The organism is Sphingobium aromaticiconvertens (assembly GCF_037154075.1).
GTDB lineage: Bacteria > Pseudomonadota > Alphaproteobacteria > Sphingomonadales > Sphingomonadaceae > Sphingobium > Sphingobium aromaticiconvertens.
On record NZ_JBANRJ010000001.1, the window covers coordinates 3,528,957 to 3,584,162 of the forward strand.

The 55,206-nt window shown below is 62.0% G+C and carries 61 protein-coding genes, 2 tRNA genes, 1 other RNA gene and 1 pseudogene (2 of these 65 running past the window's edge); 27 read left to right on the forward strand and 38 right to left on the reverse strand.

What is annotated here, in order from left to right:
- The 10 genes from WFR25_RS16780 to WFR25_RS16825 all read right to left on the reverse strand — a co-directional run.
- Window positions 1-408: the 5' portion of a complex I 24 kDa subunit family protein gene (locus WFR25_RS16780; protein WP_336972440.1), read on the reverse strand. It extends 273 nt beyond the left edge of the window; the window shows 408 of its 681 coding nt (coding positions 1-408); the start codon lies at window positions 406-408; its stop codon lies off the left edge, out of view.
- Window positions 408-1,643 (reverse strand): NADH-quinone oxidoreductase subunit D, encoded by a 1,236-nt coding sequence (locus WFR25_RS16785; protein ID WP_336972442.1) that lies wholly within the window; start codon window positions 1,641-1,643, stop codon window positions 408-410. Before WFR25_RS16785 ends, WFR25_RS16780 begins: the two co-directional genes overlap by 1 nt.
- Window positions 1,643-2,521: an NADH-quinone oxidoreductase subunit C gene (locus WFR25_RS16790; protein ID WP_336972445.1), complete on the reverse strand. Its 879-nt coding sequence runs from the start codon at window positions 2,519-2,521 to the stop codon at window positions 1,643-1,645. The genes WFR25_RS16785 and WFR25_RS16790 overlap by 1 nt, the downstream gene beginning before the upstream one ends.
- 1 nt (window position 2,522) lies before the next feature.
- Window positions 2,523-3,077, reverse strand: coding sequence for a NuoB/complex I 20 kDa subunit family protein (locus WFR25_RS16795; protein ID WP_336972448.1), 555 nt, complete (start codon window positions 3,075-3,077; stop codon window positions 2,523-2,525).
- Complete coding sequence (locus tag WFR25_RS16800; protein WP_336972449.1) at window positions 3,068-3,442, reverse strand: NADH-quinone oxidoreductase subunit A; 375 nt, start codon at window positions 3,440-3,442, stop codon at window positions 3,068-3,070. The genes WFR25_RS16795 and WFR25_RS16800 overlap by 10 nt, the downstream gene beginning before the upstream one ends.
- Before the next feature lie 154 nt (window positions 3,443-3,596).
- Window positions 3,597-4,763 carry a GGDEF domain-containing protein gene (locus tag WFR25_RS16805; protein WP_336972451.1) on the reverse strand — a complete coding sequence of 389 codons (1,167 nt, stop codon included), beginning with the start codon at window positions 4,761-4,763 and terminating at the stop codon, window positions 3,597-3,599.
- A 72-nt stretch (window positions 4,764-4,835) separates the two neighbouring features.
- Window positions 4,836-5,648: an inositol monophosphatase family protein gene (locus WFR25_RS16810; protein WP_336972452.1), complete on the reverse strand. Its 813-nt coding sequence runs from the start codon at window positions 5,646-5,648 to the stop codon at window positions 4,836-4,838.
- 151 nt (window positions 5,649-5,799) lie between these two features.
- Window positions 5,800-6,363, reverse strand: coding sequence for an elongation factor P (gene efp, locus WFR25_RS16815; RefSeq protein WP_336972454.1), 564 nt, complete (start codon window positions 6,361-6,363; stop codon window positions 5,800-5,802).
- Window positions 6,364-6,447: 84 nt separating this feature from the next.
- Entirely contained in the window at window positions 6,448-7,023 is a 576-nt protein-coding gene (locus WFR25_RS16820) for a M23 family metallopeptidase (protein ID WP_419723162.1), read from the reverse strand.
- A 21-nt stretch (window positions 7,024-7,044) separates the two neighbouring features.
- A complete protein-coding gene (locus WFR25_RS16825) occupies window positions 7,045-8,151 on the reverse strand; it encodes a L,D-transpeptidase family protein (protein WP_336972457.1) in 1,107 nt (368 codons plus the stop codon).
- 116 nt (window positions 8,152-8,267) lie between these two features.
- Between WFR25_RS16825 and WFR25_RS16830 the strand changes: the two genes are divergently transcribed.
- Window positions 8,268-8,492: a ParD-like family protein gene (locus WFR25_RS16830; RefSeq protein ID WP_336974924.1), complete on the forward strand. Its 225-nt coding sequence runs from the start codon at window positions 8,268-8,270 to the stop codon at window positions 8,490-8,492.
- Window positions 8,476-9,264 carry a type I methionyl aminopeptidase gene (gene map / locus WFR25_RS16835; RefSeq protein ID WP_336972458.1) on the forward strand — a complete coding sequence of 263 codons (789 nt, stop codon included), beginning with the start codon at window positions 8,476-8,478 and terminating at the stop codon, window positions 9,262-9,264. The genes WFR25_RS16830 and map overlap by 17 nt, the downstream gene beginning before the upstream one ends.
- Window positions 9,265-9,312: 48 nt before the next feature.
- On the opposite strand, the gene thiE is transcribed toward map, so the two are convergent.
- From thiE to tkt, 6 genes are all read right to left on the reverse strand, one after another.
- Entirely contained in the window at window positions 9,313-10,002 is a 690-nt protein-coding gene (gene thiE / locus WFR25_RS16840) for a thiamine phosphate synthase (RefSeq protein ID WP_336972460.1), read from the reverse strand.
- 9 nt (window positions 10,003-10,011) lie between these two features.
- Window positions 10,012-10,356: a DUF2834 domain-containing protein gene (locus WFR25_RS16845; protein ID WP_336972462.1), complete on the reverse strand. Its 345-nt coding sequence runs from the start codon at window positions 10,354-10,356 to the stop codon at window positions 10,012-10,014.
- Window positions 10,357-10,365: 9 nt separating this feature from the next.
- The gene (locus WFR25_RS16850; protein WP_336974925.1) at window positions 10,366-11,259 is read right to left on the reverse strand and encodes a fructose bisphosphate aldolase; all 894 of its coding nucleotides are present in this window, start codon (window positions 11,257-11,259) and stop codon (window positions 10,366-10,368) included.
- 97 nt (window positions 11,260-11,356) lie between these two features.
- Window positions 11,357-12,529, reverse strand: coding sequence for a phosphoglycerate kinase (locus WFR25_RS16855; RefSeq protein ID WP_336974926.1), 1,173 nt, complete (start codon window positions 12,527-12,529; stop codon window positions 11,357-11,359).
- Between the two features lie 151 nt (window positions 12,530-12,680).
- Entirely contained in the window at window positions 12,681-13,691 is a 1,011-nt protein-coding gene (gap, locus tag WFR25_RS16860; RefSeq protein WP_336972464.1) for a type I glyceraldehyde-3-phosphate dehydrogenase, read from the reverse strand.
- A 28-nt stretch (window positions 13,692-13,719) separates the two neighbouring features.
- Entirely contained in the window at window positions 13,720-15,687 is a 1,968-nt protein-coding gene (gene tkt / locus WFR25_RS16865) for a transketolase (protein WP_336972465.1), read from the reverse strand.
- A gap of 250 nt (window positions 15,688-15,937) precedes the next feature.
- On the opposite strand from tkt, the gene WFR25_RS16870 reads away from it, so the two are divergent.
- The 6 genes from WFR25_RS16870 (at window position 15,938) to aqpZ (ending at window position 18,540) form a co-directional block, all read left to right on the forward strand.
- Window positions 15,938-16,141, forward strand: coding sequence for a hypothetical protein (locus WFR25_RS16870; protein ID WP_336972466.1), 204 nt, complete (start codon window positions 15,938-15,940; stop codon window positions 16,139-16,141).
- Window positions 16,134-16,469, forward strand: coding sequence for a cell division protein ZapA (locus WFR25_RS16875; protein ID WP_336972467.1), 336 nt, complete (start codon window positions 16,134-16,136; stop codon window positions 16,467-16,469). The genes WFR25_RS16870 and WFR25_RS16875 overlap by 8 nt, the downstream gene beginning before the upstream one ends.
- 11 nt (window positions 16,470-16,480) lie before the next feature.
- Window positions 16,481-16,637: non-coding RNA, 6S RNA (gene ssrS / locus WFR25_RS26685), on the forward strand.
- Between the two features lie 68 nt (window positions 16,638-16,705).
- Complete coding sequence (locus tag WFR25_RS16880; protein WP_336972469.1) at window positions 16,706-17,317, forward strand: 5-formyltetrahydrofolate cyclo-ligase; 612 nt, start codon at window positions 16,706-16,708, stop codon at window positions 17,315-17,317.
- Complete coding sequence (locus WFR25_RS16885; RefSeq protein ID WP_336972471.1) at window positions 17,314-17,553, forward strand: DUF2842 domain-containing protein; 240 nt, start codon at window positions 17,314-17,316, stop codon at window positions 17,551-17,553. The genes WFR25_RS16880 and WFR25_RS16885 overlap by 4 nt, the downstream gene beginning before the upstream one ends.
- A 255-nt stretch (window positions 17,554-17,808) precedes the next feature.
- A complete protein-coding gene (aqpZ, locus tag WFR25_RS16890; RefSeq protein WP_336972472.1) occupies window positions 17,809-18,540 on the forward strand; it encodes an aquaporin Z in 732 nt (243 codons plus the stop codon).
- A gap of 43 nt (window positions 18,541-18,583) precedes the next feature.
- Here aqpZ and WFR25_RS16895 read toward each other — a convergent pair whose 3' ends face one another.
- The 3 genes from WFR25_RS16895 to WFR25_RS16905 form a co-directional block, all read right to left on the reverse strand.
- The gene (locus tag WFR25_RS16895) at window positions 18,584-19,621 is read right to left on the reverse strand and encodes a rod shape-determining protein (protein ID WP_336972473.1); all 1,038 of its coding nucleotides are present in this window, start codon (window positions 19,619-19,621) and stop codon (window positions 18,584-18,586) included.
- Window positions 19,622-19,949: 328 nt separating this feature from the next.
- Window positions 19,950-20,026: transfer RNA gene (locus tag WFR25_RS16900), tRNA-Asp, on the reverse strand.
- 41 nt (window positions 20,027-20,067) lie between these two features.
- Entirely contained in the window at window positions 20,068-21,222 is a 1,155-nt protein-coding gene (locus WFR25_RS16905; RefSeq protein WP_336974927.1) for an AI-2E family transporter, read from the reverse strand.
- Between the two features lie 188 nt (window positions 21,223-21,410).
- Between WFR25_RS16905 and WFR25_RS16910 the strand changes: the two genes are divergently transcribed.
- Window positions 21,411-21,923: a hypothetical protein gene (locus WFR25_RS16910; protein ID WP_336972475.1), complete on the forward strand. Its 513-nt coding sequence runs from the start codon at window positions 21,411-21,413 to the stop codon at window positions 21,921-21,923.
- A gap of 1 nt (window position 21,924) precedes the next feature.
- On the opposite strand, the gene WFR25_RS16915 is transcribed toward WFR25_RS16910, so the two are convergent.
- The 5 genes from WFR25_RS16915 to WFR25_RS16935 all read right to left on the reverse strand — a co-directional run bounded on the left by WFR25_RS16915 (window position 21,925) and on the right by WFR25_RS16935 (window position 26,793).
- Window positions 21,925-23,199, reverse strand: a complete 1,275-nt coding sequence (locus tag WFR25_RS16915) for a dihydrolipoamide acetyltransferase family protein (RefSeq protein WP_336972476.1) — start codon at window positions 23,197-23,199, stop codon at window positions 21,925-21,927.
- A 3-nt stretch (window positions 23,200-23,202) separates the two neighbouring features.
- Window positions 23,203-24,207: an alpha-ketoacid dehydrogenase subunit beta gene (locus tag WFR25_RS16920; protein ID WP_336974928.1), complete on the reverse strand. Its 1,005-nt coding sequence runs from the start codon at window positions 24,205-24,207 to the stop codon at window positions 23,203-23,205.
- Between the two features lie 68 nt (window positions 24,208-24,275).
- Window positions 24,276-25,577 carry a 3-methyl-2-oxobutanoate dehydrogenase (2-methylpropanoyl-transferring) subunit alpha gene (locus WFR25_RS16925; protein ID WP_336972477.1) on the reverse strand — a complete coding sequence of 434 codons (1,302 nt, stop codon included), beginning with the start codon at window positions 25,575-25,577 and terminating at the stop codon, window positions 24,276-24,278.
- Between the two features lie 129 nt (window positions 25,578-25,706).
- On the reverse strand, window positions 25,707-25,955 hold the full coding sequence (locus tag WFR25_RS16930) for a thymidylate synthase (protein ID WP_419723163.1): 249 nt from the start codon (window positions 25,953-25,955) through the stop codon (window positions 25,707-25,709).
- 184 nt (window positions 25,956-26,139) lie between these two features.
- Window positions 26,140-26,793 carry a hydrolase gene (locus WFR25_RS16935; protein WP_336972480.1) on the reverse strand — a complete coding sequence of 218 codons (654 nt, stop codon included), beginning with the start codon at window positions 26,791-26,793 and terminating at the stop codon, window positions 26,140-26,142.
- A gap of 142 nt (window positions 26,794-26,935) precedes the next feature.
- Here WFR25_RS16935 and WFR25_RS16940 point away from each other — a divergent pair, with 142 nt between their 5' ends.
- The gene (locus WFR25_RS16940; protein WP_336972481.1) at window positions 26,936-27,826 is read left to right on the forward strand and encodes a LysR family transcriptional regulator; all 891 of its coding nucleotides are present in this window, start codon (window positions 26,936-26,938) and stop codon (window positions 27,824-27,826) included.
- A 352-nt stretch (window positions 27,827-28,178) separates the two neighbouring features.
- Here WFR25_RS16940 and thyA read toward each other — a convergent pair whose 3' ends face one another.
- On the reverse strand, window positions 28,179-29,087 hold the full coding sequence (gene thyA, locus WFR25_RS16945) for a thymidylate synthase (protein WP_336972482.1): 909 nt from the start codon (window positions 29,085-29,087) through the stop codon (window positions 28,179-28,181).
- A 128-nt stretch (window positions 29,088-29,215) separates the two neighbouring features.
- Window positions 29,216-29,444 (reverse strand): annotated as a pseudogene (locus tag WFR25_RS16950) (thymidylate synthase); the annotation flags it as partial.
- A gap of 158 nt (window positions 29,445-29,602) precedes the next feature.
- Between WFR25_RS16950 and WFR25_RS16955 the strand changes: the two are divergent.
- Both WFR25_RS16955 and WFR25_RS16960 read left to right on the forward strand, forming a co-directional pair.
- Window positions 29,603-29,905 (forward strand): JAB domain-containing protein, encoded by a 303-nt coding sequence (locus WFR25_RS16955; RefSeq protein ID WP_336974929.1) that lies wholly within the window; start codon window positions 29,603-29,605, stop codon window positions 29,903-29,905.
- 109 nt (window positions 29,906-30,014) lie between these two features.
- Window positions 30,015-30,091: transfer RNA gene (locus WFR25_RS16960), tRNA-Pro, on the forward strand.
- 66 nt (window positions 30,092-30,157) lie between these two features.
- Here the strand turns inward: WFR25_RS16960 and WFR25_RS16965 are convergent.
- Complete coding sequence (locus WFR25_RS16965) at window positions 30,158-31,177, reverse strand: aldo/keto reductase (protein ID WP_336972485.1); 1,020 nt, start codon at window positions 31,175-31,177, stop codon at window positions 30,158-30,160.
- A gap of 173 nt (window positions 31,178-31,350) precedes the next feature.
- On the opposite strand from WFR25_RS16965, the gene WFR25_RS16970 reads away from it, so the two are divergent.
- Window positions 31,351-32,061, forward strand: a complete 711-nt coding sequence (locus WFR25_RS16970) for a L,D-transpeptidase family protein (protein ID WP_336972487.1) — start codon at window positions 31,351-31,353, stop codon at window positions 32,059-32,061.
- Window positions 32,062-32,137: 76 nt separating this feature from the next.
- Here WFR25_RS16970 and WFR25_RS16975 read toward each other — a convergent pair whose 3' ends face one another.
- The 4 genes from WFR25_RS16975 to betI form a co-directional block, all read right to left on the reverse strand.
- Window positions 32,138-32,746 carry a hypothetical protein gene (locus WFR25_RS16975; RefSeq protein WP_336972490.1) on the reverse strand — a complete coding sequence of 203 codons (609 nt, stop codon included), beginning with the start codon at window positions 32,744-32,746 and terminating at the stop codon, window positions 32,138-32,140.
- A gap of 2 nt (window positions 32,747-32,748) precedes the next feature.
- Window positions 32,749-34,329, reverse strand: a complete 1,581-nt coding sequence (gene ahpF / locus WFR25_RS16980) for an alkyl hydroperoxide reductase subunit F (RefSeq protein WP_336972491.1) — start codon at window positions 34,327-34,329, stop codon at window positions 32,749-32,751.
- An 88-nt stretch (window positions 34,330-34,417) separates the two neighbouring features.
- Window positions 34,418-34,981: an alkyl hydroperoxide reductase subunit C gene (gene ahpC, locus WFR25_RS16985; protein WP_336972492.1), complete on the reverse strand. Its 564-nt coding sequence runs from the start codon at window positions 34,979-34,981 to the stop codon at window positions 34,418-34,420.
- A 141-nt stretch (window positions 34,982-35,122) separates the two neighbouring features.
- Window positions 35,123-35,728, reverse strand: a complete 606-nt coding sequence (gene betI, locus WFR25_RS16990; RefSeq protein ID WP_336972494.1) for a transcriptional regulator BetI — start codon at window positions 35,726-35,728, stop codon at window positions 35,123-35,125.
- A 199-nt stretch (window positions 35,729-35,927) separates the two neighbouring features.
- Between betI and WFR25_RS16995 the strand changes: the two genes are divergently transcribed.
- Complete coding sequence (locus WFR25_RS16995) at window positions 35,928-36,416, forward strand: hypothetical protein (protein WP_336972495.1); 489 nt, start codon at window positions 35,928-35,930, stop codon at window positions 36,414-36,416.
- A gap of 770 nt (window positions 36,417-37,186) precedes the next feature.
- Window positions 37,187-37,501 carry a glycine zipper 2TM domain-containing protein gene (locus tag WFR25_RS17000; protein WP_336972496.1) on the forward strand — a complete coding sequence of 105 codons (315 nt, stop codon included), beginning with the start codon at window positions 37,187-37,189 and terminating at the stop codon, window positions 37,499-37,501.
- A gap of 158 nt (window positions 37,502-37,659) precedes the next feature.
- Here the strand turns inward: WFR25_RS17000 and WFR25_RS17005 are convergent, their stop codons facing one another.
- A complete protein-coding gene (locus WFR25_RS17005; RefSeq protein WP_336974931.1) occupies window positions 37,660-37,935 on the reverse strand; it encodes a hypothetical protein in 276 nt (91 codons plus the stop codon).
- A 153-nt stretch (window positions 37,936-38,088) separates the two neighbouring features.
- Window positions 38,089-38,496, reverse strand: coding sequence for an EVE domain-containing protein (locus WFR25_RS17010; protein WP_336972497.1), 408 nt, complete (start codon window positions 38,494-38,496; stop codon window positions 38,089-38,091).
- A 98-nt stretch (window positions 38,497-38,594) separates the two neighbouring features.
- Here WFR25_RS17010 and WFR25_RS17015 point away from each other — a divergent pair, with 98 nt between their 5' ends.
- A complete protein-coding gene (locus WFR25_RS17015; protein WP_336974933.1) occupies window positions 38,595-39,539 on the forward strand; it encodes an isopenicillin N synthase family dioxygenase in 945 nt (314 codons plus the stop codon).
- Between the two features lie 11 nt (window positions 39,540-39,550).
- On the opposite strand, the gene WFR25_RS17020 is transcribed toward WFR25_RS17015, so the two are convergent.
- Window positions 39,551-39,934, reverse strand: coding sequence for a dihydroneopterin aldolase (locus WFR25_RS17020; protein ID WP_336972500.1), 384 nt, complete (start codon window positions 39,932-39,934; stop codon window positions 39,551-39,553).
- Between the two features lie 135 nt (window positions 39,935-40,069).
- On the opposite strand from WFR25_RS17020, the gene WFR25_RS17025 reads away from it, so the two are divergent.
- The 4 genes from WFR25_RS17025 to WFR25_RS17040 are packed head-to-tail and all read left to right on the forward strand — an operon-like array spanning window position 40,070 to window position 43,029.
- A complete protein-coding gene (locus tag WFR25_RS17025) occupies window positions 40,070-40,588 on the forward strand; it encodes a GNAT family N-acetyltransferase (protein ID WP_336972502.1) in 519 nt (172 codons plus the stop codon).
- 44 nt (window positions 40,589-40,632) lie between these two features.
- Window positions 40,633-41,199: a DUF1285 domain-containing protein gene (locus WFR25_RS17030; RefSeq protein WP_336972504.1), complete on the forward strand. Its 567-nt coding sequence runs from the start codon at window positions 40,633-40,635 to the stop codon at window positions 41,197-41,199.
- On the forward strand, window positions 41,196-41,810 hold the full coding sequence (locus WFR25_RS17035; protein ID WP_336972506.1) for a CoA pyrophosphatase: 615 nt from the start codon (window positions 41,196-41,198) through the stop codon (window positions 41,808-41,810). Before WFR25_RS17030 ends, WFR25_RS17035 begins: the two co-directional genes overlap by 4 nt.
- Window positions 41,791-43,029 (forward strand): CCA tRNA nucleotidyltransferase, encoded by a 1,239-nt coding sequence (locus tag WFR25_RS17040; RefSeq protein ID WP_336972508.1) that lies wholly within the window; start codon window positions 41,791-41,793, stop codon window positions 43,027-43,029. Before WFR25_RS17035 ends, WFR25_RS17040 begins: the two co-directional genes overlap by 20 nt.
- Here WFR25_RS17040 and WFR25_RS17045 read toward each other — a convergent pair.
- The 3 genes from WFR25_RS17045 to WFR25_RS17055 form a co-directional block, all read right to left on the reverse strand.
- Window positions 42,993-44,741: a putative bifunctional diguanylate cyclase/phosphodiesterase gene (locus WFR25_RS17045; protein WP_419723164.1), complete on the reverse strand. Its 1,749-nt coding sequence runs from the start codon at window positions 44,739-44,741 to the stop codon at window positions 42,993-42,995. The two genes, WFR25_RS17040 and WFR25_RS17045, sit on opposite strands and share 37 nt — an antisense overlap.
- 150 nt (window positions 44,742-44,891) lie before the next feature.
- Window positions 44,892-47,180 carry a DNA topoisomerase IV subunit A gene (parC, locus tag WFR25_RS17050; RefSeq protein WP_336974936.1) on the reverse strand — a complete coding sequence of 763 codons (2,289 nt, stop codon included), beginning with the start codon at window positions 47,178-47,180 and terminating at the stop codon, window positions 44,892-44,894.
- A gap of 89 nt (window positions 47,181-47,269) precedes the next feature.
- Complete coding sequence (locus WFR25_RS17055) at window positions 47,270-48,190, reverse strand: LysR substrate-binding domain-containing protein (RefSeq protein WP_336972510.1); 921 nt, start codon at window positions 48,188-48,190, stop codon at window positions 47,270-47,272.
- Between the two features lie 121 nt (window positions 48,191-48,311).
- Between WFR25_RS17055 and WFR25_RS17060 the strand changes: the two genes are divergently transcribed.
- The 5 genes from WFR25_RS17060 to purC all read left to right on the forward strand — a co-directional run bounded on the left by WFR25_RS17060 (window position 48,312) and on the right by purC (window position 53,962).
- Window positions 48,312-48,482: a hypothetical protein gene (locus WFR25_RS17060; RefSeq protein WP_336972514.1), complete on the forward strand. Its 171-nt coding sequence runs from the start codon at window positions 48,312-48,314 to the stop codon at window positions 48,480-48,482.
- Window positions 48,483-48,558: 76 nt separating this feature from the next.
- Entirely contained in the window at window positions 48,559-49,320 is a 762-nt protein-coding gene (gene otsB / locus WFR25_RS17065; RefSeq protein ID WP_336972515.1) for a trehalose-phosphatase, read from the forward strand.
- A gap of 254 nt (window positions 49,321-49,574) precedes the next feature.
- Window positions 49,575-51,299 (forward strand): glycoside hydrolase family 15 protein, encoded by a 1,725-nt coding sequence (locus WFR25_RS17070; protein WP_473829112.1) that lies wholly within the window; start codon window positions 49,575-49,577, stop codon window positions 51,297-51,299.
- Window positions 51,296-52,705, forward strand: coding sequence for an alpha,alpha-trehalose-phosphate synthase (UDP-forming) (otsA, locus tag WFR25_RS17075; RefSeq protein WP_336972517.1), 1,410 nt, complete (start codon window positions 51,296-51,298; stop codon window positions 52,703-52,705). The genes WFR25_RS17070 and otsA overlap by 4 nt, the downstream gene beginning before the upstream one ends.
- A gap of 468 nt (window positions 52,706-53,173) precedes the next feature.
- Window positions 53,174-53,962: a phosphoribosylaminoimidazolesuccinocarboxamide synthase gene (gene purC / locus WFR25_RS17080; protein WP_336972518.1), complete on the forward strand. Its 789-nt coding sequence runs from the start codon at window positions 53,174-53,176 to the stop codon at window positions 53,960-53,962.
- A 54-nt stretch (window positions 53,963-54,016) separates the two neighbouring features.
- On the opposite strand, the gene WFR25_RS17085 is transcribed toward purC, so the two are convergent.
- Window positions 54,017-54,166 (reverse strand): hypothetical protein, encoded by a 150-nt coding sequence (locus tag WFR25_RS17085; protein WP_336972520.1) that lies wholly within the window; start codon window positions 54,164-54,166, stop codon window positions 54,017-54,019.
- A gap of 163 nt (window positions 54,167-54,329) precedes the next feature.
- Between WFR25_RS17085 and purS the strand changes: the two genes are divergently transcribed.
- Together purS and purQ are read left to right on the forward strand one after the other, a co-directional pair.
- Window positions 54,330-54,563, forward strand: a complete 234-nt coding sequence (gene purS / locus WFR25_RS17090; RefSeq protein WP_336972522.1) for a phosphoribosylformylglycinamidine synthase subunit PurS — start codon at window positions 54,330-54,332, stop codon at window positions 54,561-54,563.
- A gap of 3 nt (window positions 54,564-54,566) precedes the next feature.
- Window positions 54,567-55,206: the 5' portion of a phosphoribosylformylglycinamidine synthase subunit PurQ gene (gene purQ, locus WFR25_RS17095; protein WP_336972523.1), read on the forward strand. Its footprint extends 35 nt past the window's final position; 640 of the gene's 675 nt are visible here — the first part of the coding sequence; its start codon is at window positions 54,567-54,569; the stop codon falls past the right edge of the window.

A 55,206-nucleotide genomic window follows, 5' to 3' on the forward strand; every position in this document is an offset into this window, starting at 1 on the left:
CGTCCCGCCCTTAACCAGCCCCTTATTCTTGCACGCCGAAAACACATCGTCTGACCCGCGCAACATGCAGGGCGTCGTACCGCACACCTGCACATGATAACGGCCCACCGGCGCGAGGTTATACATGGTGTAAAAGGTCGCGACTTCATATACGCGCATATAGGGCATATCGAGCTGGTCGCCGATAAACTCCATCACCGGCACCGGCAGCCAGCCTTGCGTCTGCGTCTCCGCGCCGACCTGCCGCTGGGCGAGATCGAGCAACGGCATCACCGCCGACTGCTGGCGACCGGGCGGATAACGACCGATCACAACTTTCGCCTGCTCGGCATTTTCGGGCGTCCACGCGAACGCGCCCCAACGCGCACGGGTTTCGGCTTCGTCGGGGATATGAATTGCGTCAGCCATTAGCGGTCACATTCTCCGAACACGATATCCATCGCGCCCAGTACAGCGGTTGTATCGGCGAGCATGTGGCCCTTCAACATGAAGTCCATGGCTTGCAGGTGTGAGAAGGCGGTCGGGCGAATCTTGCAGCGATAGGGTTTGTTCGACCCGTCGCTGACCAGATAGACGCCGAACTCGCCCTTGGGACTTTCGGTCGCGACATAGACCTCGCCTGCAGGCACATGGAAGCCCTCGGTATAGAGTTTGAAATGGTGAATGAGCGCTTCCATCGAGCGCTTCATCTCGCCGCGTTTGGGCGGCACCACCTTGCGGTCAAAGCTGGCGATCGGCCCTTCGGGCATCTCGTTGAGGCACTGCTTCATAATCCGCGCGGACTGACGGACCTCCTCCACACGCACCATGAAACGGTCGTAGCAGTCGAACCGGGTACCGACGGGCACGTCGAACTCCATCCGGTCATAAACGTCATAGGGCTGCGACTTGCGGAGATCCCAGGGGATGCCCGAACCACGGATCATTGGCCCTGAAAAGCCCCATTTTAGCGCGTCTTCCTTACTGACGATGGCGATGTCGACATTGCGCTGCTTGAAGATGCGATTGTCCGCGACCAGCGAAATCGCATCCTCGAACAAGCGCGGCAAGCGCGTGTCGAGCCAGTCACCAATGTCGGTGAGCAGCTTGAGTGGCACATCCTGATGCACGCCGCCGGGCCGGAAATAGGCGCTGTGCATACGCGCACCCGAGGCCCGCTCGAAGAAGTTGAGGCAATCCTCGCGAATTTCGAACATCCACAGGTTCGGCGTCATCGCGCCAACGTCCATGACATGCGACCCCAGGTTCAGCATGTGATTGCAGATACGGGTCAGTTCAGCGAAGAACACGCGCAAATACTGCGCGCGCAACGGCACTTCCAGATCGAGCAGCTTCTCGATCGCCAGCACATAGCTATGCTCCATGCCGAGCGGCGAACAATAGTCCAGCCGGTCGAAATAGGGCAACGCCTGAAGATAGGTCTTATACTCGATCAGCTTTTCGGTACCGCGATGGAGCAGGCCGACATGCGGATCGCAGCGCTCCACGATTTCGCCGTCCAGTTCCATGACGAGGCGCAAAACGCCATGCGCCGCGGGGTGCTGCGGACCGAAGTTGATCGTGTAATTCTGGATTTCGGTATCACCCAGCGTCGGATCGGCCGCGTCGGTGCGATGCTCCATTTCGTCGAGATAGTTGGACATCAGGCGTCACCCCCATTCTCTTTCGGCGCCTTTTTGGGGGCGGCAGGCTTGCGCTTGGGCTTTTCAGCTGCGGGTTTGGCCACGCCCTTGCCTTCATCCGTCTCCGCCGCGGCCTTTTTCGGCCTGGCGGGCGATTTCTTCTTGGCTTCGGTGTTCGCGGGTTCACCGGCACCGGTGTCGGCGGGCTTTTCCGTCACCTTGGGCGTTTCCACCTTGGCGGCAGGTGCGGGCGGTGGAGGCGGCGGCGCGGGGGCCGGAGCCGCTGGCGCAGCGACCTTCTCGTCACCCGGCAGCACATATTGCGCGCCTTCCCACGGGCTCATGAAGTCGAAGCTGCGGAAATCCTGCGCCAGCTTCACCGGCTCATAGACGACGCGCTTGGCTTCTTCCGAATAGCGCAGCTCGACATAGCCTGTCAGCGGGAAATCCTTGCGCTGCGGATAGCCCTTGAACCCATAGTCGGTCAGGATGCGACGCAGATCGGTGTTGCCCGAAAAGATCACGCCATACATGTCGAACACTTCGCGCTCCAGCCAGCCGGCAACCGGCCAGATGTGCGTGACGGTGGGGACCGGCTGATCCTCATCGGTCGATACCTTGACGCGGATGCGATGGTTCCGGGTGACGGACAGCAGGTGATAGACCACCTCGAACCGCTCGGCCCGTTCGGGGTAATCGACCCCGGCAATTTCCATCAGTTGCTGATACTGCGCGCGGTCGCGCAGCAGCGCCAGCGCTTCGGCCAGGCTATCGCGCAAGACCGTAAAACTCAGTTCATCGGCATGATCGACGGTTTCGACCAGCATGGCGCCCAACAGCGCGCCGATTTCCTCGGCGATACCGTCAATGACCGCGATCTTCGGTGCAGAATGACCCATCTTAGCGCTCAATCGTCCCAATGCGGCGAATCTTCCGCTGCAACTGCATCACGCCATAGAGCAACGCTTCGGCAGTCGGCGGGCAGCCGGGAACATAGATGTCCACGGGCACGATCCGGTCGCACCCACGCACGACGCTGTAGCTATAATGATAATAGCCGCCGCCGTTCGCGCACGAGCCCATGGAAATCACATATTTCGGTTCAGACATCTGGTCGTAAACCTTGCGCAACGCGGGAGCCATCTTGTTGCACAAGGTGCCCGCGACTATCATCACGTCCGACTGGCGCGGGGACGCACGCGGCGCCGCGCCAAAGCGCTCCATGTCATACCGCGGCATGTTGACGTGGATCATCTCGACTGCGCAGCAGGCCAGACCAAAGGTCATCCACCACAGCGAACCGGTACGGGCCCAGGTGAACAGGTCCTCGGTCGAGGTAACAAGGAAACCCTTGTCACTGACTTCATTGTTCAGCGCATTGAAGAAGTCCTGGTCGGGCTGGGTTCCCAGCGCGGGCACGGTGCCGGGCGCAGGGCTAGTGAGTTCTACTCCCAATCGAGTGCTCCCTTCTTCCACGCATAGACGAGGCCGAGCACCAGCTCCGCTATGAAAATCATCATCGTCGCCCAGCCGGTCCAGCCGATCTGGTCGAGGCTAACCGCCCACGGAAACAGGAACGCCGCCTCAAGATCGAAGATGATGAAGAGGATGGCGACCAGATAGAAGCGGACGTCGAACTGACTGCGCGGTTCTTCGAACGCGGGGAAACCGCATTCATATTCGCTCAACTTGGCCGGGTCGGGCTTATGCGCCCCAGTCAGGCGCCCCACCAGCATAGGCAGGAACACGAACGCGCTTGAGAGCAGCAAGGCAACCCCGAGAAAGATCAGGATCGGCAGATATTGGGCAAGATCGACCAACGGTATCCCCTGGGCGAAAAGATTGTTGGGGGCGCTTTAGGCCTGCTGCATATGCGAAGCAAGGGGCCAAGTTCTGAGAATGATTCGCAACAAATCCAGTGATTTGTGGAAGACCACCCTGTCCACTCGACAAATGCCATGAACCGTTTGAGCGTTACGCCACACTCCGGCCTTCTGCGTGAGAAACAGTGATCTGTCCGCGAAACGCCATCACCCGATTGCGCCCCGCCTTCTTCGCGGCGTAGAGCGCACGATCCGCAGCCTCCAGACGCAGCGACGCCGCAACAGCGCTATCGGCGGTCGCGACCCCAATACTCACGGTGACGCCACGCGGGATCGCCACGCCATCGCCTGCATGGATGGCCGCAATCGCGAGCCGCAACTCCTCTGCGACACCGATAGCAACCATATCGCTCGCCACTGGCAGCAGGACCAGAAACTCCTCGCCGCCATGGCGGCCTATTGTGCCGCCGTGTCGGTCGACAACGCGACCGGCGACATGCGCGACTTCCCGCAGACAGGCATCGCCTGCCGCGTGCCCCAGCTCGTCATTATAGGCTTTGAAATGATCGACATCGATCAGCAGGATACCATGCTGGCCGTGCTGCTGCGTCAGTTCGACCATCATGCGCCGACGGTTCCACAGGCCAGTCAGGAAATCGGTATCGCTCAGATGGCGCAGCTTTGCATTGGCCGCTTCCAGCGCCAGCGCCTGCGCACCAAGGACAGTCGCCATCCGCTCGCTCCGGGCAGAGATGTCGAGGATCCGGCCGAATATCCGACTCAGCCGATGCCCGATGAACGCACAGGTCAGGCAGAGCGCAATGCAGGCAAGAGCCAGCCATTGGGCCGTCGACCGTCCTGTCAGAAAGAAGCCCGCCGCCGTCAGCAGGAAAAGCGGCACATGAAAGGCCAGATGCGCGGGCCACCAGGCAATATAGCCGGACACGGTCAGCACCGCGCCCAGGCCCATGCAGCAGAAAAACAGCGACGCTTCGTCCGTGCCCACCCCGACCAGCACCAACCCAGCCATCCCCCAGGCCAGGCCGGACAGGCCGACCGTGCCGGTGGCCACCCAGGCCCAGCGTAGCTGTTGCCCATAGCCGGCACCCTGCCTGTATCTGACCGCCAGCAAGACGCGGACGGCCAACAGGATGGAGATACAGGCGAGCCAACCGAGCAGGAACGCCTGCGATGCCATCGCCCAGTACACGCGGCAAAGGATCATGGTCGCCAGCAGGCTCATGGCCGCGCCGGGGAGCGCGTTGCCATAGAGCATCGCCACGCGATGCCGAATCAGATCCTCCGGCTTTCCACTCATGTCGCCAAAGCGCCTCCTTTCGAGGGGCAGCTAGGCGACCGAAGTTAATATCGTCCCAAGATCAGCTCAGGATCAGCGGAGAGCGCTGGCCACCAATTTGTGCAATTTGCTGTGGATCGCGTCATTGCCGGCGATGACTTCCTTACGCTCGATCGGCTGGTCGCCACCCCGGAAATCGGTAACGAACCCGCCCGCTTCGCGCACCAGCAATATGCCGGCAGCAACGTCCCAGGACTGAAGGCCGCTTTCCCAGAAACCATCATAGCGCCCGGACGCCACATGGGCGAGATCGAGCGACGCGGCGCCAAAGCGGCGGATACCCGCGACCGAAGGCCCGACTGCACCGAAAATGCGTGTCCACTCAGCGAAATTGCCATGACCCATGAAGGGAACGCCAGTAGAGATCAGGCAATCGGCCATGTCACGCCGCGCCGACACGCGCAGCCGTTGGTCGTGACGCCATGCGCCGCGGCTCTTTTCGGCCCAATAGCTTTCGTCGGTAACGGGCTGATAGATCAGGCCGGTCGTCACTTCGCGCTTGCCCCCGTACAAAGGCTCCTCGACCGCGATCGAGATGGCGAAGTGCGGGATGCCGTGCAGGAAGTTGCTGGTGCCATCGAGCGGATCGATGATCCAGCGCGGCTTGGTTGGGTCGCCCGCAATCTCGCCACTCTCCTCGACCAGAAATCCCCAGTCGGGCCGCGCGCGCTGCAATTCCTCGACCAGCGTCTTTTCCGCCTGATGATCAGCCTTGGACACAAAGTCAGCCGGCCCCTTGCGGGACACCTGCAGATGCTCGACCTCGCCGAAATCGCGACGCAGGCGCTGCCCGGCCTTGCGGGCGGCGCGCTCCATGACGGTAAGAAGGCCTGAATGGGATGCCATGTTCGAATCTCCCCCCTCCCTTTCAAGGGAGGGGTAAGGGGGTGGGTGCGATTGCGGCAGCAATCGCCTGCAACGTCAGAGGCAAGGTCGGAACGCGCCCTGCGGTCGCGACCCAGCCTTTCCCCTCCCTGAAGAGGGGCTTATTCAGCGCTTATTCCGCGCGCTTCACATATTCGCGGGCATAGACGTCGACGACGATGCGCGTGCCGCTGACGATATGCGGCGGCACCATGACGCGCACGCCATTGTCGAGGATTGCGGGCTTGTAGCTGGCCGACGCCGTCTGGCCCTTGACCACCGCGTCAGCCTCAACAACCGTCGCTTCGATCGTGTCGGGAAGCTGGACCGAAATTGGCCGCTCCTCATACATTTCCAGCGTCACTTCCATGCCGTCCTGCAGGAAGTCGGCGGCATCGCCGATCAGGTCCTTGGCCAGATTGATCTGCTCATAGGTTTCCTGATCCATGAAGACGAGCATGTCGCCCTCGGCATAGAGATATTGAAAATCCTTCGTATCCAGGCGGATGCGCTCGACGCTTTCGGCGGAGCGGAAACGGACATTGTTCTTGCGCCCGTCGATCAGGTTCTTCAGTTCCACCTGCATATAGGCGCCGCCCTTGCCGGGCTGAGTGTGCTGAATCTTGACGGCGCGCCACAGGCCGCCCTCATATTCGATATTGTTGCCGGGACGAATGTCGACGCCGCTGATCTTCATGGGAAGAACCTGCCTGTGTATCTAAAGGTGAAAAGAGCCGGTCGCGGCCTTTATAGCGCCTTGGGCCAGAGAGCAAGGGGCCGCTTAATCCTGCGCCGTCAACAGCGGATAGGGATTGACCGGCCGCCCGCGATACCAGGGGTCGCCGACCCCCATCTCATGCACTTCGAAATGCAGATGCGGTCCAGCCGGGTCGGCATTGCCCGTACTGCCGACCGTGGCCAGCCGCTGCCCCCGCCGCACCGCCTGCCCTTCCTTCAGGCCCGGCGCATAGGCGTCCAGATGCGCGTAATAATAGACATGCGCGTCATCAGCAGACCGTTGGTAAATCGTCCGCCCACCGCGCCCGCTCCAGCGAATACGCTCGATACGACCATCGGCAGCGGCCAGCACCGCCCGTCCCCGCGCGGCCATGATGTCGATGGCATCATGGGTTCGCACGCCACTTTCGCGCGCCTGGGTGAACGTATCGACCAGCGCGCTGGGCGGCACCCCCTCGACCGGGATCAACAACCGCCCCTCCCGAACAGCGCCTTCACCGGCAGACACCGGCGTATCAGCGGGCGCATCGCCAGGCACGATCCGCACGCAAAAATGCGCGAAGGCCACGCACAGCAGCAGCGCCAGCGCGGCCCACGTCCATTTCCTCACTGCTGGCATTTCCTCATTGCTGGCATTTCCTCATAACTGGAACACCGCCTTCACGCCCGACTTGACCATCTGCGCCAACCGCGCCGCGTCCCAATTGGTCAGGCGGATGCAGCCATGGCTCTCGGTACGGCCGATGGTTTTGGGTTCGGGCGTGCCGTGGATGCCATAATGGGCCTTGGACAAGTCTATCCAGACGATGCCCACCGGCCCGTTCGGTCCCGGCTTCAGCACCGCCTTCTCATCCTTGGACGAGGAGTCCCAGAACAGGTCGGGATTATAATGGAACACCGGATTGCGGCTCACGCCCTTGATCGTCCAGGAGCCGACCGGCAGCGGATCGTGGCTCGACCCCATCGTCGCGGGAAATTGCGCGATCAGCCTGTTGTCCTTGTCGAAGGCCTTCAGCACGCCTTCCGATTTATCCACCACGACATGATCGGCCTGCGGCTGATCCGCCGCGACCGCCAGGCTGGCCAGTGTCGTGCCCCAACCGCTCTCATCCCCCTCGATCCTCGCCACCGGTTGATTGGGAATGGCGGGCACGCGGATGATCGCCCCCGGCCCGACCTTCGCGCCCTTCGCATTCATCGCCACCAGAGCTTCCGGCGTCGTATGAAAGCGCTCGGCCAGTTTTTCCAACAGATTGCGATAACCAAGGGCGGGCAATTTGGCCTGTTCGTTCAACCCCTTGGGCAAGGCGAAATACGGCCCCTGCGCGAACCCGTCGGGCACGCGCACCAACCATGTGGTCGGCGGCACGTCCCGCCGAGCCTGCCCTTTCAACAGGGCATCCGCCGTTCTGGAGTCATAGTCGCCCGTCTCGGGCAATCCCTTCGCGGCCTGAAACCCCTTGAGCGCCGCCGTGAAAGACATGCCCGCCTTCCCGTCGACCACACCGGGCGAAAAGCCAGCCCGATCCAAAGCCACCTGCGCCTGAAGAAAGGATTCGGGTTTGAAGGCTGACCCGCCCGGCTCCGGCATCACGGTGAAGGCGAACGGATCGGCGGTTGCGGACGCGCTCGGTGCCGGAGTCGCTGTATTTGTCGTCTGCGCCGCACTCCTGTCGCCGTCCGTAACCGCAACATTGCACGCGCCGCACAGCAGCACGGCGGCGATGAAGACCGATGAATGACGCAAGCTGCTCTCTCCCACTATTGTCGGGCAAGAACGCGCAAGATCGGGAAAAGCTGCCCTTGGCTTTCCTGCATACAAAACATATACGTTTCATATACGAATCGTATATGGAGACCCCAATGGGTATTGTGAACATAGAGGATGATCTGCACGTTCAGGTGCGCAGAGCGAGCAAGGTATCGTTCCGCTCGATCAATGCGCAGGCCGCCTATTGGATCAAGGTCGGCATGTTATGCGAGATCAATCCGACCCTCAGTTTCGCCGAGATCATCAAGCGCGAGCTGAATTCCGCGGGCGTTTCGGTTCAACCACTGGCCATCGTGAAACATGACGAAGCAGCCTGAGGAACTGGCATTGCTGGCCGAATCCGGTCGGTTGCTGGCGTCCGTGTTCGGATTGCTGGATCGAACCTCGCTCGCGGGCATGTCGACGCTTCAGATTGATGAAATGGTCGAGCGTTTCATCGTTGACGATCTACAGGCGCGCCCCGCAAGCAAGGGCCAATATGGCTATGGCTTTGTGCTGAATTCTTCGGTCAACGACGTGGTTTGCCATGGTGTTCCATCGCAATCAGAGGTGCTTAGGGATGGCGATATCGTCAATCTCGACATCACACTTGAGAAGAACGGTTATATCGCGGACTCCAGCAAAACCTATTGCGTGGGAAATGTCAGTCCCGCAGCCAGAAGGCTGGTCCAGACCAGCTACGAAGCCCTGTGGATGGGCATCCGGACGGTTCGCCCGGGCGCGCGGCTGGGTGACATCGGCTGGGCGATTGAGCGCCATGCCAAGCGACATGGCTATTCCGTAGTGCGTGAATATTGCGGTCACGGCATCGGTCGGGAGATGCATGAGGAACCGCAGGTTCTTCATTTCGGAAAACCGGGAACTGGCCTTGCCCTGCGTGAAGGCATGGTTTTCACGATCGAGCCGATGCTCAATCGTGGGCGGCGGAGTGTGCGAACCGAGGCTGATGGCTGGACCGTCGTGACGAAAGACGGCTCGCTTTCCGCACAGTTCGAGCACACCGTCGCCATTACAGCCTCCGGCGTGTCCGTGCTGACGCTACGTCCCGACGAAGGCGATATGATGAGCAGGATCAAAGTCGCAGCCTGAGCGGGTCAGGCATCACACTCACACGGGCCACACCAAACCCGCCAAGCCCTAGGCCGGCAATACCGCCTCAAAAGCTGCAACCCCCGCGCCCGACCCATCCGGATGGTTCCACACTGCGCCGCTGACCGCCAGGAAATCAGCCCGCGCCTCCACCAGCGGCGCGGCGTTCTGCGCCGTGATGCCGCCAATCGCCACGCAGGGCAGTTCGAACAAGGTGGTCCACCACCCCAGGATCGAAGGATCGGGCCGATGCGTCGTTTCCTTGGTCGTGGTGGGGTAGAACGCGCCGAACGCCACATAATCGGCTCCGGCTTCCCCCGCTTCCATCGCCAGATGGCGACTGTCATGGCAGGTCACGCCGATCTGCACCTTTGGCCCCAGCACCCGACGCGCCTCACGCGGATCGCCATCCTCCTGCCCCAGATGCACGCCGTCAGCGCCCAGACGCTTGGCAAGGCCGATGCTGTCGTTGATGATGAAGGCGACCTCTCGCTCGGCGCAGATGCGCTGCAAAGGCTCTGCCAGCGCGAAAATCGCATGGTCGTCCATGCCCTTCAAACGCAACTGGAACGCCGCCACCGGCCCGCCGTCCAGCGCCGCGATGAGGGTATCGGCGAAACCCGCGTCGATCGTCGGCGGCGAAATCAGGTACAGCTTGCAGGCCGGGCGGAAGCCCGCATCGAAGCGGTCGGCGAAATGCGGGTCGAGCGCCAGTTCTTCATCGGTAAAGTCGGTCATGCCCGCGCTCTACCGCAAAGCAGCCCGCTGGACCAGCGCCCGCTCGCGCAACGCCAGAAACAGCGGCAGGCCACAGGACATGCCAAGCAGGAAGGTCGCAGCAATCGGCAGCCAGAGGGGCCGGACGCCATCGCGACGCCCCTGCATGATGATGAAGGCGGTCAGCACGACCGCCGAAATCATCACGTCGAGCGCAAAGAAGCTGCTGACCGGATTGACGAACAGATCCGCGACGAAACGCGGCACATCCAGTCCGTTCGCGGCCAGCCAAGGCAGGAACGCGGTCAGGGGAAGCAGCGCGCCGAGCAGGGCCAGGACCATCCAGGTCGCGGCCCATGCCCGGCTACCCTGCATATCAGGCGATCACGCCTTGACGGTCGAGGCGCCGTGGATCTCGTCGATCGCGCCGCCCAGCGAGCCGTTAAACTCGTCTTCGCTCATCTGATGACGCAAATCCTGCAACAGCGCACGGCTGAAGCTGGCAATGATGCCCCGGTTCTTCGCCAGTTCGACGCAGGCCTCGGGCCGCGCGAAACCGCCCGACAGCGCCACCACGCGCAGCACGCGCGGATGATCGACCAGCGGATCGAACAGACCAGCCTTGGCGGGAAGCGACAGCTTCAGCATCACCTTCTCGTCACCCGGCATCGCATCCAGATTCTTCAGGATTTCTTCCAGCAGAATCTGGTCAGCCTCGGCACGCTCGGCGCTCTTGATGTTCACTTCCGGCTCGATGATCGGCATCAGGCCCGCAGCGAGAACTTGGCTACCAATCTCGAACTGCTGCTTGACCACGGCGGCGATGCCCTCGCGGTTGGCCAGATTGATGACCGAACGCTCCTTGGTGCCGAACACGCCCAGCGCCTTGGAGCGCTTGAGCAGCACGTCCAGATCCGGCATCGGCTTCATCATCTGAACGCCATTGGCTTCGTCTTCCAGACCCTTGTCGATCTTGATGAAGGGAACGACGCCACGCTCGATCAGCGCCTGCGGCACGGACTTGCCGCCCGCCTGCCCGTCCATCGTCCGCTCGAACAGGATCGCGCCCAGCACCTTTTCGCCGTTGAAGCAGGGCGAGGTGATGACCCGGCTACGCATGTCATGGATCAGGCCAAACATCTCTTCGTCGCTGTTCCACGCATCTTCCTCGACGCCATAGCCCTTGAGTGCCTTGGGCGTCGACCCGCCGCTTTGATCCAGCGCCGCGATAAAGCCCTGGCCGTTGGCGATCTTCGCCATCATGTTCTGATCCAGCATCTGCACATACTTTCTCTATTGGGTGTGTCGTCGAGCCGACGACTGGCTCTGTTGGTTGTGTCGCCGCGCGGGCGACGGAAAAACTCCGGGGTGCCGTTCAGCCCATCAATGCGTGGACACCGGGCAATTCCTTGCCTTCCATCCACTCAAGAAACGCGCCGCCCGCCGTCGAAACGAAGGTGAAGTCGCTCGCCACGCCCGCATGGTTCAGCGCTGCGACGGTATCGCCGCCACCGGCGACCGACACCAGGCTACCGTCCTTGGTCAGCGCCGCCGCGATCCGGGCCAGCGCAACGGTGGCGGTATCGAACGGCGCAATCTCGAACGCGCCCAGCGGCCCGTTCCACACCAGCGTCCGGCAATTTTTGATCGCATCGCCCAGCGCTTCCACAGCGGCTGGGCCGACGTCCAGGATCATCTCGTCCGCGGCAACCTCATGCACGTTGCATATCCGCACCGATGGCGGATTGGCCGCGAACTCCTTCGCCACCACCACATCATAGGGCAGGTGGATGGTGCATCCAGCCTCGTCGGCCTTGTCCAATATCGCCTCGGCCGTCGCGGCCAGATCCTTCTCGCACAGCGACTTGCCGACATCGACGCCGCGCGCGTGCAGAAAGGTGTTGGCCATGCCGCCACCGATGATCAGATGGTCGACCTTCGCCACCAGATTGTTGAGAACGTCGAGCTTGGTCGACACTTTCGCGCCGCCAACAACCGCCGCGACCGGAGGCTGGGGCTTGCCCAGCGCCGCTTCCAGCGCGTCCAGTTCCTTTTCCATCGACCGACCAGCAAAGGCGGGCAGCTTGTGCGCCAGCCCCTCGGTCGAGGCATGGGCGCGGTGCGCAGCGGAAAAGGCGTCGTTCACGTAGAGATCGGCGATCGCGGCCATCGCCTCGACCAGCGCGGGATCATTTTTTTCCTCGCCAGCGTGGAAGCGGGTATTTTCCAGGATCGCGATGTCGCCCGGACGCATGACAGCGATGCCGTCGATCGCGGCCTCACCCTGGCAATCAGGGATGAACTGCACTTCCCGGCCCAGCACGGCGGACAGCGGGCGGGTGATCCGGCTCAAGGACAGGTCCGGGTTCTTCTGCCCCTTGGGCCGTCCGAAATGCGCGAGGACCAGCACCTTGGCGCCGCGATCGGCCAGTTCCAATATGGTCGGCATCGCCGCGCGCAGCCGGGTGTCATCGGTCACGGACCCATCCTGCATCGGCACGTTCAGATCCTCACGGACCAGCACGGCCTTGCCGGAAATGTCACCCATGTCATCGAGCGTCTTGAATGGCTTGGCCACGCGCTTTTTCCCCGCAGAGCGATTTCTAATCAGACGAAATCGTCTGATGACTCGGAAATCGCGTAAAACCCATATTCTAGAAAACCGCCGCCGGTCGATGGGACCGGCGGCGGAAAAAGACTTACAACAGGCCCGCAACCACGCCGGTCGTGTCGACCATGCGGTTGGAGAAGCCCCATTCATTGTCGTACCAGCTGAGCACGCGGACCAGCTTGCCCTCGATCACGGCCGTTTCCAGGCTGTCCACCGACGAGCTGTGCGGGTTGCCCATGAAGTCGATCGAGACGAGCGGATCGGTCACATATTCCAGCACGCCCTTGAGCGGACCGCTTTCGGCAGCCGCCTTGAGCGCGGCGTTCACTTCCTCGACGGTCGTGTCGCGCGAAGGCGTGAAGGTCAGGTCGACAACCGAAACGTCCGGGGTCGGCACGCGGATCGACGAGCCGTCCAGCTTGCCCTTCAGTTCGGGCAGAACCTCGCCCACGGCGCGGGCGGCGCCGGTGGTGGTGGGGATCATCGACATGGCAGCAGCGCGAGCGCGGCGCGGGTCCGAGTGGATCTGGTCCAGGATCTTCTGATCGTTGGTATAGCTGTGAACCGTGGTCATCAAGCCACGCTCGATGCCGATGGCGTCGTTCAGCACCTTGGCGATCGGCGCCAGACAGTTGGTGGTGCATGATGCGTTGGAAATGACGATGTCGTCGGCGGTCAGCGCGTCATGGTTGACGCCGAACACGACCGTGCGGTCCACGCCCTTGGCAGGCGCAGAGATGACGACGCGCTTGGCACCCGCGGTCAGATGCTTGGACGCGCTTTCCTTGTCGGCGAAGAAGCCGGTGCATTCCAGCGCGATCTCCACACCCTGCGCGGCGTGCGGCAGGTTGGCAGGGTCACGCTCGGCGGTGACGGCAATGCGCTTGCCATTGACGATCAGGTCGTTGCCATCGACCGACACTTCGCCGGGAAAAGCGCCGTGGACGCTGTCGCGCTTGAACAGCAGCGCGTTGGACTTGGCATCGCCAAGATCGTTGATGCTGACCAGTTCCAGATCATGATCGTCACGCTGCAAAATTGCACGCGCCACCAGCCGACCGATACGTCCGAAACCGTTAATTGCTACCTTGACTGCCACTGCAATAGCCTCCCGATAAAAATGAAGATCAGTTGTTAAGCGCCGCCTTGACCTGGGGCGCGATTTTTGCGGCCGTCAGGCCGAAATGGTCGTAAAGATCCTCGGCCGGGGCCGAGGCACCAAAGCCGTCAATGCCAAAGCGCAGTCCAGCGATACCGGTATAGCGCTCCCAGCCGAATGTCGTGCCCGCCTCGATCGACACGCGCAGCACATGATGGGGCAACAGCGCATCTTTATAGGCTTGCGGCTGCGCCTCGAAATGCGCCCAACTGGGCATCGACACGACGTCGGCGCCGATCCCGTCCGCTTCCAGTGCATCAGCGGTCGCGACGGCGATCTCCACCTCGGACCCGGTAGCGATCAGCACAACCTTGCGCTCGGCCTTCGCCCCGCGCAGCAGATAGGCGCCCTTGGCGCACAGATTTTCGCTCTTTTCGGTACGAAGCTGCGGCAGGTTCTGACGGGTCAGCGCCAACACCGACGGGCCGGTCGCATCCTTCAGCGCCAGCTCCCAGCATTCCGCCGTCTCGACAATGTCGGCCGGACGATAGACATTCATATTGGGGATCATGCGCAGCGACATGACATGCTCGATAGGCTGATGGGTCGGGCCATCCTCGCCCAGACCGATCGAGTCATGCGTGAGTACGAAGATCGAGCGGGTCTGCTGGAGCGCCGCCAGACGAAGACCGCCGCGCATATAGTCGGAAAAGACCAGGAAGGTGCCGCCATAAGGGATGACTCCGCCATGCAACGCCATGCCGTTCATCGCGCAGGCCATGCCGAATTCGCGGATGCCATAATAGACATAGCGGCCCGAATAATCGTCCCTCGTCAACGGCCCGGTCGACTTGGTCTTGGTATTGTTGGAGCCGGTAAGATCCGCCGATCCGCCCAGCGTTTCAGGCAACAGATCGTTGATCGCGCCCAGCGCCAGTTCGCTCGCCTTGCGGGTCGCGACCTTCTGCGGATTGGCGATCAGCCCGTCGATATAGGCTTCCAGCGAGAAGTCGGCAGGCAGTTCGCCCGCCATCCGCCGCTCAAATTCCGCCTTGTCCGAATGGCTTGCCAGCTTGTCTTCCCATGCCGCACGAACAGCCTTGCCCCGCGATCCAATCGCGCGCCAGGCGTCGGCGACCTCTGCGGGAATTTCGAACGGCGCCGCGTCCCAGCCCAGGAAAGTGCGGGCAGCAGCGACTTCGTCGGTGCCCAGCGGTGATCCGTGGACGCCGGAGGTGCCGCCCTTGTTGGGCGATCCGTAACCGATCTTGGTGGCGCAGGCGACCAGCGAAGGACGCGGATCGGCGATCGCTTCGTCAAGGGCGCGGCGCACATCGTCGGGATTATGACCATCGCACAACACCACATGCCAGCCGGTGGCGCGATAACGCGCGGGAATATCCTCATTACTCGACAGCGACACCGCGCCGTCGATCGTGATCTTGTTATCGTCCCACAGCACGATCAGGCGGCCCAAGTTCAGATGACCGGCAAGGCCGATCGCTTCATGGTTGATGCCTTCCATCAGGCACCCGTCACCCGCGACCACCCAGGTACGGTGATCGACCAGATCGTCGCCGAATCCCGCATTCAGGTGTCGCTCCGCAATGGCCATGCCAACCGCCGTCGCCAGCCCCGATCCCAGCGGGCCGGTCGTGGCTTCAATGCCTTCCAGCTCAAAATTTTCAGGATGGCCGGCGCAGGGGCTGCCCAGCTGGCGGAAATTGCGAATATCCTCGATCGTCGGCCGCGCATAGCCGGTCAGGTGCAGCAGGCTATAGATCAACATCGACCCATGCCCCGCCGACAGGACGAAACGATCGCGGTCGGCCCATTTGGGCTGGCTGGGATCGAATTTCAGATAGTCGCCAAACAGCACCGTCGCCACGTCCGCCATGCCCATCGGCATACCCGGATGCCCGCTATTAGCGGCTTGCACGGCGTCCATCGAAAGCGCACGAATGGCGTTGGCGAGCAGCGATTGGGATACGGTCATCAGGCTGGGCGTCTTCCTGTGTCTGATTTGTCGGCCATTGTTAACGGGCGAGTCGGGTCGGGCCTCCTTTGTCGTCTCGTGGCCAAGGCGTCAACCGCGTCAACCCTTTCGGTTGCTGCAATGCGGCATATATCAGCGATCAGTTGCAGTCACCGGGGCCTGCGGCACCGATCGCGGGATGAATCGACATAAGCATGGCTTTTGCACGGCCCAAAGTTTCGCTATGCCCTATTACATGGCAAGCGACCGCATGATGCAGGCGATCGGATCGCTCGAACGGGCGATCGCCCGGCTTGAGCAGGTGGCGGCAACGACACCCACGTCCGAATCGCCCACCCCCTCCACCCCAATCGCCTCTCCAGCGGCGACGGCGGGCGCGCGCGCCGCGCTTCAATCGCTCGACCTGCTGATCGCGGACCTGAAGGCAGGCTCCAGAGAATCGGCAAATGGCTGAAACCACCCTTCATATTGCCGGCCGCCAATATGCGATCACTTGCCGCGATGGTGAGGAAGCGCATCTCGCGCATCTTGCCAATCTGATCGAAGCCAAGGCAAAAGTGGCCGTGCAGGGCGCGCCGGGCCTTACAGAAGTACGGACACTGTTGTTCGCCGCGCTGTTTTTGGCCGACGAAGTCAACGACCTGAAGCGCGAAGTCGCGGGGCGACAGGCCCGGCTCGACATCGACAGCGACGAGGAACCGGCAGCCCGCGCGATAGAGGCTTTGGCCCGTCGTATCGAAAGCGTGACGCAAAGACTTGCCGGAACGCCCGCGGCCTCCTAGATTGGCGTCGGCGGGCACTGCCTGGTACGAGCTTTAGCGAACATCCCTGAGGCGATAATCACATCCAAGGGGGCTGTCCCTGACCGGGTCTTGGCCCGACTTACATGGTCCCCACCTGACGTTGAGGCGTCAGAGGATTTTCCAGCACACGGCCAAGGCGGTCCCGCCACCCCGCCCCTTTCTCTTTCCCCCATCTTTCACACACAGGGGACGGCCAGCATGAACGATGAGCCAGCATGAACGACGATACTGACTCCGACACGCACGGGCCGTTCGACACGCCTGACAAGGTCGCGCTGCGGACCATCGCGCGCCAAAAGCGCCGCGATTTCGTCGCTACGCTCGATCCGCTCGCCCATCGCCTTGCGTTCAAGGTGCTGCCCTCCCCCCTTGCTCGTCGCATCGAATCCGCCCGCGCGGTCGCGCTCTATATGCCGCTCGATGACGAAGCGCCCGCTCTGCGGCTTGCCGGGCAACTCGCAGCCATGGGCAAGACGATCGCCCTGCCTCGCGTGCTCGATCGCCTCGGCAGCATGGATTTTCTGGAGTGGCGGGCGGAGGATCAATTGTTCCCCGGCCTCTACGGCACCAGCCATCCCGAACCGGACGGCCCGCCCGTGACGCCCGATGTCATCATCGCCCCGTTGCTCGGCTTTGACCGGGCGATGAATCGGCTGGGCCAGGGCGGCGGCTATTATGATCGCGCCTTTGCCCGCTATCCCGATGCGCTACGGATCGGCCTCGCCTGGTCCATACAGGAGCATGATGCATTGCCAGCCGATCTCTGGGATCTGCCGCTCCACGCCATCCTCACGGAAAGCGAAGTGATCGAAGGGCCAGAGGCATGAACCGACAGGAACGACCGCCCTTTCAGCCAAGCTGGCGCAAGCCCGTGGGCATGTTGACGATCATGGTCCTGATAACCGCCTGGGCCGTACTGGTAGGCAGCCTGTCGGGCCTTATCGGTAGCCTGCCCATGCTGCTTCAGGTGCTGGTCTATGTTTTTCTGGGCGTGATCTGGATCTGGATCTTGCCGCTGCGACAGTTGCTCGCCTGGATGGAAACCGGCCGCTGGCGCCGATAGGGGATGACATCCCCTCTCCTGCCCTGTATCCCACGGATCGTTAGCGAGGCGTAACGGCTTATCGAAGCCCGGCGTCCGCCTGCGACCGGGAGGGCCAATCCATGTGCTCGTGCCAATCAGTGCCAGCCCCTTGTTCGGCGCACCTGCCTGCGCCCTCCCCATGTCTTTCCAGCGCATCCAGCCATAGCCCATACATTCCACGCGATGGGATGTATGCTACCTATCTACCTGAATCATAAAGAGGAGGAGGATGATATGAGTTCGTTGAGCAAGAGACTATTTGCTGAAGCGTTCGGCACATTCTGGCTGGTATTCGGGGGGTGTGGCAGCGCGGTACTGGCGGCCGCTTTCCCCGAAGTCGGGATTGGCCTGTTGGGCGTCAGCCTGGCCTTTGGCCTGACCGTGCTGACCATGGCCTATTCGGTCGGCCATATTTCCGGCTGCCACCTCAACCCGGCGGTCACGATCGGTCTTTGGTCGGGCGGACGCTTTCCTGCGCGGGATATCGCCCCTTATATCATCGCCCAACTGGTCGGCGCCGTGATTGCCGCATTCATCCTTCTACAGATCGCCAGCGGGCAACCGGGCTTCGCGCTGATGGGCAATGGCCTGGCCGTGAATGGCTTTGGCACCATGTCACCGGGTGGATATTCCATGACATCGGCGCTGATTATCGAGTTCGTCCTGACCTTCGGTTTCCTGATGATCATCATGGGGTCGACCGACACGCGCGCACCATCCGGCTTTGCCCCGATTGCGATCGGGCTGGGGCTGACGCTGATCCATCTCATCAGCATTCCCGTCACCAACACGTCGGTCAATCCGGCGCGCAGCACAGGCCCGGCCCTGCTGGTCGGCGGAATGGCCCTGCAACAGCTTTGGCTGTTCTGGCTGGCGCCCATCGCCGGCGCACTGGTGGCCGGCGGCGCTTATCGCTGGCTGGCAAGCGAACCGGTCGCGCCACCCGTTACAGGCGGCGAGATTTAGGAACAGCGGCGGTCGGCGCGCATCGCACCGATCGCCGTACCAATCAGGAAATGGTCAGGACGCCGTCATAAGCGGAGTCTTCCAGTGCCTTTCCAGCGCCCATCGCCACACAGGTAAGAGGGTCCTGCGCGACCTTCACAGGCAGGCCGGTTGCGATCGACAGCGCTTCATCCAGCCGCTGGAGCAAGGCTCCACCACCGGTCAGCGTGATCCCCTCATCGATAATGTCAGAGGACAGCTCTGGCGCCGTCTGTTCAAGCGCGGCCATGACGGCCATCAGGATGTGACCGACCGGTTCGGACAGCGCCTCGGCTATTTCGCCTTCGCCGATGCTCAGTTCGGATGGGCGACCATTGACCAGATCCCGCCCCTTGACCGTGATCCGTCGCTCTTCACCCTCCGGCGAGGTTGCCGCGCCGATCGCACATTTGACCCGTTCCGCCGTCGCTTCGCCGATCATCAGATTATGAACACGGCGAATATGGGAGGAAATCGCATCATCCAGTTTGTCGCCGCCGACCCGCGCAGAATTGCTGTAAGCGATACCCCTTAGCGAAAGCACGGCAACCTCAGTCGTGCCGCCGCCAATATCGACCACCATGGCCCCGCGTGGCTCTGTGACGGGCAAGCCCGCACCGATCGCTGCCGCCATGGGTTCTTCGATAAGCTGCACCTGATAGGCCCCGGCATTGGTCGCCGCATCGCGCAACGCGCGGCGCTCCACCATCGTCGAACCGGACGGGACACAGATCACGACCTGATGGCGTCGCCCCCATCGCTTGCCATCCAAAGCCTTGTCGACGAAATGCTTGATCATCTGTTCGGCGACATCGATGTCGGCGATGACGCCGTCCCGCAAAGGCCTGATCGCCTGAATATTGGCGGGGGTCTTGCCCATCATCAGCTTGGCTTCATTGCCCACGACCTTGACGCGACGAACACCGCGTTGTGTCTCGATGGCGATGACGGACGGTTCGTTGAGAACAATCCCCCGTTCACGCACATAGATGACCGTGTTCACCGTTCCGAGGTCGATCGCCATGTCGCACGCGGCGGACGAGAATAATTTTGGCATTTTCATCTATTATGTCGGCAATCTCTGCTGGGGGCCTTCGCGCCCGATCCCTCTGCATATGCCCCGGACCCGCAGAAGCGTGCTGCGCCAGCCCGTCCATTTCGCGGGTCCAGCCGAGGGCCAATCCCGCAAAGGCAAATCAGACTTGCGAGTGCGGCATATCGACGAAGACAGGAAACGCGCGCATTCGACACTATCATGCCTGATGCAGCGACCCCTGAAATCATCACGAACGATCATCATTTCGATGATTGCCGGCCCATGATATTGACGATGACTGGAAGGCACCGATCTGGGCGGGAGCGCCACTTTTCAACTATAAGTCATTGAAAAGTGGCGCGAGTGACGGGACTCGAACCCGCGACCTCCGGCGTGACAGGCCGGCGCTCTAACCAACTGAGCTACACCCGCGTTCGGTGTGGAGCGGCCACTATGCCGGGCAGCCTTTCCTGTCAACCTTCTGTAACGCCACTTTCTTCATTATCGTCATTTTCTCGACGCGGCGAAGAGGTCAACGTTCCCTGTTCAAACAGGAAACCCGCTATATCCGGCGTGCCGGCGGCCGAAATGACGGTCTGCAGAATAATCAGCAGCGGCACCGCCAACAACGCACCCGGTGTCCCCCATACCCAACCCCAAAAGGCCAGCGACACCAGAATCAGCAATGGATTCATCGTCAAACGCCGTCCCAGCACCGTTGGCGTGATCACATTGGCCTCCACCAGATGAAATCCGACCTGAATCGCGGCAGGCAGCAACGCGACCCACACATCGTCGAACACCATAAGGCCGCCCAGCCCCAGCAGGACCGCCGCCAGCATCGGCCCGAAATAGGGTATGAAGTTCAACAGCGCGACGATACCGCCCCACATCATCGGTGCAGGCATACCGATCAACCACAGCGCCCCCGCCACCGCCGCCCCCAGGCACAGGTTGATGGTCGCAATGGTGATGACATAGGCAGACGTCGCATCAACCACATTCTGGATCACCCGCGCAACCGCCAGCGCTCCGTCAAAACTGCCCCGACTGTTGATCGTGCGGCGGCGTAGACGCGTCCAGCCCGCGAGGAAGAAATAGATAATCAGCGCCGCGAACACCATCTGAATGATCGCGGACGGGGCCGACATTGCTGCCAACTGGAGCAGGGAGCGGGGCGCCTCCACCGCTGCGGTCTGCGCCGCCGCCACCGGCCCGCTCGCCAGCATCTGCACCGTCTCGTCCACGAAACGCTGGGCCTGCGAATAAAAATCGATGACTGGCGCCAGATTCGCCTGAATATGGGGCAACCGTTCGGGCAGGATGCGGAACCAGTCGGTCGCGGGTACGACGATCAGCACCAGCGCCGTATTGGCGACGACCAGAAAGACGACCAGTGCGACCAGCGCCGCCAGTGCCGATGGCACGCTGCGCCGCTCCAGCCACTCCAGAAACGGCACCAGCGCGATCGCAATCACCAGCGCAGCGGTCAACGGCAGGAAGAATTCCGCCCCCGCCCGCAACGCAAAGGGCAGCGCCAGCACCAGTCCAATGCCTGACGTCAGGGCGATGGACGCCAGCAACCGATCGCGTCGCCGGTTGATTTCCTGCTGTTCGTGCGGAGTCATGGGGCCAGTCTTGTCGTTCAACTCTTGTCCTTCAAGCGTGCGCGTGCGCGCTCGCTTTCGTCTGCACCGCCATGCGGAGGTCGTCAAACGTAAGATAGATGCGGCAAATGACGGGTTAACCAATTATTGGCCGTCACCCTGCTAGGTCCGTAAAGGGACGATAGTAAGAATGGGGAATCGGGCAACTCATGCGATCGGTATTTCGCGCACTGCCAACGCTGTATATGGCAGCGCTCACCATGGCGCCATTCGCCATTCCGCACGCCCATGCCGGAACTGGCTCCGGAACTGGCCCCGGAACTGGCCAAGGCGTCGCGCTGGACACGCAGATGTTCGTCGAGCGGGTCCAGACCGACCTCAATGGCCGCACCCGGCGCACCCTTTCCAGCCCCGCACGGCTTGTCCGCGGCGATCAACTGGTCTTCGTCATCAACTGGCGCAATCAGGGCGCACACCCACTGCGTGACCTGTCCCTCAGCGTTCCCGGCACCGTGCGGATCGATCCGGATGATGCCTCCATGGAGGTTTCGGTCGATGGCGGCGCCCATTGGGGCCGTATCGGCGACCTCTGGCTGCCGACACAACTTGGCGGGGAACGGCGCGCCACGGCGGAGGATGTGACGCACGTCCGCTGGGCCATGCTTGGCCCTGTACAACCAGGTACAGGCGGTCGCATCAGCTATCGCGGCACGGTGCGCTGACTCAGTCCGACAGCAGCAGCACCGGATTTTCCAGCAGGCGGCGGACCGCCTGGACGAAGCTGGCTGCATCCCAGCCATCGACCACGCGGTGGTCGCAACTGATCGACAGGTTCATCAGCTTTGCCGCCACGACCTCCTTGCCCCGGAAGACGGGCCGCTCGATCACGCGATTGGGACCGATGATCGCCACTTCTGGCCGGTTGATGACCGGCGTGGTCGCCACCCCGCCCAGCGGCCCCAGCGACGTCAGGGTCAGGGTGGAGCCTGACAGGTCCTCCGACTTCGCCTTGCCGCTGCGCGCGGCTTCGGCAAGGCGGCGAATCTCGATCGCCAACTGCCAGACATTGCGATCCTGCGCGTCGCGGATCACCGGCACCATCAGGCCCGCGTCGGTCTGCGTGGCCAGCCCCAGATGCACTGCGCCATGCCGCGTCACCACCCCGACCTCATCGTCGTAGCGCGCATTCAGCATGGGAAAGTCAGGCAGGGCCTTGCAGATGGCAACGATCAGCAACGGCAACATGGTCAGCTTGGGCCTGTCGCCGCGCGTCTCGTTGAGCCGCTCGCGCATCTCCTCCAGCCGCGTGACGTCGATCTCCTCCACATAAGTGAAGTGCGGGATATGCCGCTTGGACGCCGCCATATTCTCCGCGATCCGGCGACGCATCCCGATGACCTTGACCACCTCGTCCGGTCGCGCAACCGATCGCCCGGCGGGCTTGTAGCCCTGACCCGATCCATAGAGCAGAAACGCATCGAGATCGGCATGGCGGATGCGATCGCCCTGCGGCTTTACCTGTGCGAGATCGACGCCCAGTTCCTTCGCCCGCGCCCGGACGGCGGGAGAGGCCTGAACATCACGCCTCGGCTCGGCAGAAGGCGCGGATAGCGGTGCAGTCGGCTGGCTGGAAACGGGTGCGGAAGATGCGCTCGCTTCCTCAGTCTCGGGAGCAGCCTCAATCACCTGCTCACCCGGCATCTCTGCAACCAGCGCTTCTTCGGGCGGCGGCGGCGCAGCGGGTGCCTCCCCCGCACCCTCAACCTCAATCGTCACCAGCATCGCGCCGATGGCTACCTGATCGCCCGGCTCACCCGCCAGTTCGACCACCGTGCCCGCGACCGGGCTTTCCATCTCGACCGTCGCCTTGTCGGTCATCATGTCGGCCAGTGGCTGGTCTTCCTCGACCCGGTCGCCAACCTTGACATGCCAGCCGACGATCTCAGCCTCGGAAATGCCTTCGCCAATGTCCGGCAGCCTGAATGTGAACAGCGCCATGAATCAGTCCTTCAGAATCTTGTTGATGGCTTCGCGGATACGCACGGGGCCGGGGAAATAGGCCCACTCCAGACTGTGCGGATAAGGCGTGTCGAACCCTGTCACGCGCTCGATCGGCGCTTCCAGATGATAGAAGCAGCGCTCCTGCACCAGCGCCAGCAGTTCCGCGCCAAAGCCGCTGGTGCGCGTCGCTTCATGGACGATCAGGCAGCGCCCGGTCTTCTTCACCGACGCCTCGATCGCCTCGATGTCCAGCGGCACCAGCGTCCGCAGGTCGATGATCTCCGCGTCCACGCCCGTCATGGTGACGGTTTCCTCGACCACATGAACCATCGTGCCATAGCAGAGGATGGTCAGCGCCTCGCCCGCCCGCACCGTCCGCGCCTTGCCCAGTTCGACCTTATAATAGCCGGACGGCACCTGCGCGTCCCTGTGCCCGCCCCAGTTGCGCGCGGGCGTGTCATAATGGCCATCGAATGGCCCGTTATAGATGCGCTTGGGTTCAAAGAAGATCGTCGGATCATTATCCTCGATCGCCGCGATCAACAGACCCTTGGCGTCATAGGGGGTGGATGGGATCACCGTCTTGATCCCCGACACATGAGTGAAGATACCCTCGGGCGACTGGCTATGCGTCTGCCCCCCGAAAATGCCACCACCAAAGGGCGACCGCACCGTCATCGGCGCGATGAACTCCCCTGCCGAGCGATAGCGCAACCGCGCCGCCTCGCTCACCAACTGGTCAAGCGCGGGATAAATATAGTCGGCAAACTGGATTTCCGGCACCGGGCGCAGGCCATAGGCGCCCATGCCCACGGCCACGCCGATGATCCCGCATTCGGTGATCGGCGTATCGAACACCCGGTTCTTGCCATATTTCTTTTGCAGACCGGCCGTCGCGCGGAAGACGCCGCCGAAAAAGCCGACATCCTCGCCCATCACCACCACGGTCGAGTCGCGGTCCATCATCACGTCCATGGCACTGTTGATCGCCTGGATCATGTTCATCTGGATGGCCTCGCCACGCAGGCCAATCTCTTCGCGCAGGCCAGACTCTTCGCTCTCGATCATCGCGCTCACAGCCCCGCCGCCTTCGCTTCACGCAGCATCTGGTCGCGCTGCTCCTCAAGGTGCCAGGGCATGTCCTCGAACACCTGTTCGAACATCGTCTCCATCCGATGATGGTGCAGGCCGTGGCCGAGGATACCGTTCTTCTCCGCTTCACGGGCCGCATCGCGCACCTGTGTCGCCAGTTCCACATCCATCGCCGCGTGCCGCTCCTCGTCCCAGATGCCCAAGGCAATGCAATGCGTCTTCAACCGCGCGATCGGATCACCCAGCGGCCAGTGGCTCCCCTCGTCGGCGGAGCGATATTGGCCCGGATCGTCGGACGTACTGTGCCCTTCGGCCCGATAGGTAAAATGTTCGATCAGCGTCGGCCCGCCATTGCTACGCGCGCGATCCGCCGCCCAGCGCGTCGCGGCATAGACCGCCAGCGCGTCATTGCCGTCGATCCGCAGCCCGGCAATGCCATAGCCCACCGCCCGCGCGGCAAAGGTCGTTGCCTCCGCTCCTGCAAAGCCTGAAAAGCTGCTGATAGCCCACTGATTATTCACTACATTCATAATGACCGGCGCGCGATAGACGCTGGCGAACGTACAGGCCGAATGGAAATCACCCTCGGCCGTCGATCCTTCTCCGCACCAGGTCGCGGCAATGCGCGTGTCGCCCCGCGCCGCGCTCGCCATCGCCCAGCCGACCGCTTGGGGATATTGCGTCGTCAGATTGCCGGAGATGGAGAAGAATCCCGCCTCCCGCGCTGAATACATGATCGGCAACTGCCGTCCTTTCAGCCGGTCGCCCTTGTTCGAATAGATCTGGTTCATCATGTCGATCATCGGCCAGTCGCGGGCGAGCAAAATGCCCTGCTGGCGATAACTGGGAAAGCACATGTCGTCGCGTTGCAGCGCCAGCGCCGCCCCGACCGACACAGCCTCTTCCCCCGTCGACTTCATGTAGAAACTGGTCTTGCCCTGCCGCTGGGCGCGGAACATCCGCTCGTCGAAGGCGCGGGTCAGCGCCATCGCGCGCAATATCTTGAGCAGCGTCTCAGCGGGCAGCTTTGGGTCCCACGGACCCACCGCCTGCCCCTCATCATCCAGCACGCGGACAAGGCCATAGGCAAGGTCGCGCATGTCGCCAGCCGCAGCCGCTTCATCGGGACGCGGTGTCGATCCGGCGGGCGGAATCTCGAAATGAGCGAAGTCGGCGGTGTCGCCGGGCCGGAACTTGGGTTCAGGCACATGCAGGCTCAGCGGCGGCAGGTTGCGCCGCGCTTCTGGCGACGATTCGGCTCCTATCTGCTTGCTATCGCTCATCCTCGCTCCAATTGCTGCATTGCATTAATATTACGCTTTAGCGTTATTATATTTCAAAGCACACAAAAGGCAATACACCGCCTCCCGTTCACACAGGATCGGCCAAACAGCATGGAACTCAGGGGAAAATCAGACCGCGACGGGCCCCGAAATAGCAGCCTGCGGCGTGTAATCGACCACCTCGAAATCCTCGATCCTGTAATCGAAAATGCTCGACTCCCGCCTTTGTATCCGCAGGCGCGGTGTGCCTGCTGGCGTGCGCGCCATCTGCACCTCCACCAGCTCGGCGTGGTTGAGGTAAAGGTGGGTACTTGCGGCCACCGGCATTCTGCTTCTCATACTCCGCTCAGGCTCGCTTGACGGCAACCGGAGGGCCATTGAATTTCTAAAGTCGGCCCTTTGTAGCCGCTCAAGAGCCAGTTCCCGATGCTCAGGTACGGACGTTCCGCTATTCGGGCGGTTGCACTCAAAGCTAACCGGTCACCGTGTAGCCTTGGGATGGCGAGGTGTGCTGTTTGGCGCGTCCTTCGACGCCTGCACGCCCTCGCCGTCCTCGCCGAAGTCAGCCTGCAGGCTCGGCCACAGATGTGTTGAGCAATTGCTGCTCCCACAGATAGGCGATGCCGCTGCCGCCGACATGCTGGATGAGCACCTCGGTCAATTCGGCGGCATGCTCAGTGCGGGCCCAGTCGCGCTGCCATTCGCTTGCCAGCGCCAACCACGTCATCATGTTCGCGCCAGCTGCGATCATGCGCTGAATGCCTACCTCATGCGCCTCGACCGAGGTGCCGCCCGATGCATCTGTGATGACCGTCACGTCCCAGCCCTCGCCCAGTGCCTGGATCGTGGGCATGGCGACGCAGATCTCGGTCCAAAGGCCGGCGATTACCAATTTCTTGCGACCAGTCGCCTTCACAGCATCCACGACCTTCTGGTCCTGCCAAGTGTTGATGAACGTTCGGTCGATGACCTCCTGGTCGGGGAAGACGTCCGTGACCTGTTTAAAGATGAGGCCACCCCGATCGGCGATCACGCTCGTCAGAATAGTGGGGACGCCGAAGGCCTTGGCGGTCTTCGCCAGCGCAGTCGTGTTGTTGACCACAGCCTGCGGATCATGGCTGTTCAAGTTTGCGAGCTGATAGGGCTGGTGGTCGATCAGGACGAGGACGGAATCCTCGGGACAGAGAAGCGACGCTAGGCCGTTGCGAAGGGTCATGACTATCCTCTTGCTGCTATGGGATTGCGCGTGGTGCGGCGCGGCATGCACCCGTGAAGGCACTGCCTGAACACAAATTGTCATTCCTGTTTGCGTTACGGTAGCATCGCATTGTGCTACGCGGTGTCGCGCAAGGAGGAACATGAGCGTGGATGTCGAGGAGTTGCGGACGTTCGTGGAAGTCGCCGACGCCGGCGGCGTATCGCCCGCCGCGCGCCGCCTGGGTATAGCGAAGTCGATCGTCAGCCGACGCCTTCTACGCCTGGAAGATGATTTGGGCGTCCAGCTCCTCGTGCGGACCACTCGCGGCGCCGCGCTCACCGAGGCGGGGGTCTTGTTCCGCGAGCACGCGGCGCGCATATGCGCCGAGATCGACCTCGCCCGGGAGGCGATCCGGCCGGAAGGCGATCTGCGCGGCCGGTTGCGCGTTGCAGTGCCATTGACGTTCGGCCCGACCCACCTAGCACCCGTGCTCGCGAAACTGGCGCGCCAGCATCCGCTGCTACAGATCCACACCGCGTATAGCGACCGCTTCGTTGACCTTGTCGCAGAAGGCTTCGATTGCGCAATCCGCATCGGATATCTTCCAGATTCGAACTTGATCGCACGGCGCGTGGGACCGCTTTACGGGAAACTCGTTGCGAGCCCGGATTATATCGCGACGCATGGCGCACCGAAGACGCCGGATGAACTCGTTGCCCATCAGGCGCTGATGCAGGGCACCGAGACGTGGCAGCTGATGGATGGGGACAGAGTCATCACCGTGCGTCCCCAAGGGCGCTTTAAAGCCGATAATGGATCTGCTCTGGCGGTCGCCGCGGTCGCTGGTCTCGGCATCGCCTGGATTCCTGACGGTTTAACCGATGATCATGTGGCGTCTGGCGCGCTCTTGCCCGTGATGACGCGCTATCCACCACCTGCGGCGGGAATTTACGTCATTCGCCCGCCTGGCCAACACCCCACGCGCAAAGTGCGGGTCCTGACCGAATTGCTAATCGAATGCTTCGAGCAGGGGACTCCCACGAGCGGCTAACGACCCTTTCAAAGCACGCAGCAGCCAATTTTTCTTCGCTACGTGCGGACCGGCAGCTCTTCGATCGTCGACCTCCAAAACTGGCCGATTTCGGACTGTCGGCTTCGGAGAGCATGCAGCCGATATCCGCCATTCTCACCGCATATGAGAAACTATCTGGACTTGAGATCCAGGCGGCGTTGACGAGCATGGCTCGAACCATTGGCGCTCTGGCTAAGGGGATACCCCCTTTAAGGCCGAACGCACGCCATAGGCCTGCACGGTCAATCTTGCCGCCGCCCGTCCCCGGAGGCAGCCAGCTTATACTCCGGAAGTTTGCCCCGATTAGCGACGGGGCACGCCAATCTATAGGCTAGACGGCCACGTCGGCCTTAATCGCGGGATGAGGATCGTAGCCCTCAACTTCAAAGTCATCGATCCTATACCCATCGATACTCTCCGGCCGGCGGGTAAGGCGAATTCTCGGAAATGGCCGCGGTTCTCGCGCCAGCTGCTCCCGAGCTTGATTGAGATGATTGAGATAGAGGTGCGTATCACCCGACATCCAAACGAACTCACCAGGCTTTAGATCGGCCTGCTGGGCCAGCATTAGCTGCAACACAGTTGCCCCCACCAGATTGAAAGGTAACCCTAAGAAGACATCGACCGACCTCTGAAACATGAGGCAGTTCAGACGGCCATCGGACGTCACGTGGAACTGATAGACCATGTGGCACGGCGGAAGCGCCATGTCGCCAAGCTCTGCCACATTCCAGGCATGGAACAGCATGCGGCGGCTTGATGGATTATTTTTCAGCGTTGTGACGAGTTGTGCAATCTGGTCATGTTCCCGCCCATCAGGGCCGACCCACCTCCGCCATTGCTTCCCATAGACAGGGCCTAGTTCGCCCCATCGTGCGGCAAAATCATCGTCCTCAACGATGCGATGCTCAAAGACCGCCTGCTCGATATCCTCGCCCGTTTCGCGGCGATAGGTGGCGAGCGGCCAATCAGTCCATATTCGCACATTTTCGCGTAGAAGCGCCTGTATATTGGTCTCTCCAGTCAGAAACCAGAGCATCTCTTTGACAGAAGTCTTCCATGAAACACGTTTAGTGGTGATGATCGGAGCGGTACCGTTTGAAAGGTCAAAACGTGCCGTCGCGCCGAAAATCGATCGCGTGCCGACGCCGGTCCGGTCAACACGTTCATCCCCGTTTTCCAGGATGCCACGCATTAAGCCCAGATACTGAGCCTCTGGATGTTCACTACGACCTACCAATTCACCGCCTCCGCAACCCAGCTAGCGCCTACATAAGGGATACCCCCTTCAGAAACGCAATATCAGACCATCACTCTCATCCCAACGTCCGATCCAGAGGCTTTTGCTAAGGGACGTTGCGATAAAATCACCCCCTGCTCCACCCACCGCCGGATATTGGTATCCCCCAACAGGAACCACAGCATCTCACGCGCCGCCGCCTTCCAGTAAACGCCTGGTCGTCAGCAGCGGCACCCAGCACCGAGCGCGTTCCCATGCCCGTCCGATCGCCCCGTTCGCTCCCATGCAGCCAGATATGCCGCATCAGGTCCAGATATGCTGCTCATAATGCGGGGTGTCGAAATCATGTGCGGGCAAGGGCGCTTCCCTCAAATCTGGGGCGAATCCGGGAATAGCCTGTCTGGTCTAGTCCAGCACCGCCTTTCCGCCAATATGGATCAATATTCGCCGTCACATAACCGGTTCGGACCTATTTAACGTGGCAATGGTTCATTCCGTAGCGTCAATCTGTGCCCATGGTCGTCCCTGCACCCACGCTCGACATCCTGTTGTTGGACATGCATTGGCGTCCGATCGGCAGGCTGGACCGCGCCACCCCCTGGCGCGTAGTCATCGCTGCCAGCCTTGCAGCCGACAGTCGCTGGCTCGCGCTGGAACAGGGGCGCGCCGACGATAGCCTGCCCTGCCCCCTGCCGACCGACATCACGCTCACCCGCGCCGTGCGTCGGCGGCTGCGGCCCCTGGGCATCGACCTTGCCGACCATGTGATCCGACACCCGACCGCCAGCTTCAGCTTCCGCGCAAACGGCCTTCTCTAGTCCCTCTCGTTTCCACGCAAAAAGCATGACACGGCGCTTGCCAGCCTGAAAAGCCACCTCTATAGACCGCCGCCTGCCTTACGGGATCGTCCGCGATTCCGGCATCGGTCGGGGAATAGCTCAGCCTGGTAGAGCACTGTCTTCGGGAGGCAGGGGCCGGAGGTTCGAATCCTCTTTCCCCGACCAACTTGCTTTTTCGCTACTCATCAGCCCTTCGGGGAACGCTCCTTTGCGAGCGCTCCACCGTATATTTCACGACAGCACCTCTTCGGGCAATCGCTCCGTCTCGATCAGCGCCTGCATCGCCGCGCCATAGCGTGGCCCCTCCAGCGCATTTGCCGGGAACAGCGCATCCACCGCCGCCAACAGATCGGGTGCGAAGGTCATATGCGCGGCCGCCAGATCCTCGTCCAGATGGGCGATACTCGTTGTCCCCGGGATCGGCACGACATGGCTGCCGCGTGACAGCACCCAACCCAACGCCAATTGCGCGGGCGTCACCCCCGCCTCGCCCGACAATGCGGAAAAGCCGTCGGCCAGCACCATGTTCGCCGCGACATGCGGCGCACAGAAACGCGGCAGATCCTGACGGATATCGCCCCGCGCATAGTCGCCGTTCAGCGGCACACCCGCCAACATCTGCCGCCCAACGGGGGAGAAGGCGACGAACCCGATGCCCAGTTCGCGGCACGTTTCCAGCACCGCGACCTCCGGGTTGCGGACAATGGGCGAATATTCGCTCTGCACCGCCGTCACAGGATGCACCGCATGAGCGCGACGAATGGTCGCGGCCGACATTTCCGAAAGGCCGATGGCGCGGATTTTCCCCGCCTCGATCGCCCGGACCAGCGCGCCCACGGACTCCTCGATCGGCACTTTGGCATCCAGCCGGTGCAGATAGTAAAGGTCGATATGATCGGTCCCCAGCCGTTGCAGGCTGCGGTCGAGCGATCCGGTGATCGTCGCCGGACTGCCATCCAGAACCCGCTTGCCATCGATCACGTCGAACACGCCCTTGCTGGCCAGCAAAAACGCGTCGCGACGATGCATCACCGCCTTGTTGATCAGCCGCTCATTGCCGCCCAAGCCATAGATGGCGGCGGTATCGAGAAAGGTCACACCGGCATCCAGCGCATGGTTCAGCAGCCGAACGCCGTCCGCCTCCTCCACCGGTGGGCCATAGCCCGAACTCAGCCCCATGCAGCCAAGGCCGATCGCGGAAACGGAAAGCCCACCGATGGCGCGCGCGGGAAGCAGGGAGGATGTGGTCATGCGCCTGTTCCTAATCGAACAGCGCGCGGGGACCAAGCCCTTGACCGCATAGCTGTACCATTGCGGGACCAATGCCCCGCCCCTGCAAAAGCGGTGGGACAGCGGCTCCACCTGTGCTTAATTGATCATTAATGACTGCCTGCCCCCTTTTTCCGTCCGCGCTGTGCTGGATTGTGACCGCCGCCCTTCTGGCCGCGCCGTTGGCTCTGACACCAGCCGACGCCGCCCCCCCCGCACGCAAGGCCATAACGAAACCGGCACCACGCAAACCAGTCGCCCCGCGCCCTGCCTTAGCCCGCCCCCTCCCCGATGGAGAGCTGGCGCCGGGCGCATGGCGCTGGTTGAGCGAGGGGCCGTGGAACGGCCCGCTGTCGATGGTGATCAGCATCGAAAAGCAGATGGTCCATGTCTATATGGGCGACACACTGATCGGCATGGCCAGCGTATCGACGGGAATGAAGGGGCACAGCACGCCCACCGGCCAATTCCCGATCCTGCAAAAGCGGCAATGGCACCGCTCCAACATCTACAGCAACGCCCCCATGCCCTATATGCAGCGGCTGACATGGGACGGCATCGCCCTCCACGCCGGCCATAATCCCGGTCGCCCCGCCTCCCACGGCTGCATTCGCCTGCCCCTCGCCTTCGCCAAGCGGCTGTTCGAACTTACCCAACTGGGCACACTGGTTTCGGTGCAACGGGGTGAGATCAGTCCGGTATTGGCGCTCGACCCGCTGATCCTGACCGATCCCGGCAGTACGATCGTCACCTTCACGCCCCGCGCGGCCCCCACCCAGATCGAACCACCAGCGCCCGACATGCCCCGGCTGGACATCGACCCCGAAATCTTCCGCCTGCGACTGTCCAGCGGGCGACGCTATTAGCCAGCCATATAGGTTTCGATTTCTGAGAGAGCCGTAGGGTGTCCGTAGACGGTGGGAAGCAGACACCGCTCCTTGATCAGGGCACAGGTGGATATGGCAAACTGCCATTCTCGAAGTCTTTCGGGCGAGCGTGATGCAAGCTAGCATCCACGATGCTATCGAACAGGCGCGTTCCCATCTTGCGATTATATAGCGGCGCCATCATCATCCAACTGGATGAATTCCCCTCAAGCAATGCGCGGACTTTCGATCCAGCGACCAGACTAACATCGCAATCAGAATTTCCTATGGAATACAGGCGACGAGGTTTGCCTTTCCATACCTTAAAAGGTTTCAGGAAGAAGGCACCTTCCTTCGTTTGCACTACAAGCGCATCAATTATTGCGTCGCTGCGTTCAATTCGTTCATGGGTTATTTTGGAGATTTCCGCGCTGGATAGCTCAACCTCGCCCTGTGGTGGCGAACAGGCGAGCGCCGATGATGAAGTGAAGAGCAGCCAGAGCGCAATCGTGATTCGACGGTGCATAGCTCGACCATAGGGCAGAGCCATTCCGCCTGAAAGTGGTCGTTTTCTACCGCTCGCTGAAAAGCCAAATTGGAGCGGCAAGTTAATTAGTTCTGATTTCTGGGCAGGCTGGAGAGCAACCACCAAAAAAAGGGGCGACCCGCAGGCCGCCCCTTTCATCCTTATGCCGCCTGTGCTGCTTCCTCCGCAGCGGGCAAGCGGATGAGATAATCGAAGGCGGACAGCGCCGCCGTCGATCCCGCGCCCATGGCTATCACGATCTGCTTATAGGGCACGGTCGTCACATCGCCTGCCGCGAAGATGCCCGGTTGGCTCGTCTCGCCACGCGCGTCGATCTCGATCTCGCCGCGCGGCGACAGGGCGATCGCGTCCTTCAACCATTCGGTGTTGGGCACCAGGCCGATCTGGACGAAGATACCCTCCAGCGCGACGTCATGCTCGGTGCCGCTGTTGCGGTCCTTGTAGGACAGGCCCGTCACCTTCTCACCATCGCCATCGACCTTCGTGGTCAGGGCAGAGGTGATGATCTTGACGTTGGGCAGGCTGGCCAACTTGCGCTGCAACACGGCGTCCGCTCGCAACTGGCTGTCAAACTCGATCAGCGTCACATGCGCCACGATGCCCGCCAGGTCAATGGCCGCCTCGACGCCGCTATTGCCGCCGCCGATCACCGCCACGCGCTTGCCCTTGAACAACGGACCATCGCAGTGCGGGCAATAGGCCACGCCCTTGTTCCGATAGTCGTCCTCGCCCGGCACGTTCATCGTCCTCCAGCGCGCGCCGGTCGACAGGATCACGGTGCGCCCCTTCAGCGACGCGCCATTTTCCAGCACGACCTCATGATAGCCGCCTTCGCTCTTGGCCGGGATCAGCTTCGTCGCCTTTTGCAGGTTCATGATCTCCACGTCATACTCCTTGACGTGGTTCTCCAGTTGCGCGGCCAGCTTCGGCCCTTCGGTGTGGGAGACGGAGATGAAATTCTCGATCCCCATCGTGTCCAGCACCTGCCCGCCAAAACGCTCCGCCGCTACGCCGGTGCGGATGCCCTTGCGCGCCGCATAGATGGCCGATGCTGCGCCCGCGGGGCCGCCACCGACGATCAGCACCTCGAACGGCTCCTGTGCCTTGATCTTCTCCGCCGCACGGGCGACCGCGCCGCTGTCGATCTTGGCGACGATCTGCTCCAGTTCCATGCGCCCCTGACCAAAGGGTTCGCCGTTCAGGAAGACGGTAGGCACCGCCATCACCTTGCGCTCGTCCACTTCCGCCTGGAACAGCGCGCCGTCGATGGCGACATGGCTGATCCGGGGATTGAGTATGCTCATCAGGTTCAGCGCCTGCACCACATCGGGGCAGTTCTGGCACGATAGCGAGAAATAGGTTTCGAAGGCGAAATCGCCATCCAGATCCTTGATCTGTTGAATGACATCCTGCGCGGCCTTCGACGGATGGCCGCCGACCTGCAACAGCGCCAGCACCAGCGAGGTGAACTCATGGCCCATCGGGATACCGGCGAAACGCACACCGATGTCGGTGCCGACGCGGCGGATCATGAAGCTGGGCGTGCGCTTGTCGGAGCCGGTCACGACGGACACTTTATCCGACAAAGCCGCAATTTCGTTCAGCAGCCCGCCCAGTTCCTGCGACTTGGCGTCGTCACCCAAAGAGGCGACCAGTTCGATCGGCTCACGGATGTTGACCAGATAGGCCTTGAGCTGCTGCGTCAGGGTGGCGTCGAGCATGCGAAAAAACTCCTTCGATAGATACAAATATGGCTCAGGGCGGAGGTTCCACCCCGAGCCATATCGCGACCCTCAGGGGGATCAGTGTTTAGATCTTGCCGACCAGGTCGAGCGATGGGGCCAGGGTCTCTTCACCCTCTTCCCACTTGGCCGGGCAGACTTCGCCGGGGTGAGCGGCGACATATTGTGCAGCCTTCACCTTGCGCAGCAGTTCGGTCGCGTTGCGGCCAACACCTTCCGAAGTGATTTCCATGAACTGAATCACGCCTTCGGGATCGACCAGGAAGGTCGCGCGGTCGGCCAGGCCAACGCCCGCACGCATCACATCGAAATTATTGGTGATCTGGCCCGACTGGTCGCCCAGCATATAATAGTTGATCTTGCTGATCGCGGGCGAGGTGTCGTGCCAGGCCTTATGGCTGAAATGGGTGTCGGTCGACACCGAATACACTTCGACATTCAGACCCTGAAGCGTCGGGTAGATGCCAGCCAGATCTTCCAGCTCGGTCGGGCAGACGAAGGTGAAGTCAGCCGGATAGAAGAAGAAGATCGCCCACTTGCCCTTTACGTCGGCGTCGGTGACGTCAACGAACTTGCCTTCCTTATAAGCGGTGGCAGTGAATGGCTTGATGGTGGTGTTGATAAGCGCCATGGGCTGTCCTAATCCTTGTTCAGGGTTGTCGTTACGGACCTCCATGTAGGGCAGCAGCGGCGAGTCCGGAAATTGGTTTTCTCGGATGCGGTGAGTGACAAAAGCGATCACAGACTCGCCGATTGATCGACCAGATCGTCTTCATTCCCCGTGGCCAACCAACGTGTCGATCCAGTCCGTCAATATCCGGTCCGCCTCGCTGGCGGAAAAATTGCTGGGGTCCAGGCATAATTCCAGCCACAAGCCATCGACCAGCGCCGTCAACCCGATCGCTGCCAGCCGCACCTGCGCCGCCGGCATGGCGGGCGCCGCTGCCTGCAACAGCCCCTCCATCCGTGCCCGCCCCGCGCCGTACATTTCCGCATGAGCGGCGGACATGGCCGGGTTGCTCTTGACCAGACTCCAGAAGGCGATCCACGTAGCCAGCAGATCGGCGTCCAGAATCGGCGCCCGGAAATTGGCGAGTATATAGGCCCGCAGCCGTGTTCGCGGATCGTCCCCCGCTTGCGCCACACCTTGCTCCAGCGCATGCGCCACGCGCGTGCAGACATCGCGATAGGTGGCCAGGATCAGGGCATCGACCCCATCGAAATAATGGGTAAGCAGGCCCGAAGACACGCCCGCCCGTGAACAGATCGCCCGAACGGACGTACCCGCCGCGCCCCGCTCTGCCAGGCACAACGCCGTGGCGTCGATCAACGCCTGCCGCCGTACATCGGGACTTTCGCGAACGAATCGTCCCTTCATTGAAATCCCACTATCATGACCCCCATCACGCCCCCCCATTCCTGCAGCTTTCCGTTCGCAACGACCCTGTCATCCTGTAGCATGACAAGACACCATATTGTCACAATGGATCGAACCCGGCGGAGGACCGTTGCTCAATGACATTGCGCCGCAACTCTGGTGCAAGACGTTGCTCCGCAACATAAGCTGGAGAAGATGAATGACTTTTACATCCCCCGCCCGCGTGGGTTCCGCGCCTGCCTGGGCGACACTGGCCGCAGCCCTGCTGCTGGGCGGATGCGGCACAGGAGCGGATAACGCCACAAATGTGCCCAATAGCCTCGCCAACGGCGCGACCGTCGAGACGATCGAGGATCCCGATGCCGTGCGCGTGGGCGAGAATAATGCGGGCGCGCCCCTGCCGACCGACGCATGGGTCGGGCGCTGGGCCGGTCCCGAAGGACTGTTCCTCGACATCCAGCCTTCACCTGATGGCCAGCCGGGTCACTATGCCATCACCAACAAGGACACGCTCGATCGCCAGGCCGATTATCAGGGTGTCGGCGAAGGCACGACGATCCGATTTGTTCGCGAAGGCAAGGATCTGTCGATCCGGCCGGGCAGCGGCAAGGAAACGGGCTTCAAATATCTGGCGGGCAAGGCCGACTGCCTGATCATCATTCCGAATCAGGAAGGCTATTGCCGCTGACTGCGCTCTGATCCAAACGTTTCCCCAGCGCAAAATGGGGACCGGCATTGCTGCCGGTCCCCACATCCGCCGGATCGTCTCGCTATCGCCCTTGCGGGTTCAAAGCGGCGTATCCCGCGTCGCGATGGCCTTGCCCAAAAGCTTGTCCTTCGCGTTGCTCCGGCTCCGGTTCCTGGGAACCTTCACCTTTGCACCCTGTCCAGCCTGCCCGGCGTTCACTTTCGCGCGCACTCGGCATTCGGGCGAGGTCGCTGGTTAATGCACCTTCGCTTGCGGTCGGGAGCATGTTCCAACGATCAACCCAGGCGATAAAAGCTTGGTTTCCCTTGCTTTTATCCTTCGGTTTTCGCCGAAGGCCCTGCTCTGTCGATACAAGGATGCTGTCACTTAACGCGAGTCGCGCAAAGCGGATTCGTAGTTTTTGACGAGCGTATGACGATCAAAGCTGTGGACAACTGTGGATAAGTCAGAAAAATGGCGGAAACGCGCGGCTTTCCCGTTCGGTCGAGCGAGCAGATCGGCGTAAAGAAGGAAAAATCAAATCCCCGGAATGGCGCTGCAATTTGTCGACGCCCATTCGTCCACCGACACGGCTCTCCGTTAACGAAAATATTGGCGAGAAACCCCTTCCAGCACCTGAATGCCCTTCAGCACGTAAAAAAATAATTCAATTAATCCTGAATGTTATGATGTTGTCTGACGTTCATGCAACGCACGCCATTATGTGCGGGTTGATGCAGCAATTCATCATTATCTGGAGGAGATATTCCATGCGTAAAGCCATTATTGCCCTGTCTGCCCTTTCCCTCGCCATCCCCGTGTCGATGGCAATTCCGACCGACAAGGCCGAAGCCCGTCGGGATCGCGACCGGGATTATCGCGGTCGCGAATGGCGTGGTCGTGACGGTCGCACCTATTGCAAAAAGTCCAACGGCACGACCGGACTGATTATCGGTGGTGCCGCGGGCGCCCTTGCAGGCCGCGCAGTCGATACCCGTGGCGAACGGACCACCGGCACCCTGCTGGGCGCTGCGGGCGGCGCGCTGCTTGGCAAGTCGATCGACAGCAAGCGCACCTGCCGCTGAACAGGCGTGGGACGGAGAGAAGCGCCCTTGCCGCTTTCCTCCGTCCCGGCCTTCATGCGCTCCGACAAGTGCATGAAATGGGCGCACGAAAAAGGGCGGCTCCGCTACCGGAGCCGCCCTTTTCTATTCAAAAGCGGTAAGGCTTGCGTGTTGCGGGCTTATTGGGCCGCGCCGCGCGCTTCGTCGACCGAGAAGTTGACGTTCTGGCCACCCGAAACGCCCTTTACCTTGCCATTCTTGACGGCGAGGTTGAAGGCAACGGCGTCGGGGAAGCGACGACCGCTGATGACCTGGCCGGTCTTGGTTTCCTTCACGTCATACACATAGGTATAACCCTCGTGCGTGAAGCGCTGCTTCCCGGCTTCTTCCGCATTGGCGGGGGCAGCGGCGGCGATGGCACCAAAGGCGCCGGCGACAATGATCTTGGACAGCATTCGCATAGGTTTTCTCCTTAGGAATGCCGATCAAACTTCCTCAATATATTCTGTTCTGTTGACGCCCATCTACGCTGCGACGCAACAAAGCGGCAATCGCAAAGCGCGCCGAACCGATTGCACGCAACGCAATCAATGGTGCAACCGGACGGGCTAGCCCTTCGCAAGTGCAACGATATGATCGAACTGCGCTTTGGTCAGCGGCGCTACAGACAGACGCGACTGGCGGAGCATCACCATGTCGGCCAGCGCCGGATCGGCCTTCATGGTCTTAAGCGTCACTGGCTTGGGCAGCTTTTCCTTCGGCCCAACATGGACGGCCATCCACTTGCCCGTCTCATCCGTGCTGTCGGGCGCGGCCTCCTCGACGATTTCCATGATGCCGACCGCCTCCACGCCGATATTGCTGTGATAGAATAGCGACAGGTCGCCCTTCTTCATCGCCCTCATGTTCAACTGGGCGGTGTGATTACGCACCCCATCCCATTCCGCGCGTCCCTTTTTCACCAGATCGTCATAGGAAAAGACGTCGGGTTCGGATTTCATGAGCCAATAGTTCATCGCTTCTTCTTGCATCAGTGCGCCATGACGATCAAGGATCAGCACATATGCGCGGCCCCAAGGAGCCGCCACTATTTGCGTTTCGGAAGGACATCAACGTGTCACAATCGGTACTGGACCGCGTGCCCCTGCTGTCGTTGCGGGGAGAGAGCAAGGCCGATTTCGCCCAGCGTTTCGGCAACAGCTTCCAGCAGTTCGGCTTCGCCATCGTCAGCGACCATGGCATGGACCAGACGCTGGTCGATAAAGGCTGGACGCTGGCCAAACGCTTCTTCGCCCTGCCCGAAGACGCCAAGCGCCGCTACGATGGAAAATCCAATGGCGGCCAGCGCGGCTACACCGCCTTCGGCACGGAAATCGCCAAGGGCGCGCGCGAGAATGACCTTAAGGAATTCTGGCATGTCGGCCGCGACCTGCCCGAAGGCGACCCGCTCGCCGATTCGATGCCGTCCAACATCTGGCCCGAGGAGATCCCCGAGTTCCTCGACGTCTTCACCCGCCTCTATGCAGAGTTTGACCGGGTCGGCGCGGAATTGCTGTCGGCGATCGCTTTATATCTGGGGCTGGAGGAACGCTGGTTCGATGGCCCCATCGACAAGGGCAACTCCATCCTGCGCCTGCTTCATTATCCCCCTGTTTCGCCGCAAGCGCCGGGCATCCGTGCGGGCGCGCATGAGGATATCAACCTCATCACCCTGCTACTGGGCGCGGAAGAAGGCGGCCTTGAGTTAAAGGACCGCGACGGCAACTGGCTTCCCGTGGTGCCGCCGCCCGGCGCGCTCGCCATCAATGTGGGCGACATGCTTCAGCGGCTGACCAACCATGTCTTGCCCTCGACCAGTCACCGCGTCGTCAACCCGCCGCCGGAACGGCGCGGCCATTCGCGCTATTCGATGCCCTTCTTTCTGCACCTGCGGCCAGACTTCATCATCGACGCGCTACCGCAATGCGTGAGCGCAGAGAATCCCCGCCGCGACCTACCAATCACCGCCCACGACTATCTGCACGAGCGGCTGGTGGAGATCGGTCTGATCAAGAAGTAGGGATAAGCGCTCTATTTGCGCGACCGGGCGAGGGTAATCCCGATATCCTCGCCCCGCTCACTGAGCGCGAGCTTCACGATCTTCACCTCGACCCGGCGCACCTTCGCATCCTGCAAGAGCACCGTGTCGATGATATGGTCGGCCACCGCCTCGATCAGCGTGAAATGCACGCCCTCCGGCAACGCGGTGGTCGCCGCATGTTTCAGGTCCATATAGTTTTTCGACCGCGCCAGCGGCGTATCCGGCGCATAATGATCGTCGTGGGCCAGCAGCGCGCGCACCGATATCCGCAACGGCTGCGGCAGGTGCGTCTCTTCCGAATAGATGCCGGTCAGCACATCGACGTGCAGATTATCGACCTCAAGGATCAGTGTGTCTTCGCTCGGAATATTCATATGTCGCCAGGCCCACGGACCCAAGGCCGTAGTCGGCAATCGGTCACAACATTATACTATGATTTTCACGAACAGGCGCTAAAGCCCGCCGCTTCCGGCGCGCTCCATGCGCCATAGATTGCGGATCGGCAAGTCGTGTCATCACTCCTCTCCCTCGCCAGCTTCCCGGAAAGCGCCGTCGACCGGCTGCTCGATGCGGCGTTCGGGGCCGAGCGACGGGGGCGCACCGCGTATAAAATCCGTGAGGGGATGGCATGGCTGCCCCATTTGTCGTTCGGCATCGCGAACGCGGACGGCGACCTCATCGGTTCGCTGCAAAGCTGGCCCGTGGCGCTGCATGGCGCCGATGGGGTGCAGATCCCGTTGGTCATGGTCGGCCCCGTCGCGGTCGAACCTTCGCTCCAGCTTGGCGGCCATGGCCGTGCAATGATGGATGCGGTGGTCGCGGCGGCGCGCGCGCAGCACAGCGATCCGCTGATGATGATCGGCGATCCTGAATATTATGGCCGCTTCTGGGGCTTCACCGCAGAGGGCACCGGCGGCTGGAACGCCCCCGGCCCGTTCGAGCAGCGCCGCCTGATGGCGCTCTCGGTCGACGGCCGCATTATTGGCGGCACGGGCATGCTGGGACCGCGAATCCGGGTCAGCGCCTGATTTCCCTTTTGCGTTCGTGGCTTTGCGATCCTATCTCCCTACCCATGCCCATGGACCCATTGCCCGATCTCGACACGCTTTCGCTCGCTGACGTCGCCCGATTGGCGCAGGAAAAGCGTCTACCGCCGGTCGATCAATGGAACCCCGACCATTGCGGCGACAGTGAGATGCGGATCGCCCGCGACGGCACATGGTTCCATCAGGGATCGCCGATCGGGCGGGAGGCGATGGTCCGCCTCTTCTCCACCATCTTGCGGCGCGAACCGGACGGCAGCTTCGTCCTCGTCACCCCGGTCGAAAAACTGACCATCGCCGTCGATGACGCCCCCTTCGTCGCGGTCGAGATGAAGGGCGAAGGCACAGGCGAAACCCGCACCCTCGCCTTCCGCCTCAACACCGGCGATCTGCTGACGGCTGGCCCCGACCATGCGCTGACCATCCGTGAGAGCGAGAACGGCCCCCACCCCTATCTGCTCGTCCGCGCAGGGTTGGAAGCGCTGGTCGCCCGCAGCGTCTATTATGAATTGATGAACCTCGCGCTGGAGGAAGGCTCCATCCCCGCAGGCCTCTGGAGCGATGGCGCCTTCTTCCGCCTGGATGGTCAGGCATGACGCTGGCGCAGCGGCTACGCGCCGCGTTGATTGATGGGCATGCGCGCGACATCGGCCTGGATGTATCGGATACGCGCGACCCCCGGATCGACGGCGCGCAGATAGCGTTGGCGCCTGCCGCCGTGCTGGTGGCCGTCACCGACCGTCCCGAACCCGGCCTGATCCTGACCCAGCGCTCCGCCTTTCTTCGCAAACATCCGGGCCAGATTGCCTTTCCCGGTGGCCGCATGGACCCCGAAGACGCGGACGAGATCGCCGCAGCGCTCCGCGAAGCGCAGGAGGAAATCGCCCTGCCCCCTGACCGGGTCGAGGTGATTGGCATGTCCGACCGCTATCACACCTTCACCGGCTTCGACATCGTACCCGTGCTGGGCGTTGTTCCGCCCGACCTGCCACTCCACGCGCAGGAGAGTGAGGTTGAGAGCTGGTTCGAACTGCCGCTCGCCTTTGCGCTGGCCCCTGCCAATCGCGTGCGCAAATCCATCGTCTTTGAGGGCGCGGAACGGCATTTCTATGAAATCCAGTGGCAGGACCGTCGCATCTGGGGTGTGACCGCCGCCATTCTCGCCAATCTTTCGCGCAGGCTGGGCCATGACCACGAAACGGCCTGACAGCCATCTGCCTGACGCCCCATGGCGGCACGGGCCGGGCATGGACAGCCTGTTCGATGCACTGGGCGCGCGCGACGGCACGGCCCGCTTCGTCGGCGGCGCGGTCCGCGATACGCTGCTGGGCCTGCCGGTTCAGGATGTGGACGTCGCAACGACCCTGACGCCGCAAGCCGTACTGGATTGCCTGAAGACGGCGGGAATCAAGGCGGTGCCCACAGGCATCGACCATGGCACAGTCACAGCCATCGTCGCGGGCGCGCCGGTCGAGATCACCACATTGCGGCGCGACGTCAGCACTGACGGGCGGCGCGCGACCGTCGCTTATACCGACGACTGGCGAGAGGATGCGGCCCGGCGCGACTTCACGATCAATGCGCTCTACGCCGATCCCCTGACGGGCGAGATATTCGATTATTTCGGTGGCCTCGCCGACCTCTCGGCCCGACGCATCCGATTCATCGGCAGCGCGGACGCACGGATCGCGGAAGATCATCTGCGTATCATGCGCTATTTCCGCTTCCTCGCCCGCTACGGTACCGGCGAGCAGGATGAGGTCGCCTATCGCGCCTGTATTGCAGGCGCCAACAGCCTGATGGCACTATCGCGCGAGCGGATTGCCGATGAACTGATGAAGCTGCTTGCTGTCACTGACCCCGCGCCTGTGCTGCGGTTGATGATCGAGGGCAACATATTGCGCGCCGTCCTGCCGGAAATCGACGCTGCCGGTGTAGAGCGGGTGGCCAATCTCGTCACGCGGGAAGCCAGTGCCGCGGCTCCTCCCTCAGCGCTTCGTCGCCTGTGCGCGCTCATGCCGCAGGACGCAGCGCTTGCCGACAACATCGCCACCCGCCTCAAGCTGTCAAACAAGGCGCGCAAGCGCATCGCGGCGGCGCTGGCCCCGCCAACCACCGCCGCCAGCCCACCCGCCAGTCCACAGGCGCTCGCCTATCGCATTGGTAAGGAAGCGGCGGTCGATCGCTGCCTGCTTGATCCCAGCGCCGACCTCAGCCTGATCGCGACGCTGGCTGACTGGCAACGTCCGACACTGGGCGTTGGCGGCGGCGCATTGATCGCACGCGGGCTACCTGCCGGGCCGGATGTCGCCACGGCGCTGCGCGCGGTCGAGGATCAATGGGTGGAAGAGGGCTTTCCCGGCCCCAGACGTGTCAGCGTGATCGCCGATCAGATCACTTCGAAGTTCCAGCGCGCGCGCCAGTAATCGAACGCTTCCGTCTCGCCCATCGGCTTGGCGAAATGATAGCCCTGACCCTGCCAGCAGCCCATTTCCTGCAACCGTGACGCCAGCGCCTGGCTCTCAATCCCCTCCGCCGTGGTGTGGAGATTGAGCGATTCGGCGAGCGACAATATGGTTCGGACGATCACTTCCTTTTCGCGATCCTCCAGCATGGAGAAGACAAAGCTGCGGTCGATCTTTAGAATGTCTATCGGCAGCGTGTGCAGGCTGGCCAGGTTGGAATAGCCCGTACCGAAATCGTCCATCGCAATGGACATTTTCAAATCCTTCAGCGCAATCAGTAGCTTGCGGGCCTTGTCCGGGTCGGCGATGATCGCGCCCTCGGTAATCTCGGCGGTCATGCGGTTGCCCGCGATCCCCGCATAGCGCAGCGCTTCCTCGAACATCGACGCCACATCGTCCCGCGCCATCTGAATCGGCGACAGGTTGACGTTGACCCCGACCGGCAGCGCCTCGCCAAAGGCCGCATCCCAGCGCGACAATGTCTGCGCCGCCTCATAGGCCGCCCATCGACCCAACTGGGTGATGAGGCCGCTTTCCTCGGCGACGGCGATAAACTCCATGGGCGAGACCGCGCCCAGTTCCTCATCATTCCATCGCGCCAGCGCCTCGAATCCGGTCACTTCTCCGGTCTTGAGGTGGATCAACGGCTGGAACGCCAGGTTCAGCGCGCCCTGCGACAAGGCGACGCGCAACCGGCTCTCGACAGAAAAGCGGCGATGCGCTTCCTTGAGCACGCCATTGCGATAGATTTCGATCTTGCCGCTGTGCTTGGCGATCTTGACCGCCGCCTGCGCCTTGCGAACGACGTCGTCGGGATCTTCGTCCAGGCTGGTCGACAGCGCGCAGCCAATCGCACAATCCACGCGGATCTGAAGATCCGACAGCCGGATCGGCGAACTCAGCGCATCCTTGACCCGCTGGACGATATGCAAGGCGTCCGACAGGCCATTGTTGATTCGCGCAAAGATCGCAAAATCATTGCCGCCGATGCGCGCCAGCACATCACCCTGCCGCAACCCGGACTTCAACCGCTTGGCGACCGTGATCAGCAATTCATCGCCTGCCATCGGCCCCAGCGATTCGTTGACGCGGCTGAACCGGCTCAGGTCGATCGCGATGATCGCAAAGCCGGCATTGTCCGTTGGCGCGATGTGAGCGATGCGGTCGTCAATCTCTTCACCAAAGCCGGTGCGATTGGGTAGCGCGGTCAGACTGTCCGACAGCAATTCACGCCGCAGATTCTTCTCGATCAGGCGCTCGCTGGTGCGGTCGATCGCCGTAACGAGCAACTGGACGCACTTGTCATCGCGCGACGGCACGCGCCCGATGGTGCAGTGGAAATATTCCGGCCCCAGCTTGCCCTCGCATCGCAACTCGAACCCCTCCGAAGGGTGATTCGATTCGAGAAAAGCAAGGATGCGGTCCCGCCACTGAGAGTTGGAGAGGCGCTGCTCTATACCCGTGGTCGTCAGGAACCGGGCAGCGAAGCCATCATTGGCTGCGCGGACAGATAATCGATTGTTTTCAAAAGTAAATATAGCGCCGCCCTGCGGCAGGGCGCTCAACCAGCCTGCGGCCTGATCCGGCGCGCGCACGGGTTCGACGACGCCTGCGGACCTGGGTTCGCGAGCCTTCTTTTCGTTCGCCCTGTGATGCGCGGACACGGATTCCATAGGTCCGCGATAGTGGCAGGAGGTAAATTTTCGGGAAACGTTGTCCGATTTGTCCAAAGGATTTTTACGTCAGCCGAACAGGCCGACGCCCCGGAAAGGCACGAAAACCCTGGTTCTGCAACGACTTGCGATCCTATGCATAAAAAGCTTCTAGAATTTATTGTCGCGAGGGAAGCCATTGGGCGGCATCCGCCCAGCCGCACCACGCGCCACACGCCACGGCGTCATATCCGGTTCAGACCGCATCCGTCCGCTGTCGCCCCCCATCGCCCAGCTAAGGCCGTCCGCCAGCCGGAACGCAATCGCATCCGACAGCCCGCCGTCGCGATAGCGCTGCAACTGCACGCCCGATCCGCGCGCCATTTCGGGCAGTTCGCCCAGCGCGAAAACCAGCAGCTTGCGGTTCTCACCAATCACCGCGACGCTATCCGCTTCCGCCGGAACCACACGAATAACGCCCAGCCGCGCGCCGGTACGGACATTGACGACCTGCTTACCCTTGCGCGTTTCGGCCATGATATCCGCCACATTGGCGACAAAGCCGCGCCCGTCCGTGGCCGCCAGCAGCAATTTAGCCCCAGCACGCGCGGGCATCAGCGCAATGATCGCGCTGTCATTTTCCAGGTCGAGCATCAGCCGCACCGGATCGCCAAAACCCCGCCCACCGGGCAGCTTGTCCGCGCCCAGCGTGTAGATGCGCCCCGTCGATGTCGCCAGCAGCAGCTTGTCGGTGGTCTGCGCGTGAAAGGCGAACATCGGTCCGTCGCCTTCCTTGAACTTCAGCGTATCGGCCGCAGCCAGATCGCGATGCCCGCTCATCGCGCGTATCCATCCGCGTTCGGACAGGATGACCGTGATCGGTTCCTTCTCGATCATCGCCTCCAGCGGAATTTCGCGTGCCGGGGCCGCTTCCTCCACCAGCGTCCGCCGCCGCCCGATGTTTGTCTCCGGCCCATAGCGTTTCCGCAGATCGGCCAGGTCGCGCTTCAACCGCGTGCGCTGCCGCGCCGGGCTTTCGACCAGCTTCACCAGCTCGTCGCGCTCCTTCACCAGATCGGCATGTTCGCGCCGCAATTCCATCTCTTCCAGACGCCGCAGCGACCGCAGGCGCATATTCAAAATCGCCTCGGCCTGCCGGTCGGTCAGGCTGAACTCCTCCATCATCACCTGCTTCGGCTCATCCTCGGTACGGATGATCTCGATCACCCGGTCGAGGTTGAGAAAAGCGATGATATAGCCGTCGAGCAGTTCCAGCCGCGCGGCAATCTTGTCCAGCCTATGCTGCGCCCGCCGCACCAGCACGTCGATCTGGTGCCGCAACCATTCGACCAGCACTTCGCGCAGCCCCATGACGCGCGGGGTCCGGTCCGCACCCAGCACGTTGAGATTCAGGCTGAACCGGTTTTCCAGATCGGTCAGCCGGAACAGGCTGTCCATCAGCACATCGGGATCGACCGTCCGCGCGCGCGGCTCGATGACGATACGGATTTCCGTGTCGCTCTCGTCCCGCACATCCGCCAGGATCGGCAGCTTGCGATCGTTGATGAGCGCAGCAATATGCTCGATCAGCTTCGACTTCTGCACCTGATAGGGAATCTCGGTGACGATCGCGACCCAGGTGCCACGCCCCCCCTCTTCCTTGTGCCAGCGCGCCCGCGTGCGGAAGGCGCCCCGCCCGGTGGCATAAGCCTCAGAGATGATCGCGGCATTGTCCACCAGCACGCCGCCGGTCGGGAAGTCCGGTCCCTTCACAATCTCCATCAGCGCCGCATGATCCGCATCGGGATTTTCGATCAGCAGCGACGCCGCGTCGATCAGTTCGCTGACATTCTGCGGCGGGATGCTGGTCGCCATGCCGACCGCGATACCGCTGGCGCCATTAGCCAGCAGGTTGGGGAACAGGCCGGGGAACACCTCCGGCTCTTCATCCTCGCCATTATATGTCGGGCGGAAATCGACCGTGCCCTCGTCCAGCCCGGCCATCAGGTCGGCCGCAGGCTGGGTCAGACGCGCCTCGGTATAGCGCATGGCCGCGGCATTATCGCCGTCGATATTGCCAAAATTGCCCTGCCCATCGACCAGCGGCGTCCGCAGCGAAAAATCCTGCGCCAGCCGCACCATCGCGTCATAGACGGAGGTGTCGCCATGCGGATGATATTTGCCGATAACATCACCGACGACGCGCGCGCACTTCTTGTAACTGGTGGTGTTGCGCGCCGGATTGGCGACCAGCACATCGGGGCTGGCGCCGGAAGGCTCCATCTTCAGCAGCCGCATTGCCCATAACAGCCGCCGATGCACAGGCTTCAACCCATCGCGCAGGTCCGGCAACGACCGCGCGGTGATGGTGGAGAGTGCATAGACAAGATAGCGTTCGGACAGCGCCGCGTCGAAAGGATGGTCCTTGATACTGTCGAACGGGTCGCGAAAATCGGTCATCACGGTCGGGATAGCAGGGTCGACGCCTGTGGCAAATGCTGTTTCAGCGGGGAATGCAGCTTCCACGCCCGGACAGGCTGCTCACTGGCTCATCGCGGCAAATAGCGCCCCTCCGGATCCGCAGCGATTTCCCGCGCAAACTCGCCGCTGATCCAGTCCCGAAACGCCTTCACCTTGGGCGTGTTGCGAGCGTGGGTGGGGCAAACGATCCAGTAGCTCGCCAGTTCGCGGACATAGGAGGAAACAGCCTCGACCAGCAGCTCCGCCTCCACCTCCTGCTTCCACATGAACAGGTTGACGATGGCGACGCCCTGCCCCGCCATCGCCGCGCGCCCTTCCATGACCTGCGAATCCAGCGCGATGCCGGGAATGGCGTGCGCCTCCCCCGCCTCCACGCCCATCGCCGCGAACCATTCGTGCCACCACATATCGTCGGGTGACAGGCGCGGCGCGGTAAACAGCGCCTGCGCGTCCGCGATCGCGCCATAGGATTCCAGCCAGACCGGGCTGCATAGTGGCGCGAGGCGATTATGGGTCAGTAATTGCACATGCATGCCGGGCCAGTGCCCCTGCCCCCCGCGCACGGCCAGATCAATGCCATCCCGCGCCAGATCGACGACCGCATCTTCCGCCTGAATACGCACCGCAAGGTCAGGATGATGCATCTGGAATGCCCCGATCTTTGGCGCCAGCCACAGATGCGCGAAACTGTTGGTGCAACTGATCGTCAACACCGTCGCATGATCCTGCTCCAGCGCGGCAAAGCCCTGTCGCATCTGGTCGAAGGCACGAATGATGACCGGCGCCAGTTCCCGCCCCTTGTCGGTCAGGGCCACGCGCCGCCCCTGTCGCTGGAACAGGCTGAGGCCCAGCCGCTCCTCCAGCAACTTCACCTGATAACTGACAGCCGCCTGCGTCATCCCCAGTTCCTGTGCGGCGGCAGTGAAATTTTCAAGGCGAGCGGCGGCCTCGAACACGCGAATGGCGGCAAGGGAAGGAAGCGGGACCATGGCGACAATATATAAGCCAGGCTTATCTGAAAGGTCCAGCCTTTGTTGGCCTGCCTCTCGCACATCAGCCATATCGGACGGGCCGAAAATATCGGCTTTCCTCGAACACGGAGATAGGACGATGCGCGACGAATATGATGATCGGCTGCTGGACAGCCTGCGGGAAGAGAGCAATGCCGGGATAGATCGGCTGCTCGACCGGATCATGCAGGCCTTCCGCGTGCTGCACCGCAGCCAGTGGTCGGCGCCCTGGGCAACGCAACAGGCGGAGCGCCGTTGCTGTGAGGGCTGACAGAAAGACAACGGGCGAAAAATGAAAAGGTGACGCAAGGGGTTGTCATTCCCGCTCGTTGCGCCACCTTTAATGCGTGCCAGATTTACCCCTTCCCATTTCCCCCGCCCTGCCCCCGCCTCCATCAGCCCTGCTGAACGGCGCAGCCCTGTTTCTCGATTTCGACGGAACGCTGGTGCCGATCATCGACCGGCCCGATGGGGTCCATGTCGACGCGGATCTTCTCACCCTGCTCCACACCCTGCGCGATCGCCTCAATGGGCGGCTGGCGATTGTCAGCGGCCGTTCGGTCGCCACCCTGCGCGACCTTGGTCTTGGCGATTTCATGCTCGCGGGCACCCATGGTCTTGAGTTTGCCCGCGCTGGCGAAGCCCCCCGCGCCCCTCCCCGCCTTGCGGCGATCGACACGGCCCAGAAAGTGATGGAGGCATTCGTCGCCGACAAACCGGGACTGCTCGTCGAGCGCAAGAGCATCAGCGTCGCCCTGCATTTCCGTGGCGCCCCGATATGGGCGGATGCCTGCGAAATGCTCGCCAAAGCTCTCACCGTCGAAGGCCTCCTCCTTCAGCATGGCAAAATGCTGTTCGAACTGCGCCCCGGCGGCGCGGACAAGGGCAGCGCGCTGCACGCCCTGATGCGCGAATCACCCATGGCTGGCGGCGTTCCTATCTTCATTGGCGACGACGTCACTGACGAAGAAGGTTTCGCCGCCGCCGCCAATATGGGGGGAGCGGGCATCCTTGTCGGGCCGGGTCGGGCGACTCTTGCGGCATGGCGACTGGAACAGGTTGCCGCCGTCAGGCATTATCTGGCCGAGGGGGCCATACCGCACATCTGATGCGGTAGCCCTCCCCAAGCATTTTCCACTCGGGTGAACTGACCCGGCGACTCGGAAAATGCGGATAGCAATGAAACGGAGCGGTGAGCGATCCAGTGGATCGGTCTCCGCTCCGCTGTGTCAAACTACCGAGAAAAAGGGGCAGTCCGATCCAGGCGCCATCAGCGAGTGAACATCATACGGACCAGCGTACACTGGACCTTTGGCCCATCGGCAATTGCCAGGCATCAGCGCTCATAGACCGCGCCGGACGCATGATCTGGGCCTGTGTGCCGCGCGTGGACGGCGATCCCGTCTTCTCGGCCCTGATCGACGACAGCGCCTATGACGCCCCCGACGCGCGCGGTTTCTGGGCGATCGAACTGGAAGGCTGCGTGAAGGTCGAGCAGCATTATATCCGCAACACCCCCGTACTGGTGACACGCCAGAGCGACGACCATGGCAACGCCATAGAAACCTACGATTTCTCTCCCCGACACAAGGCGAAGGGGCGCATGTACCGCCCGGTCGCCTTCGCCCGCGTGGTGCGCCCCGTGGCGGGCAGCCCCCGCATCCGCATCCGCCTGCGCCCGACGACATCGTGGAACAGCGAAGCCGTGCCGATCACCTATGGTTCCAACCATGTCCGCATGGTCCTGGCCTATATGGCCATGCGCCTGTCCACCAACGCGCCCATCGGCCTGATTTCACAGGAAAGCTGGTTCCGGCTGGAACGCGACGCGCATTTCTTCCTGGGGCCGGACGAAAGCTTCTCCGACGCGCTGCGCCCGGCGGTCGAGCGGATGCTGGATGACACGATCCACGAATGGCAGATGTGGGTGCGCGGCCTCGCCATCCCGCCCGAATGGCAGGAAGCGGTCATCCGGTCGGCCATTACGCTCAAACTCTGCCAGCATGAGGAAACCGGCGCGATCGTCGCCGCGCTCACCACCAGCATTCCCGAACATGCCGATTCAGGCCGAAACTGGGATTATCGCTATTGCTGGGTCCGCGACGCCTATTACACAGTCGAGGCGCTCAATCGGCTGGGTGCGCTCGACGTACTGGAATCCTATCTCGAATATCTGCGCAACATCGTCGACGGCGCACGCGGCGGGCATATCCAGCCGCTCTACGACGTGCGTGGCAACGCCACCCTCACCGAATGGGAGGCGGACAAGCTGCCCGGCTATCGCGGCATGGGTCCGGTCCGCGTCGGCAACGCCGCCTATGAACAGATCCAGCACGACGCTTATGGCCAGATCGTCCTGTCCTCGGTTCAGGGCTTCATTGACCAGCGCCTGCTCCGCATGGCCGGAATGGCGGATTTCGAAGCCCTTGAAGCCGTCGGCGAACGCGCCTGGAAAGTCTATGACCAGCCCGACGCGGGCCTGTGGGAACTGCGTACCCGCGCCCATGTCCACAGCTATAGCGCGGTCATGTGCTGGGCCGCCTGCGACCGCCTCGCCCATGCGGCCAAGGCACTGGACATGCCGGAGCGCGAACGCCATTGGCAGGACCGTGCGGACACCATGCACGCCCGCATCGTAAACGCCGCATGGCGCCCGGACAGCCAGGCCATTTCCGCCAATTTCGAAGATGACGCCCGCGACGCCTCGCTGCTCCAGTTGCTCGACCTGCGCTTCCTCACCGCCGAAGACCCGATGTTCACCGGCACGCTGAAAGCATTGGAGGCGGACCTTCGGCGCGGCAACGACATGCTTCGCTACAGCGCGCCCGACGATTTCGGCGAGCCTGTCACCGCCTTCAACGTCTGCACCTTCTGGCTGATCGAGGCGCTGTACCGCACCGGCCGCCGCGACGAAGCCCGCACCCTGTTCGACGAGATGCTGTCGCGCCGCACCGCCGCGGGCCTGCTCTCCGAAGACATCGACCCCAACACCGGCGAACTATGGGGCAATTATCCGCAAACCTATTCCCTGGTCGGCATCATCAACTGCGCCGTCCTGCTGAGTAAACCCTGGAGCGCCTGTCGATGAGCCGCCTTATAGTCATCTCCAACCGCGTGAGCCGTCCCGGCACCGGCGGTAATCAGGGAGGGTTGGCGGTCGCGCTGTCCGATGCCTTGCGCGAAAGCCGGGGCATCTGGTTCGGCTGGTCGGGCAATGTGACGGACCAGTTTTCCGGCCATATCGGTTTTAGCGAGGATGAAGGGGTCAAGACCGCGACGATCGACCTGGAAGAACAGGACATCGACGAATATTATAATGGCTATGCGAACAAGACGTTATGGCCGCTCTTTCACTTCCGCATCGACCTTGCCGAATATGCCCGCGATTTCGAGGGCGGCTATAATCGCGTCAACCAGCGCTTCGCCGACACCGCCAGTCCGCTGATCGAGCCAGAGGATGTCGTATGGATTCACGATTATCATCTGATTCCGCTGGGCGACATGCTCCGCAAACGCGGCCTTAACAACCGCATGGGCTTCTTCCTCCACATCCCCTGGCCGCCCACCCGCCTGCTCGTCTCGCTACCCCACCATACGAAACTGGTGCAGACCATGTTCGCTTATGACGTGGTTGGCTTCCATACGGAGGAATGGCTGGAATCCTTCCGCCACTATGTAGAGCGGGAGATGGGCGGAACCGTCGATGGCGATTTCATTACGCTGGGCGACCGCACCATTCAGGCCGTCGCCTGTCCGATCGGCATCAACGCGCAGGAATTTTCCGAAGCTGCGACCAGCGACACGGCGCAAGACATGCATCACCGGCTTCGCGCCTCGCTTCAGGATCGGGCGATGATCGTCGGCGTCGACCGGCTCGACTACAGCAAGGGGCTGGAAGAACGGTTCAACGGCTATGCCCGCTTCCTCAAGGATCACCCCGAACATCATCGCAAGGTGCTGCTGACCCAGATCGCGCCGCCCTCGCGCGAGGACGTCGAGAGCTATCAGCAGATCCGCGCAACGCTGGATTCACTCGCGGGTCGGCTCAACGGCGAATATTCCGATGTCGACTGGACCCCCATCCGCTACGTCAATCAGGGCTATCCCCGCGACAAGCTGGCCGGCATCTATCGCAGCGCAAAGATCGGCCTCGTCACCCCCTTGCGCGACGGGATGAATCTGGTGGCGAAGGAATATGTGGCCGCACAAGACCCCCAGGATCCCGGCGTCCTCATCCTCTCGCGCTTCGCCGGCGCGGCGCTGCAGCTCAAGGACGCCCTCCTCATCAACCCCTACAGCCCGGAGGAAATGTCAGACGCGATTCTGCGCGCCCTCACCATGCCGCTGGACGAGCGCAAGAAACGCTGGCGCGCGATGATGGACAGTGTCGAGGGGCAGGATATCAACTGGTGGCGCACTTGTTTCGTCGGCCGCCTGATGATCTCGCAGGATGAACCCGCCGCCCCAGTCGAACCGGAACCGACAGAGGGCTAGAGCAGGAACGCGATCCCATTGGATCAGGCGCCTGCTCCAGCCCTTTGATTTAACGTGCTTTCTGCTTTCGTAATATTCTAGAGCATTTTCTAAGCAGATGACATCATCTGCTGACTCGGAAAATGCGGAAAACAAAAGATAAAGGGAGCATGATCCGATTCAGTCTGATCGGATCATGCTCTAGTTAACCTGTATGGCGGACCCGGCCTCGTTCAACAGCCCCACGCCGAACGCGAGATGCCGCTCCTGAATCCTGCAAATCACCGCCAATAACGGCTTTGCTCTCCGACTCAGCGCAAAGCCACCTTCCGACAGAGATGGACAAAGGGTGACGCCCATCCGACCCTCCTTTCATTGCACGGTAACGTGCTTTGCGTTAAGGGCGCTGGTGAAGCAGCCCCGGCACCCGCTGATCCATTCGATTCGCGTTTGCCGGGGCGCAGTATTTTTGACCAGACAGGAATGCGTATGGCCCGTCGCCGCCAAATCTACGAAGGCAAGGCAAAGATCCTTTACGAAGGCCCGGAACCGGGCACGATCATCCAATATTTCAAGGATGACGCCACCGCCTTCAACGCGCAGAAGAAGGGCACGATTTCCGGCAAGGGCGTGCTCAACAACCGTATCTCCGAGCATGTCTTCACCCTGCTCGGCCAGATCGGCATCCCCACCCATTTCATCCGTCGCCTCAACATGCGTGAGCAGTTGGTGCGGCAGGTCGAAATCATCCCGATCGAGGTCGTGGTCCGCAACGTTGCCGCCGGATCGCTCAGCAAGAAGCTGGGGATCGAGGAAGGCACGCAGCTTCCCCGCACCCTGATCGAATATTGCTACAAGGACGATGCGCTGGGCGACCCGCTGATCTCCGAAGAGCATATCGCCTGCTTCGGCTGGGCCACCCAGGAAGAGATGCACGACATCGCCGACATGGCGATTCGCGTGAACGACTTCATGTGCGGCCTGTTCGCGGGCATTGGCATCCGCCTCGTCGACTTCAAGCTGGAGTTCGGACGCCTGTGGGATGGCGACTATAGCCGCGTCATCCTGGCGGACGAAATCAGCCCCGACGGATGCCGCCTGTGGGACATGGAAACCGGCGAGAAGCTGGACAAGGACCGGTTCCGCCGCGACCTTGGCGGCGAAGTGGAGGCCTATCAGGAGGTCGCCCGCCGCCTTGGCCTACTGCCGGACGGCGCCGATACGACCGTGCTCGACCTCGACACCCATCGCAAGAAGAAGGCGAAGGACGAGGGCTAAGGCTCTATTCTAAAAGGTTTGCGCGGCCGCTGGGTCGCGCGAACCCTTCAGGCCTCAATTGCCAGAGCGGTAACCGATCAGCAAACCAAAGCAGAAGGTCGCCAGCAGCGAAAGCTGGACGCGACCATGCGGATCGTCATAGCCGACGAGTTGCTGACCCCAGGCGAAAAGCCCGACGAACAGGGCAAGGGCAATACCAGACATGGCCCAACGCTTTCTCCGTTGCGAAACTGTCCAATCCTAGCGGATGGCCTCTAACAAATCGCTAAAGGCGGCTCCCCAAGATTTTCCGATGACCGCGCTGTTCCCATACGCGACGAAATCGCTATAGGGAGCGCCAAGTGTCGACCTCAGGAGTCCCTGTCCCATGAAAGCCCGCATCTTCGTAACCCTGAAAGGCGGCGTCCTCGACCCGCAGGGTAAAGCGATCCACCACGCGCTGGACGGTCTGGGCTTTAGCGGCGTCAACGACGTGCGCGCAGGCAAGCTGATCGAACTGGATCTGGCCGACGGCACCAGCGATGAAGATCTGGACGCCATGTGCCGCAAGCTGCTGGCCAACACCGTCATCGAAAACTACCGCATCGAAAAGGTGGCCTGAGCCATGAAAAGCGCCGTCATCGTCTTTCCGGGCAGCAATTGCGACCGCGACCTGGCGGTAGCGTTCGAAGCGGTTAGCGGCGTCAAGCCGGTGATGGTGTGGCATCGCGATACCGAACTGCCCGCCGACATCGACCTGATCGGCGTGCCCGGCGGCTTTTCCTATGGCGACTATCTGCGCTCCGGCGCGATGGCGGCCCGCTCGCCCATCATGCAGGCGGTGGCCGACGCGGCGGCGCGCGGCACCTTCGTCCTGGGCATCTGCAACGGCTTTCAGGTATTGACCGAAACCGGCCTGTTGCCCGGTGCGCTGCTTCGCAACGCGGGCGGCCATTTCGTCTGCCGCGATGTCGCGCTGACCGTCGACAATGCGCAGAGCGCCTTCACCAGCCGCTATGAGGCCGGTGAGTCGATCAGCTACCCCGTCGCCCATCATGACGGCAATTATTTCGCCGATACGGCCACGCTGGACAGGCTGGAAGGCGAAGGCCGCATTGCCCTGCGTTATGCGACCAACATCAACGGTTCGGCCCGCAATATCGCTGGTATCCTAAACGAAGGTGGCAATGTGCTGGGCATGATGCCCCACCCCGAACGGGTGATCGAAGCCGCGCACGGCAGCACCGATGGTCGCCGCCTGTTCG

Coding starts and splice junctions, on each gene's coding strand:
- WFR25_RS17000 (WP_336972496.1), top strand. CDS start 37,187: ATGCGTAAAGCCATTATTGCCCTGTCTGCCCTTTCCCTCGCCATCCCC.
- WFR25_RS16905 (WP_336974927.1), bottom strand. CDS start 21,222: ATGACTCCGCACGAACAGCAGGAAATCAACCGGCGACGCGATCGGTTG.
- aqpZ (WP_336972472.1), top strand. CDS start 17,809: ATGAGTTCGTTGAGCAAGAGACTATTTGCTGAAGCGTTCGGCACATTC.
- WFR25_RS16855 (WP_336974926.1), bottom strand. CDS start 12,529: ATGGGTGACATTTCCGGCAAGGCCGTGCTGGTCCGTGAGGATCTGAAC.
- WFR25_RS16790 (WP_336972445.1), bottom strand. CDS start 2,521: ATGGGTCATTCTGCACCGAAGATCGCGGTCATTGACGGTATCGCCGAG.
- betI (WP_336972494.1), bottom strand. CDS start 35,728: ATGAAGGGACGATTCGTTCGCGAAAGTCCCGATGTACGGCGGCAGGCG.
- WFR25_RS16920 (WP_336974928.1), bottom strand. CDS start 24,207: ATGAACATGATCCAGGCGATCAACAGTGCCATGGACGTGATGATGGAC.
- WFR25_RS16785 (WP_336972442.1), bottom strand. CDS start 1,643: ATGTCCAACTATCTCGACGAAATGGAGCATCGCACCGACGCGGCCGAT.
- WFR25_RS16965 (WP_336972485.1), bottom strand. CDS start 31,177: ATGACCACATCCTCCCTGCTTCCCGCGCGCGCCATCGGTGGGCTTTCC.
- WFR25_RS16915 (WP_336972476.1), bottom strand. CDS start 23,199: ATGGCGCTGTTCACATTCAGGCTGCCGGACATTGGCGAAGGCATTTCC.
- WFR25_RS17020 (WP_336972500.1), bottom strand. CDS start 39,934: ATGAATATTCCGAGCGAAGACACACTGATCCTTGAGGTCGATAATCTG.
- purS (WP_336972522.1), top strand. CDS start 54,330: ATGAAAGCCCGCATCTTCGTAACCCTGAAAGGCGGCGTCCTCGACCCG.
- WFR25_RS17055 (WP_336972510.1), bottom strand. CDS start 48,190: ATGGTCCCGCTTCCTTCCCTTGCCGCCATTCGCGTGTTCGAGGCCGCC.
- WFR25_RS16885 (WP_336972471.1), top strand. CDS start 17,314: ATGAACCGACAGGAACGACCGCCCTTTCAGCCAAGCTGGCGCAAGCCC.
- WFR25_RS17040 (WP_336972508.1), top strand. CDS start 41,791: ATGACCACGAAACGGCCTGACAGCCATCTGCCTGACGCCCCATGGCGG.
- WFR25_RS16935 (WP_336972480.1), bottom strand. CDS start 26,793: ATGACCCTTCGCAACGGCCTAGCGTCGCTTCTCTGTCCCGAGGATTCC.
- purC (WP_336972518.1), top strand. CDS start 53,174: ATGGCCCGTCGCCGCCAAATCTACGAAGGCAAGGCAAAGATCCTTTAC.
- WFR25_RS16880 (WP_336972469.1), top strand. CDS start 16,706: ATGAACGACGATACTGACTCCGACACGCACGGGCCGTTCGACACGCCT.
- WFR25_RS16870 (WP_336972466.1), top strand. CDS start 15,938: ATGATGCAGGCGATCGGATCGCTCGAACGGGCGATCGCCCGGCTTGAG.
- parC (WP_336974936.1), bottom strand. CDS start 47,180: ATGACCGATTTTCGCGACCCGTTCGACAGTATCAAGGACCATCCTTTC.
- WFR25_RS16975 (WP_336972490.1), bottom strand. CDS start 32,746: ATGAAAGGGGCGGCCTGCGGGTCGCCCCTTTTTTTGGTGGTTGCTCTC.
- thiE (WP_336972460.1), bottom strand. CDS start 10,002: ATGACCGACTTTACCGATGAAGAACTGGCGCTCGACCCGCATTTCGCC.
- WFR25_RS17060 (WP_336972514.1), top strand. CDS start 48,312: ATGCGCGACGAATATGATGATCGGCTGCTGGACAGCCTGCGGGAAGAG.
- otsA (WP_336972517.1), top strand. CDS start 51,296: ATGAGCCGCCTTATAGTCATCTCCAACCGCGTGAGCCGTCCCGGCACC.
- WFR25_RS16925 (WP_336972477.1), bottom strand. CDS start 25,577: ATGAGCGATAGCAAGCAGATAGGAGCCGAATCGTCGCCAGAAGCGCGG.
- WFR25_RS17030 (WP_336972504.1), top strand. CDS start 40,633: ATGCCCATGGACCCATTGCCCGATCTCGACACGCTTTCGCTCGCTGAC.
- WFR25_RS16875 (WP_336972467.1), top strand. CDS start 16,134: ATGGCTGAAACCACCCTTCATATTGCCGGCCGCCAATATGCGATCACT.
- WFR25_RS16830 (WP_336974924.1), top strand. CDS start 8,268: ATGGGTATTGTGAACATAGAGGATGATCTGCACGTTCAGGTGCGCAGA.
- map (WP_336972458.1), top strand. CDS start 8,476: ATGACGAAGCAGCCTGAGGAACTGGCATTGCTGGCCGAATCCGGTCGG.
- WFR25_RS16910 (WP_336972475.1), top strand. CDS start 21,411: ATGCGATCGGTATTTCGCGCACTGCCAACGCTGTATATGGCAGCGCTC.
- WFR25_RS16845 (WP_336972462.1), bottom strand. CDS start 10,356: ATGCAGGGTAGCCGGGCATGGGCCGCGACCTGGATGGTCCTGGCCCTG.
- WFR25_RS16955 (WP_336974929.1), top strand. CDS start 29,603: ATGGTCGTCCCTGCACCCACGCTCGACATCCTGTTGTTGGACATGCAT.
- efp (WP_336972454.1), bottom strand. CDS start 6,363: ATGAAGATCAGCGGCGTCGACATTCGTCCCGGCAACAATATCGAATAT.
- WFR25_RS17035 (WP_336972506.1), top strand. CDS start 41,196: ATGACGCTGGCGCAGCGGCTACGCGCCGCGTTGATTGATGGGCATGCG.
- WFR25_RS16810 (WP_336972452.1), bottom strand. CDS start 5,648: ATGGCATCCCATTCAGGCCTTCTTACCGTCATGGAGCGCGCCGCCCGC.
- WFR25_RS16820 (WP_419723162.1), bottom strand. CDS start 7,023: ATGCCAGCAGTGAGGAAATGGACGTGGGCCGCGCTGGCGCTGCTGCTG.
- ahpC (WP_336972492.1), bottom strand. CDS start 34,981: ATGGCGCTTATCAACACCACCATCAAGCCATTCACTGCCACCGCTTAT.
- WFR25_RS16930 (WP_419723163.1), bottom strand. CDS start 25,955: ATGGCCCTCCGGTTGCCGTCAAGCGAGCCTGAGCGGAGTATGAGAAGC.
- WFR25_RS17010 (WP_336972497.1), bottom strand. CDS start 38,496: ATGAACTATTGGCTCATGAAATCCGAACCCGACGTCTTTTCCTATGAC.
- WFR25_RS16805 (WP_336972451.1), bottom strand. CDS start 4,763: ATGAGTGGAAAGCCGGAGGATCTGATTCGGCATCGCGTGGCGATGCTC.
- ahpF (WP_336972491.1), bottom strand. CDS start 34,329: ATGCTCGACGCCACCCTGACGCAGCAGCTCAAGGCCTATCTGGTCAAC.
- WFR25_RS16895 (WP_336972473.1), bottom strand. CDS start 19,621: ATGAAAATGCCAAAATTATTCTCGTCCGCCGCGTGCGACATGGCGATC.
- WFR25_RS17045 (WP_419723164.1), bottom strand. CDS start 44,741: ATGGAATCCGTGTCCGCGCATCACAGGGCGAACGAAAAGAAGGCTCGC.
- WFR25_RS16940 (WP_336972481.1), top strand. CDS start 26,936: ATGAGCGTGGATGTCGAGGAGTTGCGGACGTTCGTGGAAGTCGCCGAC.
- WFR25_RS16995 (WP_336972495.1), top strand. CDS start 35,928: ATGACTTTTACATCCCCCGCCCGCGTGGGTTCCGCGCCTGCCTGGGCG.
- tkt (WP_336972465.1), bottom strand. CDS start 15,687: ATGACCGTATCCCAATCGCTGCTCGCCAACGCCATTCGTGCGCTTTCG.
- WFR25_RS17085 (WP_336972520.1), bottom strand. CDS start 54,166: ATGTCTGGTATTGCCCTTGCCCTGTTCGTCGGGCTTTTCGCCTGGGGT.
- WFR25_RS17070 (WP_473829112.1), top strand. CDS start 49,575: ATGATCTGGGCCTGTGTGCCGCGCGTGGACGGCGATCCCGTCTTCTCG.
- WFR25_RS17005 (WP_336974931.1), bottom strand. CDS start 37,935: ATGCTGTCCAAGATCATTGTCGCCGGCGCCTTTGGTGCCATCGCCGCC.
- WFR25_RS16850 (WP_336974925.1), bottom strand. CDS start 11,259: ATGCTGGATCAGAACATGATGGCGAAGATCGCCAACGGCCAGGGCTTT.